Origin of the sequence: Pseudomonas baltica (assembly GCF_014235765.1) — a bacterium.
GTDB lineage: Bacteria > Pseudomonadota > Gammaproteobacteria > Pseudomonadales > Pseudomonadaceae > Aquipseudomonas > Aquipseudomonas baltica.
In genome coordinates this window covers 1-56,341 of sequence record NZ_JACMYH010000006.1, presented here as the reverse complement: position 1 = coordinate 56,341, position 56,341 = coordinate 1, and the positions used below count along the sequence as shown (strand labels likewise).

Sequence of the window (56,341 nt, the reverse complement as noted above, 5' to 3'; positions counted from 1 at the left end):
CAACGACGCCTATTACTTCGGTGTGGTGCCGATTTTGGCCAATGCGGCGGCAGCCTATGGCATCTCCCCCGTGGAAATCGCCCGAGCTTCCATCCTTGGCCAACCGGTGCACCTGATGAGCCCGCTGGTGGCGTCGACGTTATTGCTGGTCGGCATGGTCGACCGCGACATCGGCGACTTTCAGAAGGCAACCGTCAAATGGGCGGTGCTGACCTCCCTGGTAGTGACCGCCCTGGCACTGCTGACAGGTGCAATCACCTTGTTCGCGTGAACCTGATCCCCCGCTATTCATAACAAGAAGAGAGTCCATCTGATGCGTACAACCCTGATCGGCGGGTTCGCCTTGCCGTGCCTGAGCGTATTGCTCCAAGGCTCGGCCCTGGCCCAAGGTTTTATCGAAGACAGCACCTTGAAACTGCAACTTCGCAACGTGTACTTCAACGAAAACTTTCGCGATGAAAACGGCCTGAGCGCACGCGCCGCCGCCACTGCCAAAAGCGAGCGAACCGAATGGGCGCAGGGCGTGCTGCTGGACTTCCAATCCGGCTATACCCCAGGCACCGTCGGCGTGGGCTTCGATGCCCTGGGCCTGCTGGGCGTCAAGCTCGACTCCGGTCGCGGCCGCAGCGGTACAGGGCTGCTGCCCGTGCACAGCGATGGCCGCGCCGCCGACGAGTCGACCAGCCTTGGCCTCACCGCCAAGGCCCGCGTCGCGCAAACCGTGGTCAAGCATGGCACCCTGCTGCCCAAGACCCCGGTACTGGTCTACAACGATGCACGCCTGGTGCCGCAGACCTATCAAGGCACTCAACTCGTCAGCAAGGACTTCGAGGGCTGGCTGCTCACCGCCGGCCAACTCGATCAGTTCAAGCTGCGTGACTCCACCGACAGCCGTTCGATCATCCCCGACGGCTATTCCGGCAGAGAAGGTGGCGACTTCACCTATGCCGGCGCCGACTACACGGTGAACAAGCAGCTGCGACTCAGCTACTTTCGCGGCCAGCTCGATGACTTCTACAGCCAGGACTTCTTCGGCCTGCTGCACACCCTGCCGCTGGGCACCGGCACATTGACCAGCGACCTGCGGTATTTCCTCAGCCGGGACGAAGGCAACCACTATTCCGGACAGATCGACAACGGCATGCTCACCGGTCAGCTGAGCTTCGCGATTGCGGGCCACACCGTTGCCGCCGGCTACCAGCAGCTGCACGGCGACGGCGGCTTGCCCTACATCAACGGTGCTACCGTGTACTCGTTCAGCAACGTCGGCATCGGCAAATTCATCGAAGAAGATGAAAAGACCTGGCTCGCCAGTTACGGGTACGACTTCAAGCAGCTTGGGATGCCCGGCCTGAGCTTCATGACCCGCTACATCAGCGGCTCGGACGGCAAGTCGGGCCCTGCCGGCGTGAACGAGTGGGAGCGCGACATCGAACTGGCCTACGTGGTACCGGCCGGCACCTTGAAGGGCCTGGGGGTGAAGCTGCGCAACTATGTCTATCGCTCCGACACCGCGCGCGGGCGCGACAGCAATCGGCTGTACCTGACGTATGACATTGCGCTGTGGTAGGTGGGATTTACTTGCGGGGTTTGATGCGGGCGGTCGGTTCGGCCACCAGGGGGTTATCCGGCCAATAATGCTTTGGATACCGCCCCTTCAAATCCTTTTTCACTTCCTCGTAGGTGTTGGCCCAGAAACTCGCCAGGTCCTGGGTCACCTGCACCGGCCGCCGCGCCGGAGACAGCAGGTGCAGTTTCACCACCTGCCGCCCACCGGCGATGCGCGGGGTTTCAGCCAGGCCGAACAGCTCCTGCAAACGCACCGCCAGAATTGGCGGTTGCTCGCTGTAGTCCAGGCGCACCGACGACCCCGATGGCACGGCGATGTGGGTTGGCGCCAGCTCGTCGAGTTTCTGTGGCAGCGGCCAGGGCAAGCTGTTGCGCAGGATGGAAGACAGGTCGAGCTGGCCGAAATGGCTGAGGCGTGTGACCTTGCCCAGGTAGGGCTGCAGCCAGTGTTCCAGCTGCTGCAACAACGCCGCGTCGCTGACGTCCGGCCAAGGGTTCTGGGTGTCCAGCGCGCGCAGCAGCGCGACCCGCGCCTGCCACTGGCGCAGTTCCGGGGTCCAGGGCAGCAGCTCCAAGCCCTTGCGCCGCACCAGCCCAAGCAGCGCGGTGGCGCGCGCGTCGGCGTCCAGCCCAGGCAGGGGTTCGCGGCTGAGGATCAGTTCACCGACCTTGCGCTGGCGTTCGGCGCGCAACACACCTTCACGTTCGTCCCATTCCAGGTGATCGACGCGGCTGACCTGTTCGGCCAGCACCGTATCGAACAACGCGGGATCGAACTCGGCAGCCAGGTAGATACGTTCTTCGCGCTGTCCCTGGCGGCTGCCCAGGTCGGCGATGACGATCCAGGCTTGTTTCATCAAGCCGTCCACCTCGCCGAACAAGGCAGCGCGGCCGTTGGCGAGGCGATACTCGGCGCCGCCTTCGCGACGCTGCTGCGCCACGCGATCCGGGTAGGCCAGGGCCAGCAGGCAGCCCAGCCAGCGCGGGTGCGCAGGGTTCTCGACCGGCGTCGCCGGCCTGCCACGCAAGTAGCCCCGGTACTGCCGGGACAACTGCCGTATGCGTTGCACGGCGCCGTGGCTCTGGCGCTGGGCCTTCTGCTCGCCGGACAGCAACACAATGCGGCTGTGCAGGTCGGCACCGGCACCGCGCAAAATGTCGCGTTCACCTAACAATGCTGCGACATCGCAGGCCATGTCGCCGAGGCCCAAAGCGTGGCCGCGCAACAGCAGATGCGCGATGCGCGGGTGCGCCGGCAGTTGCGCCATGGCTTGGCCATGGGGGCTGAGACGGCCGTCGGGCAGGCGCGCGCCGAGGCGCAGCAACAGGTCCTGCGCCTGCGCATACGCCGCGCTGGGCGGCTGGTCCAGCCAGGTCAATTGAGCCGGCTCGACACCCCAGCGTGACAGTTGCAGGGCCAGGCCGGCAAGGTCGGCCTGGAGGATTTCCGGGCTGCCGTAGGCCGCCAACTGGGCGTGCTGGTCTTCGGACCACAACCGATAACACACGCCCGGCTCCAGACGCCCTGCCCGTCCGGCCCGCTGGGTGGCGCTGGCGCGGGAGATGCGCTGGGTGTCCAGGCGGGTCATGCCGCTGCCGGGGTCGAAACGCGGCACCCTCGCCAGGCCGGCGTCGATGACTACGCGCACACCGTCGATGGTCAGGCTGGTTTCGGCAATGTTGGTCGCCAGCACGACCTTGCGCTTGCCGGCGGGCGCAGGCTCGATGGCGGCGCGCTGGGCATTGAGATCCAGCTCGCCATGCAGCGGGCACAGCAGCACATTCACATTGCCAGCCAGAGCTTCGGCCAACTGCTGATGCACGCGGCGGATCTCGGCCTGGCCCGGCAGGAACACCAGCAGGCTGCCAGTCTGTTCATCGAGGGCATCGAGGCAGGTCTGCACCACTCGTGGCTCGATGAACTCACCCGGCTGCCAAGGCCGCCCCCAGCGCACATCCACCGGGTACATGCGGCCCTCGCTGCGCAATACCGGGGCATCGTCGAGCAATGCCGACAGGCGCTCGCCTTCCAGGGTGGCGGACATCAGCAGGATCTTCAGCGGCGGCTCGTCGCGTAGTAGCTCCCGGCCATTGAGGCTCAAGGCCAGCGCGAGGTCGGCATCCAGACTGCGTTCGTGGTACTCGTCGAAGATCACCAGCCCCACCCCTTCGAGCGCCGGATCATCCTGCAAGCGCCGGGTAAGAATACCCTCGGTCACGACCTCGATACGGGTGTTCGGACCTACCTTGCTGTCCAGCCGAATGCGGTAGCCGACCGTCTCGCCGACCTGTTCGCCCAACTCACTGGCCAGCCGCTCCGCCGCCGCCCGCGCGGCCAGGCGCCGCGGTTCGAGCATGAGAATGGTCTGCCCGGCCAGCCAAGGCTCGTGCAGCAGCGCCAAAGGCACGCGAGTGGTCTTGCCCGCGCCGGGCGGGGCTTCGAGCACCGCTTCATGGCGCTCGGCCAGGGCTTGGCGCAGGGCAGGCAGGACGGCGTCGATGGGTAGCGAGATCATGAAGGCTCCAGGTCGGGCGCGAAGTATAACGCCGCTCCGAGGTGCAGGCGCCGAGCACGTATGGATAGCACGCCAAGGTCAGCGAACCGACCCTCAGGTGACAAGGTCCATCTACTCGGCTTGACCATTTGCTTGTATCGTTGCGGCCTATTCTGCGGAGATTGCCATGCGTATTCCTTCACGTTTGATCGGCGGCGCCGTTGTCGCTGCCCTGGTGACCCAACTGACCGCCTGCGGCACCCTGTTCTGGCCGGATCGGCGCGGGCAGATCGAAGGGCGTATCGACCCTGTGGTGGCCGCGCTGGACGCCATCGGCATCCTCTTCTATGTGCTGCCGGGGCTGATTGCCTTCGGTGTGGACTTCGCCACCGGCGCGATCTACCTCAACGACGGCAAGACCGCGCAGGTAGCGCCGGAAAAGCTGCAACATGCGATTGGTCGCGACGGCAAGGTCGACAACCTGAAGCTGCAGGCCATCCTGGAAACCGAGCTGGGCCGCAGTCTGCCGCTCGACGATCCGCGCCTGATCCAGCACACCGGCAGCGTCGAACAGCTGGCCATGTATGGCTTGAAGCCGGTCATCTAGGGATTTGTAATGGCAACCAGCAAGGAACACGCACGCCTGCTGCGACTGGCGACAAGGGCGTCACTGGCGGTCGCCAGCATTCTCATCGTGGCCAAGGCCGTTGCCTGGTGGCTCAGTGGTTCGGTGAGTCTGCTGGCGGGGCTCACCGATTCGGTGCTGGATGGCGCGGCGTCGTTTCTCAACCTGCTGGCGGTGCACTATGCGCTGCGTCCGGCCGATGACGATCATCGGTATGGACACGGCAAGGCCGAGGCTCTGGCGGGGATGGCCCAGGCGTTGTTCATCGGTTCGAGCGCGGTGCTGATCGGGTACCAGGCATGGAAACAGCTGCAGGACCCGCAGCCGCTGGGCGCGGCCGGGGTCGGCATCGCGGTGATGATTCTTTCGCTGGCGCTGACCGTGGCGCTGCTGGCCCTGCAATACAAGGTCGTTCGCGAAACCGGTTCGACCGCCGTGCGGGCGGACTCGCTGCACTACCGTTCCGACCTGCTGCTCAATGGCAGCATTTTGGTAGCGCTGGTCCTGGCCAGCTACGGTTGGCCGCAGCTGGATGCTTTCTTTGGTTTGGGCATTGCGCTGTACATCTTGTGGAGCGCGGTGCAGATCGCTCGCGAAAGCACGGCGATTCTGATGGACAAGGAGTTGCCAGTGGATGTCAGTGAACAGATGCTGGCGCTGGCGTGCGATGTGCCGGGCGTGCTTGGCGCCCATGACCTGCGCACGCGCATGTCGGGCAATCATTGGTTCGTGCAGTTGCATCTCGAGTTGCCGGGGCAGCTGTCGCTGGCCGAGGCCCATGGCATCTGCGAGAGCGTGGAAGTTGCCATTGAAAGCCGGTATCCACGTGCCGAAGTGCTGGTTCACGCAGACCCCATTTGAGAGAAGCGCGGTCAGCCTGCAAAACCGCAGTGTCCCCGGACGCGGCTCGCGCCGCTGCTACAGGGGATCTCGGCACCACGTAAACGCATGCGCGTGCCGACAGAACGCGATACCTGTAGCAGCGGCGCAAGCCGCGTCGGCGGCCAATGCGGTATGTCAGCCAAAACGCAGTCCCCGTAGCAGCGGCGCAAGCCGCGCCGGCGGCGAAGGAGGTGTGTCAGGTAGAACGCGGTATCCTTGACAAAGGTGCAAGGCCTATCAATTCACCGTGTACCCACGTGACGCGAAGCAATTGGCCAGGCTCTGCCGGTACACGCTGACCACTTCCGGCGACGGCGCATAGGTAGCACTGGCTGGGTCGAAGCGGCTTTGTTCGACAGCCCAGCGCTTGCACTCGTATTGATCCTGGGCGATCTGCTGCGGACTCTGACCCTGGGCCGGATAGGCTGCGACGTCATAGTTGGTCAAAGTCGGGGCTGGCTGCGGGATACTGGCATTCACTGGCGGATTCACCACCACGTATTCCTGGGTATTGTCGGCCCATTGATAGTAAGTGCCGGCCGCGACAAAGAACACGGAACTGCCGATCCACATGCGCTGGGCGTAGTCGGGCAAGACGCGTACCCGAACGCCGCGCGGCGGCTCGATCACCACGTACCGCGGACCCTGCGGTCGATACCAGTACCCACCCGAGTAGTAATAATCCTGCCCCCGATACGGCACGCGATAATTCTGGCCGGGGAAGCGATCAATCACCTGCCCCGGACGGTACTGCGGGCCGGGGCCCCAGCCGCCACCGTGCTCGCCGGGCCAACGGTCTCGACCGCCCTCCCAGCGCCTGTCGTTGTCGCGCCGCAGGTCTGGATAACTGCCGCGCAGCGGCGCCTGGGTCTGGCGCACTGCATCGGGCTTGCCGATGATCGGCGGCCGATTGTCCTGCTGGCCACCTTCGGGACGACCCTGATCCGGGCGACCCTGATCCGGGTGACCTTGTTCTGGGCGACCCTGCTCCGGCCGGTTGCCTTGCCACTGGTTCTGGCTGCCGCCACCGGGTCGTCCCTGCCACTGGCCCTGATTGCCCTGATTGCCTTGCGGCGGTCGCCCCTGCCACTGACCCTGATTGCCACCCGGCGGCGGACGGTACTGCCCACCGCCTTGCGGCTGCCCAGGCCCGGCATTACCCCCTCCCTGCCCACGCTGGCCACCGTTGGAACTGCCGCGCAACTGGTCTTGCGGGCCTTCCGCATACGCAGGCGCGCCCACAGCCAGGCAGAGCACAGCGACACCGGCCATACGCCATAGGGGCAAGTTCATGCTGTTCCTCGTAGAAAAAGGGGGCGACCCAGTATCAGACTGACAAACCCCAACGCGGTTCTGTGAAGATCCCGTCAGGTGCCTGCAAAGGATATCGGCACGTACCGCGCGTTCATGACCGCACGCCAGGCACCGGTCGCATACATTTCGCAGACGAAAAAAGAGGAGACCCATAGGCCTCCTCTCGCGAAACTGTGTCCTTGCTCGACGCTTGTGACGTCGGCTCACCTCACGCTGCCTTCTGGGCCGCATGCAGCTCGGGGGCCAGCGCGACCCCGGTGGGGGCGGTGGCCGCAATTCGCTTGATTCAGCGGATCGCAGTGGACGTGTGTCCGGGCAGTGATTCTGTGAATAACAATAGCGCCACGGGCGCAGCAGCCGATTGCGAACATTGCTGATTTACACAGCACTTGCGCAATTTTTGCCTTCGGATAGATAATTTGCCGCAACGCAAAACACGAAGGCAGATTTGATGAGCAAGCTTGATCGCTATGACCTGAGCATTCTGGCGGAACTGCAGCGTGACGCGCGCATTTCCAACCAGGAACTGGCCGAACGCATCGGTCTCTCTCCGTCGCCCTGCTCACGGCGCGTCAAGCAGCTCGAAGACGACGGCTACATTTCTCGTCAGGTCGCCCTGCTGGACCGCAAGAAGCTGGGGTTGAGCCTGACGGCCTACGTGCTGATCGGCATGGACCGGCATACGCCGGAACGCTTCGAAACCTTCGAAGCGGCGATTCGCGGCCTGCCTCAGGTACTCGAATGCAGCCTGGTGACCGGAATGGATGCCGACTACCAGCTCAAGGTGGTGGTGCCGGACATGGACCACTACCAGAAGCTGCTGCTGGGCCACCTGACGCGGATCGAGGGCGTCACCAGCGTGCGTTCCAGCTTCGTTCTCAACCAGGTCATGGCCAGCACTGAACTGCCGTTGACCCATCTACGCTGAGCTTCAGGCCTGAGCCAGACTTGAAGCTCCTTCGCGGGTAGAACCCGCTCCCACAGGGGTGCAGGCCGGCACAGACCTGAAACACCTTCGCGGGTAGAACCCGCTCCCACAGGGGTGCAGGCCGGCTACAGACCTGAAACACCTTCGCGGGTAGAACCCCTCCCACAGGGGTGCAGGCCGGCTACAGCCCTGAGACACCTTCGCGGGCAGAACCCCTCCCACAGGGGGACAGGCCGGCTAGAGACTGGCCGGCACCTCGCGCCACTCGCCCTGCCCCAGGCCCTCGAGGCTCCAGTCGCCGATGCGCACCCGCACCAGGCGCAGGGTCGGCAGGCCCACCGCCGCCGTCATGCGCCGCACCTGACGGTTGCGCCCCTCCTTGATCACCAGCTCCAGCCAATGGGTCGGTATGCTCTTGCGAAAGCGCACGGGCGGATCGCGCGGCCACAGGTCCGGCTCGTCCAGCAGCCGCGCTTGCGCCGGCAGGGTCATGCCATCGTTGAGCTCGACCCCGGTGCGCAGACGCTGCAACTGCTCTTCGTCGGGTACGCCTTCCACCTGCACCCAATAGGTCTTGGCCAGCTTGTGCTTCGGGTCGGCAATGCGCGCCTGCAACTGGCCGTCGTTGGTCAGCAACAGCAGCCCCTCGCTGTCACGGTCCAGGCGACCGGCCGGATAGACCCCGGCAATGTCGATGAAATCCTTCAGCGTCGCCCGCCCTTCACCGTCGCTGAACTGGGTCAGCACATCGAACGGTTTGTTGAACAGCAGCAGCCGCGGCTGGGCCGGCGGGGCTTTGGCCACACGGCGGCCGCTGGTGGGTGGACGTTTGTTGGAGCGAGGAGGAAGAGGCATGACGAAGCGGCTTTCGGGCTGGCAAGGGCGCTCATGCTAGAGGCCCTTGCCAGCCACGGCAAACCTGTCAGCGGAACGGCGGCTCGTCGAAGCTGCGCAGCTTGCGCGAGTGCAGCGAGTTGAGCTGGTTGCGCAGCAGGTTCAAGGCCGTGATGCCGATGTTGAGATGCTGGCTGACCGCGCGGTTGTAGAACGCGTTAGCCGAGCCCGGCAGTTTGATCTCACTGTGCAAAGGCTTGTCCGACACGCACAGCAGAGTGCCGTACGGCACCCGCAGGCGGTAACCCTGGGCGGCAATGGTGCCGCTTTCCATGTCCACCGCAACGGCGCGCGACAGGTTGATCAGCGGTCGCTCCTGGGCCCAGCGCAGTTCCCAGTTGCGGTCATCGTAGGTCAGCACGGTGCCGGTGCGCAGGCGCTTCTTGAGGTCGTCGCCACGCTCGCCGGTGACCTGCGCCGCCGCTTCCTGCAATGCCAGCTGCACTTCGGCCAGGGCCGGAATGGGAATGTTCGGTGGCAGGACCCGATCGAGAATACCGTCCTGGCGCATGTAGGCGTGGGCCAGCACATAGTCGCCGATGGTCTGCGACTGTCGCAGGCCACCGCAGTGGCCGATCATCAGCCAGCAATGCGGACGCAGCACGGCCAGGTGGTCGGTGATGTTCTTGGCGTTCGAAGGGCCGACGCCGATGTTCACCAGGGTCACGCCGTCGCCGTCCTCGGCAATCAGGTGATACGCCGGCATCTGATAGCGGTGCCATACCACGCTGGCCACCAGCGCCTGGGCCTCACCGTTGTCCATGCTCTTTTCGATGATCACATTGCCGGGCATCACCAAGCGCACGAAGCGCGGGTCGTTGCACAGCTGTTCCAGGCCGTGGGTGACGAACTGGTCGACGTAGCGGTGGTAGTTGGTCAACAGGATCCACGGCTGCACGTGCTTCCAGTCGCTGCCGGTGTAGTGGATCAGGCGACGCAGGGAGAAATCCACCCGCGCGGCGTCGAACAGCGCCAACGGCAGCGGATCAGCCGTGGCCCAGTCGTACAGGCCGTCGGCGATGCCGTCGGTGGCGGCAGACAGGTCGGTACTGGGGAACACCCGCGCCAGAGCGGCCGCGGTCACACCGCTGCCGGCCAGCTCGTCGCCCTGGTCGACGACATAGGGATAGGGAATGTTCTGCTCGCTGACGCCGACTTCGATGGTGACCGCGAAGTCGCGCATCAGCGGCCGCAACTGGTCCAGCAGATAACCGCGGAAGGCGGCCGGCTGGGTCACGGTCACCGAGTACACGCCAGGCAGGTTGACCTTGGCGTAGGCTCGGGTGATGGCAGGCAGTTCGCCGCCATAGGCGTAGGTCAGGCGCAGTTCAGGGTAGCGAAACAGATCGCGCTCGGCCGCATCCGGCTCGCTGCGATCCTTGAGGTAGCGCTTGAGCGCCTGGCTCAAGGCGCGAGTGGCCCGTTCGTGCAGTTCTGCCAACCGATCCACGGCTTGTTCGGCAGTTTCCACAACTACGAAGTCTGGAGCATTACTCATGGGGCATGTCCTGGCTGATCTGGCAGGCTTGCATCTTGCCTGCAATGCCGACGAAAGGCACCCCCGGTGCGACGGCCTTGGTTACGCCGGGGCAGCGCCGGGGGGCGCATCTGCAATCAGCGGCGACACCGGCTTGGGACGACTGAGGATGCAACCGTGCAAAACCGCCTGAAGCTCTTCGAAGCGCACCGGGCGCACCACGCAGATCGATACCCCGGCAGCCAGGGACGCCTCGCGCCGGGCCTGGCCGGGTTCGGTGATCGCCAGCACCGGCAATCGCTCGCACCCCGGCACGCTGCGCAGTTCGCGGGTGGTGTGCAGAGCGCTCTCTGCGGGCGGGCTGTGCTCGATGAGCACGGCATCGAAACGCTCGCGAGCCAGCAGGGCCAGCGCACCGGCGCCGTCCTCGGCCGTGCGCACGCGGTAGCCGAGCTTGAGCAGCATGGCCCGCACCACCAACTGGTCGACGCTGTTGGCGTCCACCAGCAATACCGTGCATTCATGGGCGGCGCGCTGCGCGCCAAGGGCACCGGCGCGGGTGCTCAAGGCACGGCCCGGATGCGCTTCGACAACCCCCAGGCGCACGCTCAGTTCGAAACAGCTGCCGCGTCCGGGCTCGGACTGATGATGAAGCTGCCCGCCTACCAGCTCGGCCAGCTGCCGACAGATCGCCAGGCCTATACCCAATCCGCCGTACTCGCGGGTCACCGAGCCGTCCAGCTGGTAGAAGCGTTGGTAGAGGGTCTCTTCGTCGCGATGACTGAAACCGATGCCGCTGTCGCTGACCGTGAAGGTTATCTGCAGGTGATCACTCACTGGCTCGCCGCCACTGACGCGCACATTGACACTGCCTTCGCGGGTGAACTTGATGCCGTTGTCGATCAGGCAGCCCAGGCACAGGGCAAGTTTCTGCGAATCGCCCTGCAGGCGGTCGGGTAGACCGGCTACGCGCTCCACGGTGAACGCCAGCCCCTTGCTCTGGGCCTGACGGCTGAACTGCATCTGCATGCTGTCCAGCAGCGCCTGCAGGCTGAACGGTTCGTTGCGCGGATAGAGCCGCCCGGCTTGCAGCTCGGTGAGGATCAGGATGTCATCGACCATGCGCATCATGTGCCGCGCCGAACCTGCAGCGGTGTGCTGGTACTGCGCCAGCTCCGGCCCCATGGGCACGGTCTGCATCAGTTCCAGCGAGCCGATCACGCCATTCATCGGGGTGCGCAGCTCATGGGTGACAGTGGCCAGGAATTCGTCCTTGAGGCGGTTGCTCGCAGCCAGTTCCTGATTCGCCTGCTCAAGCTTCAGCCCGGCTTGCTTGAGGGTCTGCGCCTGCTGATCGCGCAGCACATTGATCCGGTCGGCGAGGGCCAGCGACAGCAGGCCGACCTCCAGCGCCGAACCGATCTGGCTGGCGTACATGGTGATGAACACATTGGGCAGATAGCCCAGCACCATCAGGGTATTGACGATGCCGCCCAGCAGGAACGCGCTCCAGGCAATGATGAAGTAACGCGCCAAGCGCATGCCACGCAACCAGGCGAGGATGCCGGCGGAGAAGATCACCACGGTGAAACACAGCGCCAGCAACGTGGCCAGGCGCAATGCCAGGGCGTAGCTGGTCGACAGCGACAGCACCATGACTACGGCGCCGTAGACCATCAGGCCGAGCAGTAGTCGGTCCATCCAGCGGCTGTGCCGCGCCGTCTGCAGGAAGCTGCGCGAGAACTGGCAACCGAAGAAGCCGGCCGCGCCAATGAAGAACGGCGTGGCCGCGTTGGCCCACCATGGGTTGTCGGGCCAGAAATACTCGACCCCGGCACCGTTCACTGACACCTGATACAGGCCGAACGACGCGATATAGACAATGTAGTACAGGTAGCTGCGATCACGCACGCTGAGGAAGATGAACAGGTTGTACACCAGCATGCCCAGCAGCACGCCGTAGATCAGCCCGAGCACGTACAGCCTTGAAGGTTGGGCCTCGAGGTACGCGTTGGCCGACCACAGGCTGACCGGCGCCTGCACCGAGCCCTGGCTGTGCAGGCGCAGATACACGGTCTTCGCTTCGCCTGGCTGGAATGGCAGTTCGAACAAGTAGTTGTTCTGCTTGATCTGGCGGCTGGCATACGGCAAGGCATCGCCGGTTCGCTGCACCGAGCGGTACTGCCCGGCGGCATCGGGCAAGAACAGTTCCAGGTGGTCCATGGGCGGATAGGCCAGTTCCAGCAGCCAGCTGTGCGGCGATCCGTCGGCGCGCGGTACATAGCGCAGATCGATGCGCAGCCAATACACGGATCGCGAGTAGCCGGCATTGAGCACGTCGCTGTGGTGCTGACGAAAAGCGGGGGCCAGGCCGGTGGTGATCTGCTCGATGGTGGCGGCGCCCGACACATCCTCGTAGACCTGCATCGTGCGCCCCAGCGCGAGGCTGCGGGTGGTCTCGTCGAAGTCGACCGCACCTGCCAGCATGGGCAGCCAGGCCATTATCAAGATAAGCAAATAGCGCATGGTGCCTTCGGGAGTGTTGCAGCGTAGTGTCAATATGATACATAGCCCCCCTGAAAAGCGCGAACGCCGGTCGCCAACGCAGACCGTCAGACACGCGCACCGCCGCTTGCGGCCCTGCTACAACGGCGTGCGCCGTGATAAGCTCGCGCACCATGAATATCTATAGTTCCCGCCCCGTTGTCCTCTGTCTCTCCGGCCACGACCCCAGTGGCGGCGCCGGCCTGCAGGCAGATATCGAAGCCTTGCTCGCGCAGGGCTGCCATGCCGCGCCGACGATCACGGCGCTGACCGTGCAGAACACGGTCAATGTCAGCGATTTCCGCGTGCTCGACCGCGAGTGGATCCTGGCCCAGGCCAATGCCGTGCTCAGCGACTCGCCGGTGGCGGCGGTCAAGCTGGGCATGCTCGGTTCGGTGGACATGGTCGCAACCGTGGTCGAGCTGTTGTCCGCCCACCCCCATCTGCCGATGGTCTGTGACCCGGTATTGCGTGCCGGTGGTGGCGGTAGCCTGGGCAAGGACGAGGTCGGCTACGCGATGCGCGAACAGCTGCTGCCGCTGGCGACCATCGCGACGCCGAACCTGCCCGAAGCGCGCATTCTCGCCGACCTGCCCGACGGCAGCGCCGATGAATGCGCACAGAAGCTGCTGCGGTTCTGCAAGCACCTGTTGATCACCGGCGGCCATGGCGACGAGCACGAAGTGCACAACCGTCTGTACAGCCGCGACGGCAGTCGCCGCACGTTTACCTGCCAGCGCCTGCCTGGCAGCTACCATGGCTCCGGCTGCACTCTGGCCAGCGCCCTGGCCGGCCGCCTGGCGTTGGGTGAAGGCCTGGAAAGCGCGGTGCAGTCGGCGCTCGACTACACCTGGCGCACCCTGCGCGACGCCGAGCAGTTGGGCCACGGGCAATTCGTGCCGCGCCGCCTGCCCCTGGATTTCTGCTCTTGAGCCGAACCCCTGCCCCCTGCCTCAGGACCGAGCGATGAACCTACGTGGCGTCTATGCCATCACCGACAGCCAGCTGTTGGCCGGCAAGTTCCTCAAGTACGTCGAGGCTGCACTGGACGGCGGCATTACCTTGCTGCAATACCGTGACAAGAGCAACGACGACGCCCGACGCCTGCGCGAAGCCGAGAAATTGCGCCAGCTGTGCGAGCGCTACAAGGCGCACCTGATCATCAACGACGACGCCGAACTGGCCGCGCGGCTCAACGTCGGCGTGCACCTGGGGCAGACCGATGGCCCGCTGACGCCTGCACGCGCCTTGCTTGGCCGCAAGGCGATCATCGGCAGCACGTGCCACAACCGTCTCGACCTGGCCCACCAGGCCGCCCGCGAAGGGGCCAGCTACGTGGCCTTCGGACGCTTCTTCGCCTCCCAGACCAAGCCCGACGCATCGCCTGCCAGCCTGGAACTGTTGGCGCAGGCGCGTGCCGAATTGAAATTGCCGATTGCCGTCATTGGCGGCATCACCCTGGACAACGCCGCCCCGCTGGTGGCCCAGGGTGCCAACCTGCTGGCCGTGGTGCATGCGCTGTTCGGCGCCGACACGGCCCAGGAAGTCACCCGCCGCGCCCGCGCGCTGAACGCGTTGTTCGAAACTGCCTGATGCAAGAGAGCTTATCTATGTCCCGTTCCGAAACCTTGTTCGCCAACGCCCAGAAGCACATCCCCGGGGGCGTCAACTCGCCCGTGCGCGCCTTCAAGAGCGTGGGCGGCACGCCGCTGTTCTTCAAGCACGCCGCCGGCGCCTATGTCACCGACGAAGACGACAAGCGCTACGTCGACTACGTGGGTTCATGGGGTCCGATGATTCTCGGCCACAGCCATCCGGACGTGCTCGATGCGGTGCGCAGGCAGCTTGAACATGGTCTGTCGTACGGCGCCCCCACCGAAATGGAAACGCAGATGGCAGACCTGGTCTGCGCGATCGTGCCGTCCATGGAAATGGTGCGCATGGTCAGCTCGGGGACCGAGGCAACCATGAGCGCCATTCGCCTGGCCCGTGGTTTCACCGGGCGCGACAGCATCATCAAGTTCGAGGGTTGCTACCACGGTCATTCCGACAGCCTGCTGGTCAAGGCCGGTTCCGGCGCCCTCACCCTTGGCGTGCCCAGCTCGCCCGGCGTGCCGGCGGCGTTCGCCAAACACACCCTGACCCTGCCGTTCAACGACATTGCCGCAGTAGAGCAGATGCTCGCCGAAGTCGCCGATGAAGTGGCGTGCATCATCGTCGAACCGGTGGCGGGCAACATGAACTGCGTACCGCCAGCGCCCGGTTTTCTGGAAGGCCTGCGTCGCCTCTGCGACCAGTACGGTGTGGTGCTGATCTTCGACGAAGTCATGACCGGTTTCCGCGTGGCCCTCGGTGGTGCCCAGGCCTACTATGGCGTGACGCCGGACCTGAGCACCTTCGGCAAGATCATCGGTGGTGGCATGCCCGTCGGCTGTTTCGGCGGCAAGCGCGAGATCATGTCGCACATTGCGCCGCTGGGTCCGGTCTATCAGGCCGGCACGTTGTCGGGCAACCCGCTGGCCATGGCCGCTGGCCTGACCACCCTGAAGCTGATCAGCCGCCCCGGTTTCCATGACGAGCTGAGCGACTACACCGCACGCCTGCTCGACGGCCTGCAGCAGCGTGCCGACGCCGCGGGCATCCCGTTCGTCACCACTCAGGCCGGGGGCATGTTCGGCCTGTACTTCAGCGGCGCCGATGACATCGTCACCTTCGAAGACGTCATGACCAGCGACGCCGATCGCTTCAAGCGCTTCTTCCACCTGATGCTCGACGGCGGCGTGTACCTGGCGCCAAGTGCATTCGAGGCAGGCTTCACGTCCATCGCCCACGGCGATGCCGAGCTGGCGATCACCCTGGATGCTGCCGAAAAAGCGTTTGCTGCGCTGAAATAACCACCTTCACTCCCGTAGGAGCGGTCAGCGGCCGCGAAAAGGACGCTGCGGTATGCCTGGCCGACCGCAGCGCATCGTTCGCGGCCACGGACTGCTCCTACGCAGAAGGTTGCATCTAAATCCGTAGGAGCGGTCAGCGGCCGCGAAGAAGGCAACACGGTGCGCCTGACACAGCGTGCTGGATTGTCTACGGCCACGGACCGCTGCTGCGGCTGGCACCCCGTGAAACAGTGCCATCTGGGCGATATCGCAGAAAAACGAGTAAAGACTTTGTAACAGCCCCCCCGCTTATTTCATAATGCAGCACCCGCCACGTTTCGACGTCGGGTCCGCCCGCATTCCGCAGAGGTAAGTCGATCCCCATGAACCGCACCGGCCGCGCCCTTGCATTGGGCTGCCTGTTGCTTCTTCAGCCGCTAATGGCTACCGCAGGCGGCAATTCGTTGTTGATTCCGGCGGTGGGTCGCTGCACCCTCAATACCTCTGCCCAGGCATTGCCCGCGGCGCTGACTGCGTGTCAACAGGCTGCAAAGGACGGCGACGCCCAGGCGCAATTCGAACTCGGTCAGTTCTATTACGACGGTACTCGAACCGAACGCGACTTGAACCAGGCCCTCAGCTACTTCGAACAAGCCTCCCTGCAAGGCCATGCCGAGGCCCAGTATCACCTGGGCACGATGTTCTTCAAGGGCGAAGGCGTGGCGGCCAACAACATCCAGGCCTATATCGTGCTGAAGATGGCGGCGGTCAATGGCGCCGAGGATGCACTGGACGTCGCCGACGAGGTGTCCGGGCAGATGCGCCGCGAAGACCTCGAAGTGGCCACTCAGGTGCTGGGGCAGATTTTCCGCAAGTACCTGCTCGAATTGCAGACGGCCGAAGGCAGCCGCTCGCCTTTCGCCCCGCTGCCCTGAGCCTGGCAGCGGCCCGACTGATGACTACTTGTCGGGCATCGGCATCGGGAATGGCATGACATTGCCGGTCATGCGTGCCTCGCTGATCTTCGGCGTGCCCAAACGCTCGACCTCATCAATCCGCACGATCGAGTGCATGGGCACGAAGCTGCGCGTCACGCCTTCGAACTGAGCCTTGAGCTTTTCTTCGCTGGGGTCGACGACCACGGTGGTGCGCTCGCCAAAGACGAATTCCTCGACCTCCAGAAACCCCCACAGATCACTCTGGTAGATCTGCTTGGCGTACATCTCGAATACCTGGCCCTGGTTGAGGAAAATCACTTTGTAGATTGGAGCTTCGCGTTTGGTCATCGTCGGCAGATATAAGGTCGTGAGCTTGAAAGAGGGCGAAAACTATAGCATAGCCGCCCGACAGGCAATGCTAGGAACCACCGACCACGGGCACTATAATGCGCGGTTCTTTGAACCACTTGATGATCACCCCATGGCCAAGAAGCTTTATATCGAAACCCACGGTTGCCAGATGAACGAGTACGACAGCTCGCGCATGGTCGACCTGCTGGGTGAACATCAAGCCCTGGAAGTCACGGCACGCGCAGAAGACGCCGACGTGATCCTGCTCAATACCTGCTCGATCCGCGAGCGCGCCCAGGACCGCGTCTATTCGCAACTGGGCCGCTGGCGCGAACTGAAGCTGGCCAAGCCGGACATGGTCATTGCGGTCGGCGGCTGCGTGGCCAGCCAGGAAGGCGCAGCCATCCGCGATCGCGCGCCCTACGTCGATGTGGTGTTCGGCCCGCAGACCCTGCATCGCCTGCCCGAGATGATCGACGCGGCGCGCATCACCCGCCTGCCGCAGGTGGACATCTCCTTCCCCGAGATCGAGAAGTTCGACCACTTGCCCGAACCGCGCATCGACGGCCCGACCGCCTACGTCTCGGTGATGGAAGGCTGCAGCAAATACTGCACGTTCTGCGTGGTGCCCTACACCCGCGGCGAAGAAGTCAGCCGACCGTTCGACGATGTCCTGGCCGAGGTCATGCACCTGGCCGACAACGGCGTGCGCGAAGTCACCCTGCTGGGGCAGAACGTCAACGGCTACCGCGGCCAGACCGACGACGGTCGCCTGGCCGACCTGGCCGAGCTGATCCGGGTGGTGGCACAGATCGACGGGATCGAGCGCATCCGCTACACCACCTCGCACCCACTGGAGTTTTCCGACAGCCTGATCCTGGCCCATGCCGAAGTGCCGCAGTTGGTGAAGCACCTGCACCTGCCGGTGCAATCGGGCTCGGACCGCGTGCTGGCGGCCATGAAACGCGGCCACACGGTGCTGGAATACAAATCCAAGCTGCGCAAGCTCAAGGCGGCGGTACCGGACATCTGCATCAGCTCGGACTTCATCATCGGTTTCCCCGGCGAAACCGAGAAAGACTTCGAGCAGACCCTGAAACTGGTTACCGATGTGGGCATGGATTTCTCGTACTCCTTCATCTATAGCCAGCGGCCTGGTACGCCGGCGGCGGATCTGGCCGACGACACGCCCGAGCCGGTGAAGAAACAGCGCCTGGATGCGCTGCAGCATCGGCTGAACCAGCAGGGCTTCGAGATCAGTCGTCAGATGGTGGGCACTACCCAGCGCATTCTGGTCACCGATTATTCGCGCAAGGATCCCGGCCAGTTGCAGGGGCGTACCGAGAACAACCGTATCGTCAATTTCACCTGCTCGGATGCACGGCTGATCGGCCAGTTCGTCGACATCCACATCGCCGAGGCCCGCCCCCACTCGCTGCGCGGCGAACTGCTGGCCTGACAGAACCACACCGCGGCGCGACGTTCGCGGCCGATGACCGCTCCTACAGGGTGACCGCGATCCTTGTGGGAGCGGTCCGTGGCCGCGAAAGGGGCACCGCGGTATGTCAGGTTCACCGCGCAGAACCCTTCGCGGCCGGTGACCGCTCCTACAGGGTGACCGCGATCCTTGTAGGAGCGGTCCGTGGCCGCGAAAGCCGCACCGCGGTGTGTCAGGTTCAACGCGCCGAACCCTTCGCGGCCGATGACCGCTCCTACAGGGTGACCGCGATCCTTGTAGGAGCGGTCAGTGGCCGCGAAAGTCGCACCGCCGGCAGCCAGCCAGGCGCTGGCCAAGGCCATTCGCCGCCCACCCCTTTCGCCCCGCCCCTGACAGGGGTTATCCTTGGACTCATTTCAATTGCCGTCGGGCGGCCGAATACGACCTTGAACGCACCTATCGAACCACATCGCTTCCTGCTCGAGCCTTTCGAGGCTCGCCGCTTCGCCAACCTGTGCGGGCAATTCGACGAGCATCTGCGCTTGATCGAACAGCGCCTGGAAATCGAAATCCGCAACCGTGGCAATCAGTTCGAACTGATCGGCGACGCCCGACACACGCGCTCAGCAGAAAACCTGCTGCGCCGCCTGTACCGGGAAACCAAGGCCACCGAGCTGTCCCCCGATACGGTCCACCTGTTCCTGCAGGAGTCGGCGGTCCAGGAACTCGACGATCCAGCGTCCGGAGAAGTCCCGGTCGCGCTGCGTACCCGCAAGGGCATGATCAAGCCGCGCGGCTTGAACCAGCAGCGCTACGTCAAGGAAATCCTGAGCAACGACATCAACTTCGGGATCGGCCCGGCAGGTACCGGCAAGACGTACCTGGCCGTGGCCGCCGCCGTCGATGCGCTCGAGCGCGAGCAGGTCCGACGCATTCTTCTGGTGCGCCCTGCCGTGGAAGCGGGCGAAAAGCTCGGCTTCCTGCCCGGTGACCTGGCGCAGAAGATCGATCCCTACCTGCGCCCGCTCTACGATGCGCTCTACGAAATGCTCGGCTTCGAACACGTCGCCAAGCTGATCGAGAAACAGGTCATCGAGATCGCGCCGCTGGCCTACATGCGCGGACGCACCTTGAACAACAGCTTCATCATCCTCGATGAAAGCCAGAACACCACCGTGGAACAGATGAAAATGTTCCTGACCCGGATCGGTTTCGGCTCGACGGCGGTGATCACCGGTGACATCACCCAGGTCGACCTGCCCAAGGGCACCAAGTCGGGCCTGAGCCAGGTCATCGAAGTGCTCAAGGACGTACCGGGCATCAGCTTCACCCACTTCAAGCCCAAGGACGTCGTCCGTCACCCGCTGGTGCAGCGCATCGTCGAGGCCTACGAGCGCTTCGACGCCCAGCCCGCCACCGTCAACGAGGCCGGGGACAAACGCCGCGATGCTTGAGCTTGACCTGCAACGGGCCAGCACCGCGCCTGGCCCGAGCGACGCCGAGTTCCGCCGCTGGTGCGAGCTGGCGTTGCGCCAGCGCAGCGCCGATTCGGAGATGACCATTCGCTTGGTCGATGAAACCGAAGGCCGCGAGCTGAATCTGACCTATCGTCACAAAGATTACGCAACCAACGTGCTTTCATTCCCTGCGGACGTGCCGGACGAGATGCTCGACATCCCGTTGCTGGGCGACCTGGTCATCTGTGTGCCGGTGGTGGAACGCGAAGCCGCCGAACAGGGCAAGGCCCTGGACGCCCACTGGGCGCATCTGGTGATGCACGGCTGCCTGCACCTGCTGGGCTACGACCACATCGACGACGATGAGGCCGAGGAAATGGAAGCACTGGAACGAGAGTTGCTTGCACAATTGGGTCATCCGGACCCCTATGCCGCCGACGAACACGTCGACGACACCCCCACCAAAGCAATTGGCAAGGATCACGAGTAAAGGGCTATGAGCGAAGATCGATCGAGCAACGGGCAGAAGTCATGGTTGGGTAAACTGACCCAGGCTTTTGCCCATGAGCCCAAGAACCGCCAGGAACTGCTGGAACTGCTGCGCGAAGCGCACCAGAACAAGCTCCTGGACAGCGAAGCATTGACCATCGTGGAAGGCGCCATCCAGGTCGCCGACCTGCAAGTGCGCGACATCATGGTGCCGCGCTCGCAGCTGATCAGCATCAAGTCCACCCAGACGCTGCAGGAATTCCTGCCCGCGGTCATCGACGCTGCGCACTCGCGCTACCCGGTGGTCGGCGAGAATCACGACGACGTGATCGGCGTGCTGCTGGCCAAGGACTTGCTGCCGCTGATCCTGCAGAACGACCACGCGAACTTCAATATCAAGGACCTGCTGCGTCCGGCCACCTTCGTGCCCGAGTCCAAGCGCCTGAACGTGCTGCTGCGCGAGTTCCGCGCCAACCACAATCACATGGCCATCGTCATCGACGAATACGGCGGTGTGGCGGGCCTGGTGACCATCGAGGACGTGCTGGAACAGATCGTCGGCGACATCGAGGACGAGCACGACGTCGAGGAAGACAGCTACATCAAGCCGCTGCCCAGCGGTGACTTCCTGATCAAGGCGCTGACGCCGATCGAGAACTTCAACGAGTTCTTCGAAAGCCAGTTCTCAGACGACGAATTCGACACCGTCGGCGGCCTGGTGATGAGTGCCTTCGGCCATCTGCCCAAGCGCAACGAGACGACCGAGATCGGTGCCTATCGCTTTCGCATCCTCAATGCCGACAGCCGCCGCATCCATTTGCTGCGCCTTACGCCAATCGCTCGCTGAGGCCTCTGCCCAGACTCCTCGTTAAGGAAAATAATGCGCTGGATCACCCGCCCCGGCTGGCCCGGTAACCTGCTGGCCATGGCGGCCGGCGGGTTGACCCCGCTGTTCCTGGCCCCATTCGATATCTGGCCGCTGGCCCTGCTTTCGCTGGCCCTGTTCTACCTTGGTCTGCGCGAGTTGAAACCACGCCAGGCGCTGGGCCGTGGCTGGTGCTATGGCTTCGGCCTGTTCGGTGCCGGCACCAGCTGGATCTACGTCAGCATCCACACCTACGGCGGTGCGTCGGTGGTGCTGGCGGCGCTGCTGATGCTCGGCTTCGTCGCCGCCGTGGCACTGTTCTTCGCCCTGCCCGCCTGGGCCTGGGCGCGTTGGTTCCGGCGCACCGATGCGCCATTGGCCGACGCGCTTGCCTTCGCTGCCTTGTGGCTGGGCCAGGAAGCGTTCCGCGGCTGGTTTCTGACCGGTTTTCCCTGGCTCTACAGTGGCTACAGCCAGCTGCACGGCCCGCTCGCCGGCCTTGCACCCATGGGCGGCATGTGGCTGGTGTCCTTTGCCCTGGCCCTGAGCGCAGCGCTGTTGTGCAACCTGTCGCGCCTGCGCGAGCGCAAGCCGTTGTTGGCCGCAGGCGTGATCCTGCTGCTGGCGCCCTGGCTGTTGGGCCTGGCATTCAAGGGGCACGGGTGGACGGCACCCGCGGGCGAGCCACTCACGGTGGCCGCAGTGCAGGGCAACATTGCCCAGAGCATCAAATGGAACCCCGAAGCGGTCGACCATCAACTGCAGCTGTACCGCGACAAGACATTCGCCTCCAAGCCGGCGGATATCATCGTCTGGCCGGAAACGGCGGTGCCGGTGCTCATGGACTCGGCCCAGGGCTATCTGGCCGTGATGGGCCGGTTTGCCAGCGACCGTCATTCGGCGTTGATCACCGGCGTCCCCATTCGCCAGGTCGAGGACGGGCAGCGCCGGTTCTATAACGGCATCACCGTGGTGGGTGAAGGCGAAGGCCTGTATCGCAAGCAGAAGCTCGTACCCTTCGGTGAATACGTGCCCTTGCAGGATCTGCTGCGCGGCCTGATCGCGTTTTTCGACCTGCCCATGTCCGACTTCGCCCGCGGCCCGGCCGACCAGCCGTTGCTGCAGGCCAAGGGGTATCGGATCGCGCCGTTCATCTGCTACGAAGTGGTGTATCCGGAATTGGCGGCGAGCATGGCTGCGCGCAGCGACCTGCTGCTGACGATCAGCAACGACACCTGGTTCGGCACCTCGATAGGTCCGCTGCAACACCTGCAGATGGCGCAGATGCGCGCGCTGGAGGCCGGGCGCTGGATGATTCGCGCTACCAACAATGGGGTCACGGCGCTGATCGATCCGTTCGGCAGCATCACCACTCAGGTGCCGCAGTTCGAAGAGGCGGTGCTGTATGGGGAGGTGACGCCCATGCAGGGTTTGACGCCTTATCTATTGCTGCGCTCGTGGCCGATGACAGTAGTGTGCGTATTGCTGCTGGGTTGGGCGTTGCTGCGTAGAAGGGCTGCTGGCAGGGTTTGATGGCGTTTGTGCTGGCCTCTTCGCGGGCAGAGGCCGCTCCCACCGGTTCGTGTTGTAGCCCGTTCTTTGTGGGCGCGGGGCGGGCGGCGAGCCCTCTGCCCGCGAAGAGGCCCTCAAGATCACCGATAAAACATCTTGTACCCAACCAACCCCACCGCCTCGTTGAGCAGCTGGCCGTTCTGCCAGATGGCTTTGCTCTCAGGCAGCCAGCCTCCCAGCGGCCTTGCATTGTCGGCGCCCAGGAACCCCACCGGTGCCGGCACCACTTCCAACCCGTTCTGCTCGAAGCTCCAGCGCGAGCGCTGCATGTGCCAGGCCTGGGTCACCACCACCACACGCTTGATGCCATGCTGGGCAAGCAGTTCGGCGCTGAACCGGGCGTTCTCCCAGGTCGTGCGGCTGCGCTCTTCCATCCAGCGCGCGGAAGTGCCGAAATCGTCGCGCAACGACTGCGCCATGATCCACGCTTCGCTGGGCGGCGAGCCGAAGTGCAAGCCTCCGGACGTCAGCACCGGCAACCCGGATGCCTTGGCCAGCCGCGCCGCATAGCGAACCCGCTCGAGCGCGACGCCGGTGGGCTGGTCGATGCCGTCCCAGGCCGGGTCGCCGCGCTCGCGACCGGCGCCGAGAATGACGATGGCGTCGGCACGCTGCGCCAGGCTGCTCCACGCTTGCACAGGCAGTGCCGGCTGGTCTTCCAGCCAGCCGGCCGCACCCTGCACCACCACCGGCAGGCTCATCAACCACAGCCCGCCCAGCCCGACCACGAAACAGGCCCCGGCCAGGCGCGGCCAACGACGGCGCAGCCACCAGCCGGCCAACAATAGGACGAGAAAGATACCGGGGGGCAATAACAGCTGTTTGAGCACAAAGCGGGAAAACATCGGGCATCTCCAGAAGATGCCCGAAGCCTAAGGGTTGCCACGATGACGAACAACTGCCGTCACGACTTTCCCGAATACCCGTGACCGTGCTTGCCGATTGGCGAACGGCGCCGATCGTGCTCGTGCAGCCAGTACACTTTCGCCGACGGCTTCAGCGCAGGCGCGACCGGGGCCGGAGCCGGAGCCTGGGGCTCGACGCAGACGCGTTCGCCACAGGCTTGCAGGTAGGCATCGATCAGTTCGTATTCGGCCCGGCTCAAACCGCGCAACTCCAGTTCCGCAGGTTTTTCATCGCGCAGGCGCACCGCAGTGCGGGCCACATCCAGGGCTAGCCCCAAGCGGTCGATGAGTCGCTCGTAGACATCGGGCTGCGTGGCTTTGATAGGCGGCTCCAGCATTCGCTCACCTCACTTGAGAAAAAACGTTCTTTGCTTCATCAGCTTAGCGCTGGCTGGAAAATCAGCCGGTTGCAGCGACCAACGGAATGCGTCAAGTGCCTGCCACTTCCCGGCAGCTGCAATCAAGGTTTCCCTCGATAGAGGGGGGTCATGTATGCTACGGCGTTTAATATCATCGTACCTTGCCAACAGGCTCAGCCTATTTAGCAGCTGCCGGATAAGGTCACCCATTTCTCAGCGCAAAGTAGCCATGCACGAACTCTATCAGCCCCGCGAAATCGAAGCCGCCGCCCAGTCTTTCTGGGATGCGAAGAAGTCTTTTGAAGTGAGTGAACAGCCAGGCAAGGACACGTACTACTGCCTGTCGATGTTCCCCTACCCCAGCGGCAAACTGCACATGGGGCACGTGCGCAACTACACCATCGGCGACGTGATCGCGCGCTACCAGCGCATGCAGGGCAAGAACGTCCTGCAGCCGATGGGCTGGGATGCGTTCGGCATGCCGGCGGAAAACGCGGCCATGAAGAACAACGTCGCGCCGGCCAAGTGGACCTACGAAAACATCGCCTACATGAAGACCCAGCTCAAGAGCCTGGGCCTGGCCATCGACTGGTCGCGCGAAGTCACCACCTGCAAGCCCGACTACTATCGCTGGGAGCAGTGGCTGTTCACCCGCCTGTTCGAAAAAGGCGTGATCTACCGCAAGAACGGCACCGTGAACTGGGACCCGGTCGACCAGACGGTACTGGCCAACGAGCAGGTCATCGACGGTCGTGGCTGGCGTTCGGGCGCGCTGATCGAGAAGCGCGAAATACCGATGTACTACTTCAAGATCACTGCATACGCCGATGAGCTGCTGGAAAGCCTCGACGAACTGCCGGGCTGGCCGGAACAGGTCAAGACCATGCAGCGCAACTGGATCGGCAAGTCCAAGGGCATGGAAGTCCAGTTCCCTTACCACCAGGCCTCCATTGGCGAAGCCGGCACGCTGAAGGTTTTCACCACCCGTCCCGACACGCTGATGGGCGCCACCTACGTGGCCGTCGCTGCGGAGCACCCCCTGGCCACCCTGGCAGCACGCTCCGATTCTGCGCTGCAGGCGTTCATCGACGAGTGCAAGAGCGGCAGCGTGGCCGAGGCCGACGTGGCCACCCAGGAAAAACGCGGGATGCCGACCACGCTGTTCGTCGAGCACCCGCTCAGTGGCGAGAAGCTGCCAGTCTGGGTCGCCAACTACGTACTGATGCACTACGGCGACGGCGCGGTCATGGCCGTGCCGGCCCACGACGAGCGCGACTTCGAGTTCGCCTTGAAGTACGACCTGCCGATCAAGCCGGTGGTGCGCACCAGCGCAGGCGACCTGACGCCTGCGCCGTGGCTGGCTGCCTACAACGAGCACGGTCCGCTGATCAACTCCGGCGACTTCGACGGGCTCGATTTCGAAGGCGCTTTCGATGCCATCGAAGTGGCCTTGATCAAGAAGGACCTGGGCAAGTCGCGTACCCAGTTCCGCCTGCGCGACTGGGGCATCAGCCGCCAGCGCTACTGGGGCTGCCCGATTCCGATCGTGCACTGCGACGCCTGCGGCGACGTGCCGGTCCCGGAAGATCAACTGCCGGTCGTGTTGCCCGAAGACGTCGTCCCCGATGGCGCCGGTTCGCCGTTGGCGCGCATGCCCCAGTTCTACGAGTGCAGCTGTCCAAAATGCGGCGCGCCGGCCAAGCGCGAAACCGACACCATGGACACCTTCGTGGAATCGTCCTGGTACTTCGCCCGCTACGCATCGCCGCATTATGAAGGCGGCATGGTCGACCCCGCAGCGGCGAACCATTGGCTGCCCGTGGACCAGTACATCGGCGGTATCGAGCACGCGATCCTGCACCTGCTGTACGCACGCTTCTTCCACAAGCTGATGCGCGACGAAGGCCTGGTCAGCTCCAACGAGCCGTTCAAGAACCTGCTCACTCAGGGCATGGTCATCGCCGAAACCTACTACCGTCTCGAAGCCAACGGCAGCAAGACCTGGTTCAACCCGGCCGACGTCGAATTGGTACGCGATGCCAAGGCCAAGATCATCTCGGCCAAGCTCATCAGCGACGGCCTGCCGGTGGAAATCGGCGGCACCGAGAAGATGGCCAAGTCGAAGAACAACGGCGTCGACCCGCAATCGATGATCGACCAGTACGGCGCCGACACCTGCCGCCTGTTCATGATGTTCGCCTCGCCACCCGACATGAGCCTGGAATGGTCCGACTCCGGCGTGGAAGGCTCGCACCGCTTCCTCAAGCGCGTCTGGCGTCTGGCCCAGGCCCATGTTGGCCAGGGTTCGCACGCGCCCCTCGACGTCGCCGCGCTCGATGACGAGCAGAAGGCCATTCGCCGCGCCATTCACCTGGCGATCAAGCAGGCCAGCCAGGACGTGGGCCAGAACCACAAGTTCAACACGGCCATCGCCCAGGTGATGACCCTGATGAACGTGCTGGAAAAAGCCCCGCAGGCCACCGACCAGGACCGTGCCTTGCTGCACGAGGGCCTGGAAGCCGTGACCTTGCTGCTGGCGCCGATCACTCCGCACATCAGCCATGAGCTGTGGCAGCAACTGGGCCACACAGACGCCGTGATCGACGCCAACTGGCCGACGCTGGACGAATCGGCGCTGGTGCAGGACAGCCTGCAGCTGGTCATCCAGGTCAACGGCAAGCTGCGTGGGCAGATCGACATGCCTGCCAGCGCCAGCCGCGAAGAGATCGAAGCCGCCGCACGGGTCAACGAGAACGTGCTGCGTTTCACCGACGGCCTGACCATCCGCAAGGTCATCGTCGTACCGGGTAAACTGGTCAACATCGTCGCCAGCTGATCGACCGGCGCCCGTTTCATCGGGCGCCCGTCAAGCACGCCACAGCCAACAAGGTTTCAAGGGAGCAACAAGATGATCAAACGCAATCTGCTGGTTATGGGCCTGGCTGTCCTGCTGAGCGCCTGTGGTTTCCAGCTCCGGGGTACCGGCACCAACCAGCTGGCCATCAAGGAACTCAACCTCACTGCCCGCGACGCCTACGGCCAGACCGTGGTGCAACTGCGCAAGGCGCTGCAGGGCAGCGGCGTCAACGTGGCCAGCGGCGCTCCATACACCCTGGACCTGGTGGACGAGCGTGGCGACCAGCGCACGGCCAGCTACAGCGGTTCGGCGCGCTCGTCCGAGTACGAGTTGAGCAACACGCTGCAGTACGAGATCCGCGGGCAGAACAACCTGACGCTGCTCAACGACAAGCTCGAAGTGCAGAAGGTTTACGTTCACGACGGCAACAACCTGACCGGCTCCGATCAGGAGGCGAGCCAGGTGCGCCGTGAAATGCGCAACGAACTGGTGCAGCGCATGATGCTGCGTCTGCAGCAGATCACCCCTGCACAGCTGGAAAAGCTCCAGGTGGACGCCAACGCCCGTGCCAAGGCTGAAGCCGACGCTGCTGCCGAAGCTCAGCGCGTGATGGATTCGACGCCACAGCAGTCGCCGATCCAGATTCCCAACCAGTAAGGCAGACAAGGGCGCTCAGGCGCCCTTTTCGCTGTCATTGCCCCCGTGAAGATTTGAATCCTGTCGATGCGTCCATGAAGATCAGCCCCGCCCAACTCGGCAAGCACCTGCAAGGGCCGCTCGCGCCCGTCTACGTGGTGAGTGGCGACGATCCGCTGCTCTGTCAGGAGGCGGCCGACGCCATTCGCGCGGCGGCGCGCCAGCAGGGCTTCGACGAGCGCCAGGTGTTCAGCGCCGACAACAATTTCGATTGGGGCACGCTGCTGCAGGCCGGCGCCAGCCTGTCGCTGTTCGCCGAGCGACGCCTGCTGGAACTGCGCCTGCCGTCGGGCAAGCCAGGCGACAAGGGCGCTGCAGCGCTGATCGAGTATTGCTCGCGGCCTGCCGAAGATACCGTGCTGTTGATCAGCCTGCCCAAACTGGACGGCAGTGCGCAGAAAACCAAGTGGGGCAAGGCGCTGGTGGAGGGCGCGCAGACCCAGTTCGTGCAGATCTGGCCGGTCGATGCGCAGCAGTTGCCGCAGTGGATCCGCCAGCGCCTGGCCCAGGCTGGGCTGGCTGCGCAACCGGATGCGGTCGAGCTGATCGCCGCTCGGGTGGAAGGCAACCTGTTGGCGGCGGCGCAGGAAATCGAGAAACTCAAGCTGCTCGCCGAGGGCAATCAGATTACCCTGGAGACGGTGCAATCGGCGGTTGCCGACAGCGCCCGATTCGACGTGTTCGGCCTTATCGACGCGATCCTCAACGGCCAGGCCGAACACGCCTTGCGCATGCTCGAAGGGCTGCGTGGCGAGGGTGTCGAGCCACCCGTCATTCTCTGGGCGCTGGCCCGTGAGCTGCGCTTGCTGGCCAGCCTGTCGCAGCAGTACAGCCAGGGCGTACCGTTGGACAAGGCCTTCAGCCAGGCCCGTCCGCCAGTGTGGGACAAGCGCAAGCCATTGATGAGCAAGGCTCTGCAGCGGCATTCGGCGCTGCGCTGGGCACAGCTGCTGCAGGATGCGCAGCGCATCGACGCGCAGATCAAGGGCCAGGCGCCTGGGTCGGTATGGATAGGCCTGTCGCGGTTGTCGTTGCTGATGGCCGGCCAACGGCTGAGCCTGCCCGCAGAATAGCAGCGCCCGCTCCCACAGGTGACCTGCGGTGTGTCTGCGAAAGCGGCGGGCGGTATGGCTGGTCAACCGCGCCGAACCCTTCGCGGCCGATGACCGCTCCTACAGGGTGACCGTGATCCCCGTAGGAGCGGTCCGTGGCCGCGAAAGCTGCACTGCGGTCTGTCGGGGTGATCGCTGACAAGGCTAAACCCATGCTACTGATTCGGCTGGCATGTTAAGGTTTGCCTCTGCCCCGAAAGCCCTGGACTTGTGAATGTCTTCTCGTCGTACCTCAGGCTGGCCCATGCGCCAGTTCGCCGTGACTACCTGCCTGGCCTTGCTGGTTGCCTGCGCGGAAAAACCCACCGTCGCCGATACCCTGCCCGCCCACATCGTCCAGCCTGCGTTGCCGGTACCCATGGCGCCCGCGCCGAGCAGCGTCGACACTCCGGTGCTGCCCACCCAGACATTCGCCGAATGGCAGCAGGGCTTTCGTCAGCAAGCCCTGCGCAGCGGCGTCGACGCGCAGCTGTTCGACCGCGCCTTCGAGGGCGTCACACCGGACATGAGCGTGATCAAGGCCGATCGCAGCCAGCCCGAATTCAGCCGCCCGGTATGGGAATACCTCGACGGGGCGATCTCCCCGACCCGCCTGCGCCGTGGTCAGGCCATGCTCGAGCAGTACGCCGACGTGCTCTCGAGCATCGAACAGCGCTACGGCGTCGAACGCCAGGTACTGGTTGCCGTATGGGGCATGGAAAGCAGCTTCGGCCAGATCCAGGGTGACAAATCGGTAATCCGCTCATTGGCGACCCTGGCCTACGAAGGCCGTCGCCCCGAATTCGCCCAGAGCCAGCTGCTGGCGGCGTTGCAGATCCTGCAGAACGGCGACATCCAGCCCGACCGCATGCTGGGTTCGTGGGCCGGTGCCATGGGCCAGACGCAGTTTATTCCCACCACCTACAATTCCCATGCCGTGGACTTCGACGGCGATGGCCGGCGCGACATCTGGAACAGCGCCGCCGATGCCCTCGCCTCCACCGCCCACTACCTGCAGAGTTCGGGCTGGCAGAGCGGCCAGACGTGGGGGCTGGAAGTGCGCCTGCCCGAGGGCTTCGACTACGCCCTGGCCGACGGCAACAGCCGCAGGCCGGTCAGCGAATGGCAGCGCCTGGGCGTTGCGGCGATGCCCGGCGGCACAGTCCCGGCGGGCAGCGAAAATGCCGCAGCAGCGCTGCTTCTGCCGGCGGGCTACCGGGGCCCGGCCTTCCTGGTCTTCGACAATTTCCGCGCGATCCTCAAGTACAACAATTCCTCGTCCTACGCGTTGGGCGTAAGCCTCCTGGCGCAGCGCCTGCAGGGGTCGGGCTACATCCAAGGCACCTGGCCCAAGGATGACATGCCACTTACGCGCACCGAACGCATCGAGCTGCAGAGCCTGTTGAGCGCACGCAACCACGATGCTGGCGCTGCGGACGGCATCATCGGTGCCAATACCCGCAAGGCCATCCGCAGTGCCCAGCAAGCCATGGGCTGGCCAGCCGACGGGTACCCGACCCACAAGCTGCTCGAGGCGCTGCGTACGCAACAGTGAGCGCGCTGACCTGCACGGGTGGCCCAGGCCTCGCCTAGGCCACCACATCCTGCTCCAGCCAGACCTGCTGCGCAGTGGCATCCAGCCTGACCTGCACGCCAAACGGCAAGGTCAGGTTCGGGTCGCAGTGGCCACTGCGCCAGCCAGCCAGGACCGGGATACCCTCGGCCTGGAACGTCTCGAGCAGCAACGGGGTCATCTGCTCGACAGCGATTCCGGCGAAGTCTCCAACGATCACGCCCTGCACGCCCTTCAGCTTGCCTGCCAGACGCAGGTGAGTCAGAAAGCGATCCACGCGGTACAAGGGCTCGTTGACGTCTTCGATGAACAGCACGATGCCATCACCGGGAAGCTCGTACGGCGTGCCGAGCGTGGCACTGATCATGGCCAGGTTACCGCCCATCAAGCAACCCTGGGCCTGCCCCGGCACTACCGTGGTCAACGGCCACTCGGGCGGATGACGCAGCAGGTCACCTGCGCCGATCTCGCCACGCAGCGCCTGCCACAGCGAAGATTCGGTAGGCGCTCGCTTCTGCGTCAGCAGATCGGCCTTGAACAGTGGCCCATGGAAGGTGACGAACCGGGCGTGGCGAGCGATGGCCAGATGCAGCGCGGTGATATCGCTGTAGCCAACCAATGGCTTGGGGTGTCGCGCCAGCAGCGCGAAGTCGATCTTGTCTAGCAGGCGGGGGGTGCCATAGCCACCGCGCAGGCAAAGAACGGCGTCTACCTCGGGGTCGGCGAAAGCGTCGTGAAGGTCTTGCACACGGGCTTCATCGCTGCCGGCCAGGTAACCCTGAGCCAGCGCGACACCGGGGTAGATGCGCAGCGTATAGCCACGCGCGCGGCCCCAGGCACAGGCTGCCTCTACGTCCAGCTCGATGGGACCGGCGGGCGCGATCAAGGCGATCGTGCCGTGGTCGGGCAGGCGTGGGGGTAATCGCATGGTCGAAATTCTCAATCCAGGCAGGAACGAGCGGCGCGCCCTGCCCTCAGGCTATGCAGCGCGTGGACGCGCTTCACGGGCAGATGGCTCGCCACTCGCCCCGCGCCCACATGATCTAGTCGATCAAAGCTTGATCTTGGCTTCGTGCGCCTGCTGATCGGCGTGGTACGAGGAACGCACCAACGGCCCGGAGGCGACGTTCTTGAAGCCCATCTTGTGGCCCTCTTCGGCGAACCAGGCAAAGATGTCCGGATGCACGAAGCGCTGTACCGGCAGGTGACTGCGCGAAGGCTGGAGGTACTGGCCCAGGGTCAGCATGTCGATGTTGTGCTCGCGCATGCGCTGCATCACCTCGATCACTTCCTCGTCGGTCTCGCCCAGACCCAGCATCAGGCCCGACTTGGTCGGCACGTGAGGCACCAGCTCCTTGAACTTCTGCAGCAGGGTCAGCGACCACTGGTAGTCAGAACCAGGGCGCGCAGCCTTGTACAGGCGCGGCACGGTTTCCAGGTTGTGGTTGAACACATCCGGCGGCTCCTGCGCGGTAATGGCCAGGGCCACGTCCATGCGCCCACGGTAGTCGGGGACCAGGGTTTCCAGCTGCACGCCCGGCGACAGCTTGCGGATTTCCCGCAGGCAGTCGGCGAAGTGCTGGGCACCGCCGTCGCGCAGGTCGTCACGGTCCACCGAGGTGATCACCACGTACTTGAGGCGCAGGTCGGCGATGGCCACGGCCAGGTTCATCGGCTCGTCGGCATCCAGTGCCTTGGGGCGACCATGGCCGACGTCGCAGAACGGGCATCGGCGGGTGCAGATGTCACCCATGATCATGAAAGTCGCGGTACCACCGGAGAAGCATTCACCCAGGTTGGGGCAGGAGGCTTCTTCGCAGACACTGTGCAGCTTGTGCTTGCGCAGCAGTTGCTTGATCCGGTCGACCTCGGGAGACACCGGGATGCGTACCCGGATCCAGTCGGGCTTCTTCGGCAGCTCTTCGGTGGGGATGATCTTTACCGGGATGCGCGCGACCTTTTCGGCACCGCGCAGCTTGACGCCCGCCTCGACCCTGGGCCGTGGCGCATTGGCCTTGGGCGCACCCTCGGCGAGGTTCTGCAGGGGGATCAGCGTTTGCACAGCTTCTGTCGCGGTAGTCATATCAGTCGATTCCGCCCGTAAGGGTCGTCTGCTCAACATAGTCGAGGTGCTTGACCAGCTGCGCTCGCAGCCTTGCACTGACCTCGGCAAATTCAAGGGGTGCGACATGATCGCACATCTGCGTCATCGGCAGGCCGGCATATCCACATGGATTTATCCGCCGGAACGGCGCAAGGTCCATGTCGACGTTCAACGCCAGCCCATGGAACGAACAACCGCGGCGGATACGCAAGCCCAGCGACGCGATCTTCGCCCCTTCCACGTACACCCCGGGTGCATCCGCACGGGCGGCAGCCTGCACGCGGTAGGAGGCCAGCAGATCGATCAGGGTGTGCTCCATGCGAGTGACCAGCTCTCGCACCCCGTAGCCCAGCCGGCGCACGTCCAGCAACAGGTACACGACCAACTGCCCGGGACCGTGGTAGGTCACCTGGCCGCCGCGGTCGACCTGCACCACCGGGATCTCGCCGGGCACCAGCAGATGCTCGGCCTTGCCGGCCTGGCCCTGGGTGAACACGGCCGGGTGCTGGACCAGCCAGACCTCATCGGCAGTCTCTGAATCGCGCTGGTCGGTGAACCGCTGCATCGCGTGCCATACCGGCTCGTAAGGCAACGGGCCGAGTTCGCGAAACCCCAGGCATTGCGGCATCACAGCACCATTTTGACGATGCCGGTGGCGCGCAGCTCACTGTTGATGTTGTAGAGCTGCTCCTGGCCGGTGGCCAGGATATGCAGCTGCAACGTGGTGTAGTTACCGTTGCTGCTCTGGCGCTCGGCATTCTTGTCGTGATTGACGGCTGCGTGCTTTTCGACGATCTGCACCACCGTGTCGCGAAAGCCCACACCGGTATCGCCGATGATCTTGATCGGGTAGTCGGCGCAGGGAAATTCGATTTTCGGCTCTTTTACTTCGGTATCGGTCATGGCGATGACGGCCTCGGGTAAACCGTGAAAACGACAACGCCCTCGCCTGTTGCAAAGGCGAGGGCGCGCGGTCGCGATATCAGTTGAACAAGCCGTAGAAGAATAGACGAACGCTATCCCATACGCGGCGGAAAATACCACCTTCCTGTACATCGTCCAGCGCGATCAGGTCGGTGGTCTGAACGATCTTGTCACCGTTCTTCACTTCGACCTTGCCGATCACGTCGCCCTTGGCGATAGGCGCGGTCAGCTGTGGATTCATGGTCATGCTCGCAGCCAGGTTCTTCAACTGGCCCTTGGGCAGGGTCATGGTCAGGTCTTCGGCCAGGCCGGCCTTGATTTCGCGGATGTCGCCTTTCCACACCGGTGCCTTGGCCAGCTCGGTGCCCTTCTGGTAGAAGGTCTGGGTTTCATAGAAGCGGAAGCCGTAGGTCAGCAGCTTCTGGGTTTCGGCAGCGCGGGCCTGCTCGCTGTTGGTGCCGAAGACCACGGCGATCAGGCGCATGCCGTCACGTACGGCCGAGGACACCATGCAGTAGCCGGCTTCTTCGGTATGGCCGGTCTTCAGGCCGTCGACGGTCTTGTCGCGCCACAGCAGCAGGTTGCGGTTGGGCTGCTTGATGTTGTTCCAGAAGAACTCCTTCTGCGAGTAGATCGCATAGTGAGCCGGGTCTTCGTGAATGATGGCACGGGCCAGTACCGCCATGTCGTGGGCCGTGGAGTAATGCTCGGGGTTCGGCAGGCCGGTCGGGTTCATGAAGTGGCTGTTGGTCATGCCCAGCTTGCCAGCCGTGGTGTTCATCATGTCGGCGAAGGCGTCTTCGCTGCCGGCGATGTGCTCGGCGAGCGCCACCGAAGCGTCGTTGCCCGACTGGATGATGATGCCGTGCAGCAGGTCGCTGACCGATACCTGGGTACCGACCTTGATGAACATCCGCGAACCGCCGGTGCGCCAGGCGTTTTCGCTGACGGTGACCGGGTCGTTCTCGCCGATCTGGCCACGACGGATTTCCAGGGTCGCGATGTACGCGGTCATCAGTTTGGTCAGGCTGGCTGGCGGCAGACGCTGGTCGCCGTTGTTTTCAACCAGCACGTTACCGCTGGAAGCTTCCATCAGCACGTAGGATTTGGCAGCCAGTTGCGGCGGCGCTGGCATCATCTGATCTGCCGCCCAAGCGGCAGGGGCGATGATCAGCGGTACAAGCAGGCACAGGCGTTTGGCAAGTGTGGTGATGTTCATCCGTCTCTCGAAATTGCTGATGGGCACATGCCCTTGCGGGCAGTCTTGTTGTGGGCGGCGGCCCGGTGTCGCACGCCCGTTGCCGGGCGCTCATTGCAGCGCCGCCCGCAGGCGGCGCGGTTCAATCCAGTGTCACCAATTTGGGCACGCCAAGATTGGCCATGCGCACGTTGTCCTGAATCTGCTGGGCTTCACCCTGGGAATTGATCGGTCCCAGGCGTACCCGATAGAACGTCTGCTGGTTGACGGCGATCTGGCTGGTGAAAGCCGGCGCGCTCACCATCGAGCTCAGCTTGGAACGCAGCAGCTCCGCAGCGTCGGGGTTGGCGAACGCTCCCACCTGGAGATACAGGCCAGACGCTTGTGCAGAACCGTTTTTTTTTGCGTCCATCTGCACCGGCAGCGTGGCGACCGCGTGTTGCTGCGGCGGCGGCGTGTATTGCTCGACCGTACCAGCCGACGGCGTGATGTTGGGCCGGGCCTGCGCCACCACCGGGCCCTGGTTGAGCACCAGTGGCGCCGGACGGCCGCGCTGCGCCCACCATTCCTGCGGGTCGATACCTTCGACACGTACCCGCGCCGTACCCGTTTCGGCGTAGCCCAGCTTTTTCGCCGCGGCATAGGACAGGTCGATGATGCGGTCGGAGTAGAACGGCCCGCGATCATTGACCCGCAGCACCACGCTGCGGCTGTTGTCCAGGTTGGTCACGCGTACATAGCTGGGCAGCGGCAGGGTCTTGTGCGCCGCGCTCATGCCATACAGGTCGTAGACCTCACCGTTGGCGGTGTTCTGGCCATGGAACTTGGTGCCGTACCATGACGCCGTGCCGGTCGCCTGATACTGACGCGACTCGGCAATCGGAAAGTAGGTCTTGCCCAATACCGTGTAGGGATTGGCCTTGTACGGTCCGGTGTGCAGGGTGGGCACGGCGTCGGGAATCTTCGACACGTCGACGTCCCACCACGGCGCGCCGTCCTTGTGTGCCCGGTTGATGTTCAGCCCAGGCATGGCTTTGACGGTCGGGCCGGACTGCTTCACGGTACGCGACGGCGGCGGCGTCGATGAGCAACTGGCGAGCAGCAGGCCCAAGGCCGCGCAGGCCGCGATGGCGGAGGATGTATGTATCGGCATTGCCCGCATTACTTGACGCCCCGTGCTTGAACCAGCGATTCCGACAGTTGGTGCACAGCCATGGCGTACATCACACTGCGGTTATAGCGAGTGATTGCATAGAAATTCTTCAGGCCCAGCCAATATTCCGGGCCCTCGGCGCCCTGCAGGCGAAAGGCGGTCACCGGCAGGTCATCGCGTAGCGCATCATGACTCGACCAGCCCAGCGCCCGCAACTGCCCGACATTCTTGACCGGGTCGATGCCCGGGCTCAAGCCGTCGTCGACCTGCGGGCCGGAAACGCCGGCACGGCTGACCACCGGTTGACCGGCCACCCAGCCATGCTCCTTGAAATAGCTGGCAACACTGCCGATGGCGTCATCGGGGTTGGTCCAGATGTTGATGTGACCGTCGCCGTCGAAATCCACCGCGTAGGCGCGGAAGCTGCTGGGCATGAACTGCGGCAGGCCCATGGCGCCGGCGTACGAACCCTTGAGGGTCAGTGGGTCGAGCTGTTCGTCGCGGGCCAGCAGGAAGAACTCGCGCAGCTCCTTGCGGAAGAATGCCGCGCGTGGCGGGTAATCGAAGCTCAAGGTAGACAACGCGTCGATCACCCGGAAATTGCCGGTGTTGCGACCAAAGAAGGTTTCGACACCGATGATCGCGACGATGACCTGCGCCGGTACGCCGTATTCGCGTTCCGCACGGGCCAGCACCGCTTCGTGCTGGCGCCAGAAATCCACGCCGCGGGCGATGCGCGCATCGGTGATGAACATCGGCCGATACTCGCTCCACGGCTTGACCCGTTCGGCGGGACGCGAGATCGCGTCCAGAATCGACTGCTTGCGCTCGACTTCCCTGAACACTTCGTTCAACTGCTCGCTGGCGAAGCCATAGTCGCGGGTCATTTCACCAATGAACTGGGTCACCTGGGGCGAGCCACCGTAGTCGCCGGCGCTGGCATGCTGTGCCGACCCCAACAGGCCCATCAGGCCGATCCAGGGAACGTTCCGAGCTGCCCAGCTACGCATTACTTGCATGCAATTGCTCACCTTATTCAAACCTGTGCGATCCACTTGCGATGGGTGTGGATCGACATCAAAACGCCAAACGCTGACAGCAGGGTCACCAGCGAAGTTCCGCCGTAGCTAATGAAAGGCAACGGCACCCCCACCACCGGCAGCAGGCCACTGACCATACCGATATTGACGAAAACGTAAACAAAAAAAGTCATGGTCAAGCTGCCGGCGAGCAACTTTCCGTACAGGGTCTGGGCCTGCGCGGTGATCACCAGCCCACGGCCGATCAGCAGCAGATAGATCAACAGCAGCGCGCAGATACCGACCAGGCCGAACTCCTCGCCGAGCACCGCGATGATGAAGTCGGTGTGGCTTTCGGGGAGGAAGTCCAGGTGCGACTGGGTGCCCAGCAGCCAGCCCTTGCCGAACACGCCACCCGAACCGATCGCCGCCTTGGACTGGATGATGTTCCAGCCGGTACCCAGCGGGTCGCTCTCCGGGTCGAGAAAGGTCAGGATCCGCTGCTTCTGGTAGTCGTGCATGATGAAGAACCACATGCCGACCGCCACCGGCACCGCCGCTGCCAGCACGCTGGCGATCCAGCGCCAGCGCAGCCCGGCCATGAACAGCACGAAGGAGCCGGAAGCCAGGATCAGCAGTGACGTGCCGAGGTCTGGCTGGCGCACGATCAGCGCAAAGGGAATGCCTATCAGGGCCAGGCTCACCACCACGTGCTTGAGGGTCGGCGGCAGGGTCCGCTTGGCCAGGTACCAGGCGATGGTCGCCGGCATGATGATCTTCATGAACTCCGAGGGCTGGAAGCGGATGACCCCGGGGATGTTGATCCAGCGCGTGGCGCCCATGGCGTTGTGGCCCATGACGTCCACTACCACCAGCAGTATCACCCCGGTCACGTAGGCCAGGGGCACCCAGCGCGCCATGAAACGCGGTTCGAGCTGGGCGATGACGAACATCGACACCAGGCCCAGGCCGAAGGACGTGGCCTGCTTGATCAGCAGGTCCCAGTTCTTGCCGCTGGCCGAATAGAGGACGAACAGGCTGCCCGCCGCCAGGGTCAGCAGCAGGATCAGCAACGGGCCGTCGATGTGAATGCGCTGCAAAAATGTTGCGCGGCGACGCATCACATCCTCACTGGAGAGGATGCGGTCGAAATTACTCTTCAAGGGCGGTGATCTCCGCGCCCGTGGCGCTGGCGTATTCGGGTTTCAACTGGCCGTCGGGGCCGAGCAGCCAGGCGTCCATGATCTGGCGCACCACCGGCGCCGCCACGCCCGAGCCGGACTCGCCGTTCTCGACCATGACCGAGACCACGATGCGCGGGTTGTCCGCGGGCGCGAAGCCGACGAACAAGGCATGGTCGCGATGGCGCTCCTGGACCTTGCTGCGGTCGTACTTCTCGCCTTGGCGAATGGCGACGACCTGGGCCGTACCGGACTTGCCGGCGATTCGGTACTTGGCACCGATGGCAGCCTTGCGCGCGGTACCGCGGGCACCCTGCATGACCTGCTCCATGCCGTGGGTGACCTTGGCCCAGTCGGACGGATTGCGCAGCACGATGTCGGGCACCGGATTCTCGTCCACCGGCGGCACGCCTTCGATGGTGCGCGCCAGCCGCGGGCGGTTCCACTTGCCCTTGTTGGCGACCAGGGCGGTGGCCTGGGCCAGTTGCAGCGGCGTGGCCTGCATGTAGCCCTGACCAATGCCCAGAATGAGCGTTTCGCCGGGGAACCAGGCTTGCCGGCGGGTCTTGCGTTTCCATTCGCGCGAGGGCATCAGGCCCGGCGACTCTTCGAACATGTCCAGCGAAACCTTCTGGCCGATGCCGAACTGGCCCATGTAGTTGTCCAGCTTGTCGATGCCCAGCTTGTGCGCCAGGTCATAGAAATAGGTGTCGTTGGAACGCATGATGGCGGTGTCCAGGTCTACCCAGCCATCGCCTGTGCGGTTCCAGTTGCGGTATTTATGGTCGTAGTTGGGCAGTTGATAGAAGCCTGGGTCGAACACCCGCGACCCGGCATTGATCACGCCTGAGTCCAGCCCGGCGATCGCCACCGCAGGCTTGATCGTCGAGCCGGGCGGATACAGGCCGCGCAACACACGGTTGAACAGCGGCCGGTCGATGGAATCGCGCAGGTCGGCATAGGCCTGGAAACCGATGCCGGTGACGAACAGGTTGGGGTCGAAGCTGGGCTGGCTGACCATTGCCAGCACCTCCCCGGTGCGCGGGTCCATCGCCACGATCGCGCCGCGACGGCCGCCCAGCGCCTCTTCGGCGGCTTCCTGCAACTTGATGTCCAGGCTCAGGACGATGTCCTTGCCCGGTTTCGGATCGGTGCGCTTGAGCACCCGCAGCACGCGACCGCGAGCGTTGGTCTCGACTTCCTCGTAGCCCACCGTGCCGTGCAGTTCCGGCTCGTAGAAGCGCTCGATGCCGGTCTTGCCGATATGGTGCGTGCCGCTGTAGTCCACCGGATCCAGGGTCTTGAGCTCCTTCTCGTTGATGCGCCCGACATAGCCCACCGAGTGCGCGAAATGCGCCCCCTGCGGGTAATGCCGTACCAACTGCGCGACCACCTCCACACCCGGCAGGCGAAACTGGTTCACCGCGACCCGGGCGATCTGCTCTTCGTTGAGTTCGAAGAGGATCGGTACCGGTTCGAACGGCCGGCGGCCCTGCTTCATGCGACGCTCGAACAGCTGCCGGTCTTCGTCGCTGAGCTCCAGCACCTCGACAATGGTATCGAGTACCTGACGCCAGTCACCGGAGCGTTCGCGGGTCATGCTCAGGCTGAAGCTGGGGCGGTTGTCGGCCACGACCACGCCGTTGCGGTCGAAGATCAGCCCACGGGTGGGGGGTATCGGCTGCACATGCACCCGATTGTTCTCCGAAAGCGTGGAGTGATATTCGTACTGGATCACCTGCAGGAAATACAGGCGCGCGATCAGCACGCAGATGAGAACCAGGATGGCCGCTGCACCGACCACGACGCGGCTGCGCACGGTGCGCGCGTCTTTCTCATGGTCCTTGAGGCGAATCGGCTGGGACATCGGCTGGTTTACGGCCTATTTGTGATAAGGGTGCCCGGACAGCACGGTCCAGGCGCGATACAGCTGTTCACCGATAAGTATCCGTACCAGCGGGTGAGGCAAGGTCAGCGGCGACAGCGACCAGCGCTGCTCGGCACGGGCGCAGACTTCCGGCGCCAGCCCCTCGGGGCCACCGACCATGAAGTTCACCGTGCGCGAGTCCAGGCGCCAGCGATCCAGTTCCACCGCCAACTGCTCGGTGCTCCAGGGCTTGCCGTGCACTTCCAGGGTAACGATGCGCTCCCCCGGACCGACCTTGGCCAGCATCGCTTCGCCTTCCTGGCGGATAAAGCGGGCCACGTCGGCATTCTTGCCGCGGGTATTGAGCGGGATTTCGACCAGGTCCAGTGCCAGCTCGGCGGGCAGACGCTTGGCATATTCATGCCAGCCTTCTTCCACCCACTTGGACATGCGCGAACCCACCGCGATCAGACGCAGACGCATGGCCCAGGCTACTCTTGGTCGTTAAGAGCCTGGTTGCCAGGGGTGTGGTGCGCGGCGCTGGCGGCACGGCTCTGCTCGGCACCCTGCCACAGGCGTTCCAGGTCGTAGAACTGGCGCGCGGCAGCGGTCATCATGTGCACCACGACGGTGTCCAGGTCCAGCAGCACCCAGTCGCTGTCGCCCGCGCCTTCTTCGCCCAGCGGCTTGACGCCCTTGGCTTTGACCAGCTCGCGCACCTTTTCGCGCATGGCGCTGATCTGGCGGTTGGAGGTACCGGTGGCGATCACCATGAAGTCGGTGATGCTGTTCTTGTCACGCACGTCGATGACCAGGATGTCCTGAGCCTTGACGTCTTCGAGGGCGAGCTGGGTCAGCTCGACGATTTCTTCAGCGGGGATTGCTTGCTTATTGCTCATAAAAAAACTCGTTCAGTTCAATTGGACGCACGGTACAGCCCGTGCGCCTCGATGTAGGCCAATACTGCGTCGGGCACCAGGAAACGTACCGACTTGCCGCTGGCCAGCAGTTGACGGATCTGGGTGGCCGACACCGCGAGCGGTGCCTGCCAGACGAAAGTAATCTGCCCGCAGGCCCCCTTGAGGGCTTGCGGGTCGCTGATGGAACGCGCCGCCACCAGGTTGCGCAAGGCATCCGGCAGCTCGGTGTCCGCATCAGGTCGCTGCAACACGACGATGTGGCAGTGTTGCAGCAGTTCTTCCCAGCGGTACCAGGAGGGCAAGCCACAAAAGGCATCCCACCCCAGCAGCAGGAGCAACTGGTCCTGCGGGTCGAGCTCGGCACGCATCGACACCAGCGTGTCGAGGGTGTACGACGGTTTGTCGCGCGCCAGTTCACGGTCATCCACGGTCAGGGGCGCCAGCCCCTCTACTGCGGCCCGCACCATGGCCAGACGCTGCTCGGCCGATACCTGCGGCTGGTCGCGATGCGGCGGCCGGGCGCTGGGCACCAATCGCAGATCGTCCAGGCCCAGGGCCTCGACCACTTCCACGGCGCCGCGCAGATGACCGATGTGTACCGGGTCGAAGGTACCGCCCAGCACGCCGATTCGACGTGCAGTGCGCGATTGTACAGCGTAGGGACCGGGCCGGTTCGGTGCGGTCAACTCAGACCGGCTCCTGGCCGCGTAACTGGCCATCGCCGATCACCACGTATTTCTCGCAGGTCAGGCCTTCGAGGCCCACCGGGCCGCGGGCGTGGATCTTGTCGGTGGAAATGCCGATCTCGGCACCCAGGCCATATTCGAAACCATCGGCGAAACAGGTCGGCGCGTTGACCATCACGGACGCGGAGTCGACTTCGGCAACGAATCGACGGGCATGGCCCTGCTGCTCGGTGACGATCGCATCGGTGTGATGGGAGCCATGCTGGTTGATGTGTTCGATGGCCTCGTCCAGGCCGTCGACCACCCGAATGGACAGGATGGCGGCCAGGTACTCGGTGTTCCAGTCTTCTTCGCTGGCCGGTACGGCTTCGATCAGGTCGCGGGTGCGCGGGCAACCGCGCAGCTCGACGCCTTTCTCGCGGAACTGCGCCGCCATCGGCGGCAGGAAACTCGCCGCCACCGACTGGTCGACCAGCAGCGTTTCCATGGCGCCGCAGATGCCGTAGCGATAGGTCTTGGCGTTGAAAGCGATGCGTTGCGCCTTGGCCAGGTCGGCGCCAGCGTCGACGAACACGTGGCAGATGCCGTCCAGGTGCTTGATCACCGGCACCTTGGCATCACGACTGACCCGCTCGATCAGCCCTCGCCCGCCCCTTGGCACGATGATATCGACGTACTCGGGCATGCTGATCAGCGCGCCGACCGCGGCGCGGTCGGTGGTGTCCACGACCTGTACCACGGCGGCGGGCAGGCCGGCTTCGGCGAGGCCGCGCTGGATGCAGGTGGCGATGGCACGATTGGAGTGGATGGCCTCGGAGCCGCCACGCAAAATGGTGGCGTTACCCGACTTCAGGCACAGGCTGGCCGCGTCTATGGTCACGTTGGGCCGCGACTCGTAGATGATGCCGACCACGCCCAGCGGCACGCGCATCTTGCCGACCTGGATGCCCGAGGGCCGGTAGCTCATGTCGCGGATCGCCCCGACCGGATCCGGCAGGCTGGCCACCTGGCGCAGGCCGACGATCATGCCGTCGATGCGCGCAGGGGTCAGCGCCAGGCGCTCGAGCATGGCCGCGTCCAGGCCATTGGCGCGACCGGCTGCCAAATCCTGCTCGTTGGCGGCAACCAGTTCGGCACGGGCGCTGTCCAAGGCACTGGCCGCCGCCTGCAGGGCGCGATTCTTCTGCGCGGTGCTGGCACGGCCAATGACCCGCGAGGCTTCACGGGCAGCGCGACCCAGGCGGGTCATGTAGTCAAGAACGGACTCGGTCATGGTCTCTGTGGTCTTGGCAAAGAGGAAAGCGGCTGATTATAGCTGTCACGTACGCCCACTAACAGCGGTGACGGGCGGATGGTCGAAAACACCTCTTTAAACATATGTCCGCGGGCCTCACCGATGTGCAATTGCTATCATCCACCGCGACACCGAATGGACCCCGTTATGTTCAACCCGTTGCCCGATGCCTTTTTCGACACCGACGCGCAATCCCTCGCCCGTGCATTGCTGGGCAAGGTGATCCGCCACCGTCAGGGTCCGTACTGGTTGTCGGCGCGCATCATCGAAACCGAGGCGTATTACGTCACGGATCGCGGCAGCCATGCATCGCTGGGTTATACCCACAAACGCCGCGCGCTGTTCCTCGAAGGCGGGCACATCTATATGTACTACGCCCGTGGCGGCGACTCGCTGAACTTCAGCGCGCAAGGTCCGGGCAACGCGGTGCTGATCAAGTCCGCCTACCCCTGGCTCGACGCGCACACCGGCGACGATGCCTTCGCCCGGATGCAGCTCAACAACCCCGACGCCAGCGGCCTGCCGCGCCCGGCCCAGCGCCTGTGCGCCGGGCAGACCCTGCTGTGCAAGGCCCTGGGGCTGAAGGTACCGGTGTGGGACGCCCAGCGCTTCGACACTGAACAGCTATTCGTCGACGACGTCGGCGCCGATGTCCCGCACATCCTGCAGACCACCCGCCTGGGTATTCCCCTGGGTCGCGACGAACACCTGCCGTACCGCTTCGTGGATGCCGGCTACGCCCGTTTCTGCACACGCAACCCCCTGCGTCGCGGCCAGCAAGAAGGCCGCGACTACTTTTCGATCTTTCAAGGAACCTGACTCATGGGCGAATGGCTGGACAGTCTGACAGGCTGGCTGACGCTGCATCCACAGTGGCTGGGGGTGGCAATCTTCGCCATCGCCTGCATCGAATGCCTGGCGATCGCCGGCATCGTCGTACCCGGCACCGTGGTGTTGTTCGCTGTGGCCGTACTGGCCGGCAACGGTGCGTTGTCGCTCAGTGAGACACTGATGCTGGGCTATGCCGGCGGCCTTCTCGGCGACGCCATCTCGTACGCCCTGGGTCGACGGTTTCAACAGAGCATCCGTGGCCTGCCGCTGCTGCGCACGCACCCGCAATGGCTGGAAACCGCAGAAGGCTACTTCCATCGCTATGGCGTGGCGAGCCTTCTGATCGGGCGCTTCATCGGCCCGCTGCGGCCGATGCTGCCCATGGTCGCCGGCATGCTGGAAATGCCGTTGCCGCGCTTCATCCTGGTCAGCCTGGTGGCGGCCGCCGGTTGGTCGGTGGCCTATCTGCTGCCGGGCTGGGCGACGGGCGCCGCTTTCCGCCTGCCGCTGCCCGAGGACTTCTGGCCACAGGCCGGTATCGTTGCAGCCTGCATCGCCCTGCTGATGGGGCTCAGCTTGCATGCCACCTGGCGCGATCGCAGACGCGGCACGCTGCTCATTGCCCTCGCCTCGCTGATCATGCTAATTGCCCTGTTCTTCGGCTTCCCGCACCTGAGCGCGCTGGACAACGGCCTCAAGGCGCTGGTCCAGGAGCATCGCAGTGAGGCGGCGGAAACCTTCGTGGTGCTGGTCACGCGCATCGGTGATTTCCGCACCCAGTTCATGGTGGCCGGACTGCTCACCGCGCTGCTGCTGATCACCCGGCAATGGCGTCAGGCGCTGTTCGCCTGCGCGACCATGCTGATCACGGCGCTGCTCAACGGCTCGTTGAAACACCTGGTCGCCCGGCAGCGGCCCGACGTGCTGCTCGAACCGCTGACCACGTTCAGCATGCCCAGCGGGCATAGCTCGGCAGCCTTTGCCTTCTTTCTGAGCCTGGCCATACTCGCCGGGCGTCGGCAGACACCGCGCATGCGCCTGGTGTGGGTCATCCTGGCAAGCATTCCGGCGCTGTCGATTGCGTTGTCGCGGGTGTACCTGGGCGCGCATTGGCCGACCGACATCATTGCCGGCAGCATGCTGGCCTGCTTCGTCTGCGCTTCGTGCCTGGCGGCCGTGGAATATCGCCAGCCGCTGCCGGCGATGCCGTTGCGTGTCTGGTGGCTGGTGGTACCGGCGTGCGCGTTGCTGCTGGGCTTTTTTGCGGTGCACGGGCTGCCGTCGGCACTCGAAGGGTATCGCTACATGTAACCAGGCGCACCCGGCGCGCTGGGCCTGTTCGTCCCAGGCCTGTCCGTCTCAGACCAGGGCGTCGCCCTGCAGGCTGTCGAGCAGGGCCTGGATCGCCACCAGGCGCAGGCCTGGGTCGCTTTCGGCGAGCAGCTGTTCTTTCTCCTGCTCGGTGAACGGCAGCAGATAGGCCAACTGGTTGCCCAGCGACTGCTGGCCCTGAGCGCCGGCGGTCATGCCCAGCGCCGCCACCATCGGGTGCTCGGCCAAGGCCAGCAACAGTGCCTGCAGGTCGGCATGCGCATCGGCCAGCGGTCGGTCCGCCTGCTCTTCCAGCCAGTGCACGTCTGCCGTCAGCAATTGATCGCGTTGCACATGGGTGGCCTCGACACGGAAACGCCGAGCGCCCTGCACGCGGATACCCAGCAGACCGTTGTCTTGCTGCTGGAAATCGGTGATCAGCGCTTCGCAGCCGACTGCGGCGTGTTCGCTGGGTGCCTGGCCCACTTCGCGCCCTGCCATGATGCCGACCACGCCAAAGCCGGCGCCCTGCTTCATGCAACGCCCGATCATGTCCAGATAGCGCGCTTCGAATATCTGCAGATCCAGCACGCAACCGGGGAACAGCACGGTATTGAGGGGAAAGAGTGGCAATGTCATGGCTTGTGTCCTCACGCGAATACGCTGATGGCCAGGGGCAGAAAAACGGCGGTACCGACACCCATCAGACTCATGGCCAGCGCCGCGAAGGCGCCGGTTTCTTCACTTTCCTGCAACGCCAGCGAAGTGCCCACGGCATGCGCGTTGAGGCCCAATGCCATGCCCCGCGCCGCCGGGTGGTCGATGCCCAGCAAAGACAGCAGGCCGGGGCCGAAGATTCCGCCGATGACGCCGGTGATCAGCACGAACACGGCCGCCAGCGCCGCGACGCCGCCGATCTGCTCCGCCACCAGCATGGCGATCGGCGAGGTGACCGACTTGGGCGCCATGGTCATCAGAATCATGTGGTCGGCGCCCAAACCCCAACCCAGCAGCAGGCACAGCACGGTCGCGAACAAGCCGCCCAGGCCTAGGGTAATCAGGGTCGGCCAAAGCAGTTGGCGAATGCGCCGCAGGTTGAGAAACAGCGGCACCGCCAGGGCCACGGTCGCCGGGCCGAGCAGGATGCCGAGAATCTCGGTGCTCTTGCGGTATTCGGCGTAGCTGATCCCGCAGCCTACCAGCACCGCCACCAGCAGCAACATGGACAGCAGCACCGGTTGCAGGAAGACCCAGCGGGTTTTTTCGTAGCCGGCGAGCACCAACTGGTAGGCGCCCAGGGTGATGCCGATGCCGAACAGCGGATGGTGGATGACCGCCTGCAGGGTGCCTTGCCAGTCCAGCATCATGGTTGCACCGGGTGATCATGCCGACGCCTGCGAATCAACCGCTGCATCAACCAACCAACGAACACGGTAGAGACCGTGACGGAAATCACCAGCGAGCCGACGATGGCCCAGAAGTCATCGGCGATCTGCTGGGCATAGACCATCACGCCCACCGCAGGTGGCACCAGCAGCAGCGGCAGGTAGCGCAGCAGGCTGTTGGCCGCCAGGCCCAGGGGCTCGCCGACCTCGCCACGTACCATGAGGTAGATGAGCAGCAGCACCAGGCCGATGATCGGACCGGGCAACACGGGTAGCAACAGATGATTGAGGGCAGTGCCCAGCAGCTGGAACAGGACCAGCCAGGTCAAACCGCGTAGCAACATTGCAGGTCTCCTTCGCAAGCCAGGCATTATAAGCCCCCAAGGCATGCCCCAGGGTGATGCAAGATGGCGCACCCCCCATGATCGGACCCGGTAACGGTACACCCATCCGACAGTCATCCGGCTCTGGCCTTAAAAGCGCCCTGCATCTGTTGTGCACCCTGGCATCTGCGGCATACTCGGCGCCTCAATCGCCCGGACCCCGTCATGCGCCCTCTCGCCCCCCTCGCCCTTTCGTTGTTGATCGCCGCTTGCGGAGATGGCGAGCCACTGTCGCCGCCCGACGCGCGACTGCCCGATGGCGGTCGTTACCGCGGGGAGGTGGTCAATGGGCTGTTGCAGGGTCAGGGGCGTGTCGACTATCCCAATGGCAGCGGCTACGCCGGGCAGTTCAAGGACGGCCAGTGGCAGGGTCAGGGCCAGTGGCATGGGCGCAACGGCGAGGTCTACACCGGCGGCTTCGATCATGGCCTGTTCCATGGCCAAGGCACCCTGATCGCTCGCGGCACCACCTACACCGGCGGCTTCGTCAAGGGTCGGCGCCAGGGCGAAGGGACCTTCAAGGAAGCCGGCGTGGCGTACCGCGGCGGGTTCAAGGAAGACCAGTATTCGGGCGCCGGGCACATCGAACTCGACGACGGCAGCCAGTACCAGGGCTGGTTCGCCCACGGCAAGCCCAATGGCGAAGGCACCCGCAGCGATGCCGCAGGCAACCAGTTCAGCGGCACCTTCGTCAATGGCCTGCTCGAAGGGCACGGCACGTTCAGCAATGCCGACGGCGATCAGTACATCGGCAACTTCCACCTCAACCATCTGCATGGTCGCGGCCGCTACGAAAACGCCGCAGGCGATGTGTGGATCGGCACGTTCAAGGAAGGCGTGCTCAGCGGCAAGGGCGAGATGTTCGCCAGCGACGGCAGCCACTACAAGGGCGAGTTCGCCGATTGGCGCTTCAGTGGCAAGGGCTGGCTGGCGCTGGCCGACGGCAGCATCTACAGCGGCACCTTCGAGAACGACACCTACCAGGGCCAGGGCAGCCTGACCCTGAAGGACGGCAGCAGCCAGGTCGGCTATTGGCTCAATGGCCAGCGTATCCGTGATGCGCAAGGTCATCTGTTGCCCGATCCGCTGGAACTGGGGCTGCTCAATCAGGGGCAACTGCTGGAACAAGCGCTCGCGGCAATCCCGCAGTCCACTGCAGCGATCGAGCTTTACAGCCTGGCGCTGGCCGGCGACGGCAAGCAAAGCGTGTTCATGCGCGAAGCCGATTACGTCTCCGGCATGCTGGCCAGTCGTTTTGGCGCGGTCGGACAGATCACCCTGGCCAACCACCGCGATCATCTGGCCGATCGGCTGATGGCCAGCCGCGAGACCCTCAGCCGCAGCGTGCAGACGCTGGCCGCGCGCAGCGGCCCGGAAGACCTGGTGTTCATCTACCTGACCAGTCACGGCACCAGCGAACATGAACTGGTGCTCGATCAGCCACGCCTGCAGTTGGGCGACCTGCCGGCCGATGAACTCGCCGCAGTGCTGGCGCCGCTCAAGGGCCGCGACAAGGTGGTGGTCATCTCGGCTTGCTATTCGGGCGGATTCATCCCCGCGCTCAGGGACGAGAAAACCCTGATCATGACCGCTTCGCGGGCCGACCGGGTGTCTTTCGGCTGCTCCGAAGAAGCCGACTTCACCTATTTCGGCGACGCCTTGTTCGCCCAGGCCTTCAACCAGACGGACGACCTGCAGCAGGCTTTCGAACTTGCCAGCCGGCACGTTGCCGAACGGGAGATCGCCGATAATTACGAAGCCTCGCAGCCGCAGATCTGGGCGCCCAAAGGGGTCCTCGCGCATTGGCAGCGATTGCGCCAACAACAGGCCAAGCGGGCGCTGCTCGACGCCGCCGCGCCTGACAACAAGCAATAGGGCATCTGCTTCACGCTGCCTGTATCAAGGGAGACATTGCATGTACTTGACGCCGCAGCACATCCTTCTGGCCGGCGCCACCGGCCTGACCGGCGAGCATTTGCTCGACCGCCTGCTCGCCGAGCCGACCGTGCAACGGGTCCTGGCCCCCACCCGGCGCCCTCTGGCCGAGCACGCGCACCTGGACAACCCGGTGGGGCCACTGCTGGCCTTGCTGGCGGATCTGCAGGGCCCGGTGGACATCGCTTTCTCGTGCCTGGGCACGACCATCAAGCAGGCCGGTTCGCAGGAGGCGTTTCGCGAAGTCGACCACCAGCTCATCGTCGCCTATGCGCAGCGCGCCCGCGAACTGGGCGCACGCCACTTCCTGCTGATCAGCGCCATCGATGCCGACCCGCAATCCTCGGTGTTCTACAACCGCGTCAAGGGTGAGACCGAGCAGGCGCTGCGTGCCCAGGGCTGGCCGCAACTGACCATCGCCCGGCCGTCGGTGCTGATCGGCGACCGCGTCGAAGCACGCCTGGCCGAGCGCATTGCCGGACCTCTGTCGAAGCTGATTCCGGGCAAGTACCACGGCATCGAAGCGCTGCAACTGGCGCGCGCCCTGTGGCGCCTGGCGCTCGAAGAGCAGGACGGCGTGCGCGTGGTGGAATCGGACGAGCTGCGGCGCCTGGGCAAATAGCCCGCAGCCGGCGCGTCAGTCGTCGCTGCCGTGGTGGTGCTCACCCCAGCGCGGCAGCATGTCCTGAGGAATATCCAGCAGGTTGAGCACCCGCGCGACGACGAAGTCGATCAGGTCGTCGATGGTCTGCGGCTGGTGATAGAAGCCCGGCGCTGCCGGCAGGATCACCGCGCCCATCTGCGACAGCTTGAGCATGTTCTCCAGATGAATGGTCGAGAACGGTGCCTCCCGCGGCACCAGGATCAACTGCCGACGCTCCTTGAGCGTTACATCGGCAGCGCGCTCGATGAGGTTGTTGCAGGCGCCGCTGGCGATGGCCGACAGGGTGCCGGTCGAGCACGGCACCACCACCATGGCGCTGGGCGCGCCGGAGCCCGATGCCACCGGCGACATCCAGTCTTCCTTGCCATACACGCGGATCTGTCCGGCGGACGCCCCGGTGTACTCGTTGAGAAAGGCCTGCATGGCCTGGGGCTTGGCCGGCAAGCTGACGTCGGTTTCCGTGGCCAGCACCAGTTGCGCGGCCTTGGAGATGAGGAAATGCACCTCGCGGTCTTCGCGCACCAGGCAGTCGAGCAGGCGCAAGCCGTACTGCGCGCCCGACGCGCCGGTCATGGCCAGGGTGATCCGCTGCGGGCCGCTCACTTGAGGGCCTCCGCCAGTTTCAGATGCAGGCCGCCGAAACCGCCGTTGCTCATGATCACCACGTGGGTGCCTGGCCGTGCCTGGCTCTTGACCCGCTCGATGATGGCTTCCAGCGAATCGGCGACGATGGCCGGAACCGGGCACTGGGCAGCCGTGGCGGCCAGATCCCAGCCCAGGTTGGGCGGCGCATACCAGATGACCTGATCGGCATCGCGGACACTTTCGGGCAGACCGTCGCGGTGCGCGCCCAGCTTCATGGAGTTGGAGCGCGGCTCGATCACGGCGATCAACGCTGCATCGCCAATGCGCTTGCGCAAGCCGTCCAGGGTAGTGGCGATAGCCGTGGGGTGGTGGGCGAAGTCGTCATAGAGGGTAACGCCCTGCACTTCGGCCACCCACTCCATGCGCCGCTTGACGCTCTTGAACGCGCACAGCGCCTCGATACCCAACGGCGCGACCACGCCCACGTGGCGGGCAGCAGCCAGCGTTGCCAAGGCGTTGGCCACGTTATGCTGGCCGGTCAGCGGCCACTCCACGGCGCCCTGCACGACACCTTCGAAGGAAACCTCGAAGCGCGACCCATCCGCACTGAGCAGGTTTGCCTGCCACTGGCCGTTCTCCCCCGTGGTCTGTACCGGTGTCCAGCAACCCATTTCGATCACTCGGCCCAGTGCCGGCTCGGTGGTGGGGTGGATCACCAGGCCCTCGCTGGGCACGGTTCGAATCAGGTGGTGGAACTGGCGCTCGATGGCGGCCAGGTCAGGGAAGATGTCGGCGTGATCGAATTCCAGATTGTTGAGAATCGCCGTGCGCGGACGGTAGTGGACGAACTTGGAACGCTTGTCGAAGAACGCACTGTCGTACTCGTCTGCCTCGACCACGAAGAACGGCGTCTGCCCCAGGCGCGCCGAAACCGCGAAATTCTGCGGCACACCGCCGATCAGGAAGCCGGGCGCCATGCCCGCATGCTCCAGCACCCAGGCCAGCATGCTGCTGGTGGTGGTCTTGCCGTGGGTACCGGCCACGGCCAGCACCCAGCGCCCCTGCAGCACATGATCGGCCAGCCACTGCGGGCCGGACACGTAGGGCAAACCCTTGTTCAGTACATACTCGACCGCCGGGTTGCCGCGCGACAGGGCATTGCCGATCACCACCAGGTCGGGCGCAGGTTCCAGCTGGGCGGCGTCGTAACCCTGGGTCAGCTCGATGCCCTGAGCCTGCAGCTGGGTACTCATGGGCGGATAGACATTGGCGTCCGAACCGGTGACACGGTGCCCCAGTTCCTTGGCGAGCACTGCCAGGGAGCCCATGAAGGTGCCGCAGATACCGAGAATGTGAATGTGCATGATTGGCCTCGTAAAACGTCGGGGCAGGGTAGCGTAGGGTAGGAAAAATCGCATCCTTTGATTGGTGATCCTTCCTCTTCGGCCTGCTGTTTACAGGTGTTTCAAGGCGCCGTGCTCGCCTTTGTTCTACGCTTACCGGGCGCCACGGCGCGTCCTCCACAGAACCACAACAGCAGGAGACACCCCATGCGTTACGCACACCCGGGCACCGAAGGCGCCAAGGTCGAATTCAAGACCAAATACGGCAACTATATCGGCGGTGAATTCGTCGCGCCGGTGGACGGCAACTACTTCACCACCACCTCGCCGGTGAACGGCCAGCCCATCGCCGAATTCCCCCGCTCCAACGCCAAGGATATAGACAAGGCGCTGGACGCCGCCCACGCCGCCGCCGATGCCTGGGGCGCGACCTCGGTGCAGGCCCGCTCGCTGGTCCTGCTGAAGATCGCCGACCGTATCGAACAAAACCTGGAAACCCTGGCCATCACCGAAACCTGGGACAACGGCAAGGCCATCCGTGAAACCCTGAACGCCGACATCCCGCTGGCGGCCGATCACTTCCGCTACTTCGCCGGCTGTCTGCGTGCCCAGGAAGGCAGCGCTGCCGAGATCGACGGCAACACCGTGGCCTACCATATCCACGAACCGCTGGGCGTGGTCGGGCAGATCATCCCGTGGAACTTCCCGATCCTGATGGCGGCCTGGAAGCTCGCCCCGGCCCTGGCCGCAGGCAACTGCGTGGTGCTCAAGCCGGCCGAACAGACGCCCCTGGGCATCACCGTGCTGATGGAGCTGATCGGTGACCTGCTGCCGCCGGGCGTGCTCAACGTGGTCCAGGGATTCGGCAAGGAGGCAGGCGAGGCCCTGGCCACCAGCAAGCGCATCGCCAAGATCGCCTTCACCGGTTCGACGCCAGTGGGCTCGCACATCATGAAGTGCGCCGCCGAAAACATCATTCCCTCAACCGTGGAACTGGGCGGCAAATCGCCGAACATCTTTTTCGAAGACATCATGCAGGCCGAGCAGACCTTCATCGAAAAGGCCGCCGAAGGGTTGGTGCTGGCCTTTTTCAACCAGGGCGAAGTGTGCACCTGCCCTTCCCGCGCGCTGGTGCAGGAATCCATCTACCCGGCCTTCATGAAAGAAGTCATGAAGAAAGTCGAGCAGATCAAGCGCGGCGACCCGCTGGACACCGACACCATGGTCGGCGCCCAGGCGTCGGAGCAACAGTTCGACAAGATTCTGTCCTACCTGGAAATCGCCAAGAGCGAAGGCGCCGAGCTGCTGACCGGTGGCCAGGTGCAGAAACTCGAAGGTGCCCTGTCGACCGGCTATTACATCCAGCCGACCCTGCTCAAGGGCACCAACAAGATGCGTGTCTTCCAGGAAGAAATCTTCGGCCCAGTGGTCAGCATCACCACCTTCAAGGACGAAGCCGAAGCGCTGGCCATCGCCAATGACACTGAGTTCGGCCTGGGCGCCGGCGTCTGGACCCGCGACATCAACCGTGCCTGGCGCATGGGCCGCGGCATCAAGGCCGGGCGTGTCTGGACCAATTGCTACCACCTGTACCCGGCGCACGCCGCGTTTGGTGGCTACAAGAAATCCGGTGTGGGCCGCGAGACGCACAAGATGATGCTCGACCACTACCAGCAGACCAAGAACCTGCTGGTCAGCTACGACATCAACCCACTAGGCTTTTTCTGATCCAAACGGCGGCGCAGGGACGCTCCGGCGTCCGTCGCCTGCCGCTGCGAACACGGGATGTTGCGCACGCCCGGCGCGCGACCGTTCGTCGGTTTGCCCGGCGTGACGAGCCTGCCCAACAAACCTGCCTCACCCATCGGTATACTGCGCGGATTCTTCACGACCGGATCCGCACAGGTACCTCCCATGGAATTCAGCTTCATCGACCTCATCCTGCACCTGGATGTGTACCTCAACATGCTGGTGACCCAGTACGGCACTTGGGTCTACGCGATCCTGTTCCTGGTGATCTTCTGCGAAACCGGCCTGGTGGTGATGCCCTTCCTGCCCGGTGACTCGCTGCTGTTCATCGCCGGCGCGGTGGCCGCTGGTGGTGGTATGGACCCGTTCCTGCTCGCTGGCCTGTTGATGACCGCCGCCATCCTTGGCGACAGCACCAACTACATCGTCGGGCGTACCGTGGGTGACAAGCTGTTCAGCAACCCGGACTCGAAGATTTTCCGCCGCGATTACCTGGACCAGACTCACGCCTTCTATGCCCGCCACGGCGGCAAGACGGTAACCCTGGCGCGATTCCTGCCGATCCTGCGCACCTTCGCCCCGTTCGTAGCCGGTGTCGGCAAGATGCACTACCCGCGTTTCCTGGGCTTCAGTGTGCTGGGCACGGTGTTGTGGGTCGGTGGTCTGGTGACCCTGGGTTACTTCTTCGGCAACATGCCGTTCATCAAGCAGAACCTGACCCTGCTGATCGTCGCGATCATTCTGATTTCGCTGCTGCCGATGATCGTCGGCTTGCTGCGCAGCCGCACGGCCCGCACCGCACCGACGCGCTGAGCCCATGTGGTCGTACAAGGCCTGGCGGCGACAGCGGACCCTGAACCGCCACCGTATCGCTGAATCGCTGTGGCAGGCGGTGCGTGCCGACCTGCCGATACTCGACGGCCTCGATGCGCAGCAGGACCTCCGCCTGCGCGAGGCCTGCGTGCTGTTCCTGCAGGCCAAGACCTTGACCAGCCTGCCCGGCGTCGAACTCGACGACCGGGCGCGCCTGCACCTGGCGGCGCAGGCGCAACTGCCGTTGCTGCAGCTGGGCGATCTGGACTGGTACCAGGGTTTCCACGAGATCGTCTTGTACGCCGACGATTTCGTCAGCCCGCAGCGCTACCGCGACCCCAGCGGCGTGGAGCATCAATGGGACGGTGAACACAGCGGCGAGGCCTGGCAGCAGGGGCCGGTGATTCTCGCCTGGTCCGGTGTGGCAGCCAGCGGCGGCTGGGACGGCTACAACCTGGTCATCCACGAACTGGCGCACAAGCTCGACATGCTCAATGGCGACGCCAATGGGCTGCCGCCACTACATGGCGACATGCGCGTGAGCGACTGGGCCCGCACCATGCAGGACGCCTACGACGACCTCGATCGCCAGCTCGATGCCAATCCTGATGCGCAAACCGCCATCGACCCCTATGCCGCGGAAAATCCGGCGGAATTCTTCGCCGTCACCAGCGAGTATTTCTTCACCGCGCCGGATTTGCTGCACCAGGCCTACCCACAGGTCTACGAGCAGTTGCGCCTGTTCTACCGCCAGGATCCGCTCGAGCGGCTCTCGGCCCTCCCCCGACCTGCGTAACGCCGTGACGCGGCTTGCGCCGCTGCTACAGGGACCACGTTCATCCACGCCGCGTCGGCCGTCGACATCCAATCCCATTCCCCAACGCCGTGCTTGATGGCAAAACCATTCCCTGTAGCAGCGGCGCAAGCCGCGTCGGCGGGCGCCGCATGATGTCATGCGGCCCATGGCGCGTATGGCATGCGCCCCTGCAATGTGCCTATAATCGCGCCCACATTTTCGGCCTGCATGGCCTTCAGACTGGCCCAAACCACGGGGGCAACGCCCAATGAGCTACAGCAAGATTCCGGCTGGCAAAGACCTGCCGAACGACATCTACGTCGCCATCGAGATTCCGGCCAACCACGCGCCGATCAAATACGAAATCGACAAGGACAGCGACACGCTGTTCGTCGACCGTTTCATGGCCACGCCGATGTTCTACCCGGCCAACTATGGCTTTATCCCCAACACCCTGGCCGACGACGGCGACCCCCTCGACGTGCTGGTCGTCACGCCTTACCCGGTCACGCCCGGTGCGGTCATCCGCGCCCGTCCGGTCGGCATCCTGCACATGACCGACGACGGCGGCGGCGACGCCAAAGTCATCGCCGTACCGCACGACAAGCTGTCGCAGCTGTATGTCGACGTCAAGGAATACACCGATCTGCCGCCGCTGCTGCTGGAACAGATCAAGCACTTCTTCGAGAACTACAAGGATCTCGAAAAAGGCAAATGGGTGAAGATCGAAGGCTGGGGCAACGCAGACGCCGCCCGCGCCGAAATCACCAAGTCGGTCGCCGCGTTCAAGGGCTGAGCCGTCGCTGTACGAAAAACCCCGGCCATGGCCGGGGTTTTTCATGGGCGCTGCAAAGGTATCGGGCGAAAAGAGATTTGCACAGGCGAGCGGCCCTGCGTATTCTTTGGCCCTCACCAGCCCAGGCTGGTCATCAGTTGCAGGCGGTTGCGGCTTACCAAAAGTAAGGCAAGATCGTCGACGAGAAGCCGGCCATAAGCCGGCTTTTTAATGCCCCGAGAAAAGCCCGTGTCCCAGTGAGGGCCATCACGCCACGCTTCCACACCCTGCATGGCCACGAACATCGGTTTCAATCCCGAGACGCAAATTGCGAGCGTTGCGCTCCGGGCGGCTTGCCAAATGCAGTGTTTTCATCTCGACGTCTCACTTCGCCGCCCAAGCGATCGAACCCGTCGAAGCTATCAACCAGAACGTCATAACTATAAAGGCCGCCATCGCCCATATCGTCAAAACACCTGACCAGCAGAATGCCATCCCATCAACGTTGGCTATGCTGGCCGAATCTTCACGATTTTGTTTCTAGTGCCTACGCCAGGGCACTCTGCAAAACAAAAACGTGGGGCAGGTGTTACTGTACGGATTGGGGTAAATCAGAGATTTTTCTTGAATGATTTATAGCAATCTGAATCCTGAGAAGGCATTGATCTGGCGTATCGTTCACCGCGATAACCTGCCTTGGATTCTGGACAACGGTCTGCATTGCGCCAGTTCGGACGTGCAGTCGCAGCATCATGTGGACATTGGCAACCCTGACCTGATCGATAAACGCCGATCCCGCCGTGTGCCCATCACGCCGAAAGGTTTTCTGGCCGACTACGTACCCTTCTATTTCACCCCCTTCTCTGTGATGATGAAAAACATTCACTCTGGGTGGAGTGTTCAACAGCGCGGCAACGACGAGATCGTAATTCTGGTCTCCAGCCTGTACCGCGTCGAACAGCTTGGCCTACCTTTCGTCTTCACAAACGCCCATGCCTACCCGGACTGGACAAACTATTACAGTGATCTGGCAAGCCTAGGCGAGATCGACTGGCCTATTCTTCAAAGGCGCGATTTCAAGCGCGACCCTGACGACCCTAGAAAGATGGAGCGTTACCAGGCCGAAGCGCTGATTCACCGTCACCTACCGATTACAGGACTCCTTGGCATCATGTGCTACACCGATGCAATGAAAGAACGAACGCAGCACGACGTGGCCGCTAGAGGTCTGAC

Annotated in this window: 54 protein-coding genes (1 of these 54 cut by a window edge); 27 read left to right on the top strand and 27 right to left on the bottom strand. The window is 64.1% G+C overall.

The genetic code is table 11. The features are described 5' to 3' along the window. Positions 1 to 271, top strand: the end of a protein-coding gene (locus H7993_RS17565) for a CitMHS family transporter (RefSeq protein ID WP_185795157.1). The gene continues 1,034 nt to the left of window position 1, outside the view; 271 of the gene's 1,305 nt are visible here — the last part of the coding sequence; its start codon lies beyond the left edge, outside the window; its stop codon occupies positions 269 to 271. A gap of 42 nt (positions 272 to 313) precedes the next feature. Further along, on the top strand, positions 314 to 1,570 hold the full coding sequence (locus tag H7993_RS17560) for an OprD family porin (protein ID WP_185795156.1): 1,257 nt from the start codon (positions 314 to 316) through the stop codon (positions 1,568 to 1,570). 7 nt (positions 1,571 to 1,577) lie between these two features. Here the strand turns inward: H7993_RS17560 and hrpB are convergent, their stop codons facing one another. Continuing rightward, positions 1,578 to 4,085 (bottom strand): ATP-dependent helicase HrpB, encoded by a 2,508-nt coding sequence (gene hrpB / locus H7993_RS17555; protein WP_185795155.1) that lies wholly within the window; start codon positions 4,083 to 4,085, stop codon positions 1,578 to 1,580. 166 nt (positions 4,086 to 4,251) lie between these two features. On the opposite strand from hrpB, the gene H7993_RS17550 reads away from it, so the two are divergent. Both H7993_RS17550 and H7993_RS17545 read left to right on the top strand, forming a co-directional pair. Then, complete coding sequence (locus H7993_RS17550; RefSeq protein ID WP_185795154.1) at positions 4,252 to 4,671, top strand: polyribonucleotide nucleotidyltransferase; 420 nt, start codon at positions 4,252 to 4,254, stop codon at positions 4,669 to 4,671. A 9-nt stretch (positions 4,672 to 4,680) separates the two neighbouring features. Beyond that, complete coding sequence (locus H7993_RS17545; protein WP_122475480.1) at positions 4,681 to 5,550, top strand: cation diffusion facilitator family transporter; 870 nt, start codon at positions 4,681 to 4,683, stop codon at positions 5,548 to 5,550. A gap of 258 nt (positions 5,551 to 5,808) precedes the next feature. Here H7993_RS17545 and H7993_RS17540 read toward each other — a convergent pair whose 3' ends face one another. Beyond that, positions 5,809 to 6,864 (bottom strand): DUF6515 family protein, encoded by a 1,056-nt coding sequence (locus tag H7993_RS17540; protein WP_185795153.1) that lies wholly within the window; start codon positions 6,862 to 6,864, stop codon positions 5,809 to 5,811. Between the two features lie 472 nt (positions 6,865 to 7,336). Between H7993_RS17540 and H7993_RS17535 the strand changes: the two genes are divergently transcribed. Further along, entirely contained in the window at positions 7,337 to 7,813 is a 477-nt protein-coding gene (locus tag H7993_RS17535; RefSeq protein WP_122475484.1) for an Lrp/AsnC family transcriptional regulator, read from the top strand. 237 nt (positions 7,814 to 8,050) lie between these two features. Here H7993_RS17535 and H7993_RS17530 read toward each other — a convergent pair whose 3' ends face one another. The 3 genes from H7993_RS17530 to H7993_RS17520 form a co-directional block, all read right to left on the bottom strand. Beyond that, entirely contained in the window at positions 8,051 to 8,617 is a 567-nt protein-coding gene (locus H7993_RS17530; RefSeq protein WP_185795243.1) for a pseudouridine synthase, read from the bottom strand. Positions 8,618 to 8,735: 118 nt separating this feature from the next. Beyond that, the gene (gene amn, locus H7993_RS17525) at positions 8,736 to 10,205 is read right to left on the bottom strand and encodes an AMP nucleosidase (RefSeq protein WP_185795152.1); all 1,470 of its coding nucleotides are present in this window, start codon (positions 10,203 to 10,205) and stop codon (positions 8,736 to 8,738) included. An 81-nt stretch (positions 10,206 to 10,286) separates the two neighbouring features. Continuing rightward, a complete protein-coding gene (locus H7993_RS17520; RefSeq protein WP_185795151.1) occupies positions 10,287 to 12,710 on the bottom strand; it encodes a hybrid sensor histidine kinase/response regulator in 2,424 nt (807 codons plus the stop codon). Positions 12,711 to 12,862: 152 nt separating this feature from the next. Here H7993_RS17520 and H7993_RS17515 point away from each other — a divergent pair, with 152 nt between their 5' ends. The 4 genes from H7993_RS17515 to H7993_RS17500 all read left to right on the top strand — a co-directional run bounded on the left by H7993_RS17515 (position 12,863) and on the right by H7993_RS17500 (position 16,536). Continuing rightward, positions 12,863 to 13,660, top strand: a complete 798-nt coding sequence (locus tag H7993_RS17515) for a hydroxymethylpyrimidine/phosphomethylpyrimidine kinase (protein ID WP_185795150.1) — start codon at positions 12,863 to 12,865, stop codon at positions 13,658 to 13,660. 34 nt (positions 13,661 to 13,694) lie between these two features. Next, positions 13,695 to 14,321: a thiamine phosphate synthase gene (thiE, locus tag H7993_RS17510; RefSeq protein ID WP_185795149.1), complete on the top strand. Its 627-nt coding sequence runs from the start codon at positions 13,695 to 13,697 to the stop codon at positions 14,319 to 14,321. Positions 14,322 to 14,338: 17 nt separating this feature from the next. Beyond that, on the top strand, positions 14,339 to 15,622 hold the full coding sequence (hemL, locus tag H7993_RS17505; protein ID WP_122475496.1) for a glutamate-1-semialdehyde 2,1-aminomutase: 1,284 nt from the start codon (positions 14,339 to 14,341) through the stop codon (positions 15,620 to 15,622). 362 nt (positions 15,623 to 15,984) lie between these two features. After that, positions 15,985 to 16,536 (top strand): tetratricopeptide repeat protein, encoded by a 552-nt coding sequence (locus tag H7993_RS17500; RefSeq protein ID WP_185795148.1) that lies wholly within the window; start codon positions 15,985 to 15,987, stop codon positions 16,534 to 16,536. Positions 16,537 to 16,560: 24 nt separating this feature from the next. Here the strand turns inward: H7993_RS17500 and H7993_RS17495 are convergent, their stop codons facing one another. Continuing rightward, positions 16,561 to 16,887 (bottom strand): DUF1820 family protein, encoded by a 327-nt coding sequence (locus H7993_RS17495; protein WP_043192686.1) that lies wholly within the window; start codon positions 16,885 to 16,887, stop codon positions 16,561 to 16,563. Between the two features lie 133 nt (positions 16,888 to 17,020). Between H7993_RS17495 and miaB the strand changes: the two genes are divergently transcribed. From miaB to lnt, 5 genes are all read left to right on the top strand, one after another. Next, entirely contained in the window at positions 17,021 to 18,349 is a 1,329-nt protein-coding gene (gene miaB / locus H7993_RS17490) for a tRNA (N6-isopentenyl adenosine(37)-C2)-methylthiotransferase MiaB (protein WP_185795147.1), read from the top strand. 425 nt (positions 18,350 to 18,774) lie between these two features. Further along, a complete protein-coding gene (locus H7993_RS17485; protein WP_122475502.1) occupies positions 18,775 to 19,782 on the top strand; it encodes a PhoH family protein in 1,008 nt (335 codons plus the stop codon). Next, the gene (gene ybeY / locus H7993_RS17480) at positions 19,775 to 20,275 is read left to right on the top strand and encodes an rRNA maturation RNase YbeY (protein WP_185795146.1); all 501 of its coding nucleotides are present in this window, start codon (positions 19,775 to 19,777) and stop codon (positions 20,273 to 20,275) included. Before H7993_RS17485 ends, ybeY begins: the two co-directional genes overlap by 8 nt. Positions 20,276 to 20,281: 6 nt before the next feature. Next, on the top strand, positions 20,282 to 21,121 hold the full coding sequence (locus H7993_RS17475; RefSeq protein WP_122475507.1) for a CorC family transporter: 840 nt from the start codon (positions 20,282 to 20,284) through the stop codon (positions 21,119 to 21,121). 33 nt (positions 21,122 to 21,154) lie between these two features. Then, positions 21,155 to 22,672, top strand: a complete 1,518-nt coding sequence (lnt, locus tag H7993_RS17470; protein ID WP_185795145.1) for an apolipoprotein N-acyltransferase — start codon at positions 21,155 to 21,157, stop codon at positions 22,670 to 22,672. A 119-nt stretch (positions 22,673 to 22,791) separates the two neighbouring features. Here lnt and H7993_RS17465 read toward each other — a convergent pair whose 3' ends face one another. Together H7993_RS17465 and H7993_RS17460 are read right to left on the bottom strand one after the other, a co-directional pair. Beyond that, on the bottom strand, positions 22,792 to 23,556 hold the full coding sequence (locus tag H7993_RS17465; RefSeq protein ID WP_185795144.1) for a YdcF family protein: 765 nt from the start codon (positions 23,554 to 23,556) through the stop codon (positions 22,792 to 22,794). A gap of 59 nt (positions 23,557 to 23,615) precedes the next feature. After that, entirely contained in the window at positions 23,616 to 23,954 is a 339-nt protein-coding gene (locus tag H7993_RS17460; RefSeq protein WP_185795143.1) for a hypothetical protein, read from the bottom strand. 250 nt (positions 23,955 to 24,204) lie between these two features. Between H7993_RS17460 and leuS the strand changes: the two genes are divergently transcribed. From leuS to H7993_RS17440, 4 genes are all read left to right on the top strand, one after another. Further along, the gene (gene leuS, locus H7993_RS17455) at positions 24,205 to 26,811 is read left to right on the top strand and encodes a leucine--tRNA ligase (RefSeq protein WP_185795142.1); all 2,607 of its coding nucleotides are present in this window, start codon (positions 24,205 to 24,207) and stop codon (positions 26,809 to 26,811) included. A gap of 72 nt (positions 26,812 to 26,883) precedes the next feature. Continuing rightward, the gene (locus H7993_RS17450; RefSeq protein WP_122475517.1) at positions 26,884 to 27,489 is read left to right on the top strand and encodes an LPS-assembly lipoprotein LptE; all 606 of its coding nucleotides are present in this window, start codon (positions 26,884 to 26,886) and stop codon (positions 27,487 to 27,489) included. A 74-nt stretch (positions 27,490 to 27,563) separates the two neighbouring features. After that, the gene (holA, locus tag H7993_RS17445; RefSeq protein WP_185795141.1) at positions 27,564 to 28,601 is read left to right on the top strand and encodes a DNA polymerase III subunit delta; all 1,038 of its coding nucleotides are present in this window, start codon (positions 27,564 to 27,566) and stop codon (positions 28,599 to 28,601) included. Between the two features lie 253 nt (positions 28,602 to 28,854). Then, positions 28,855 to 30,174 carry a lytic murein transglycosylase gene (locus H7993_RS17440; RefSeq protein WP_185795140.1) on the top strand — a complete coding sequence of 440 codons (1,320 nt, stop codon included), beginning with the start codon at positions 28,855 to 28,857 and terminating at the stop codon, positions 30,172 to 30,174. A gap of 34 nt (positions 30,175 to 30,208) precedes the next feature. On the opposite strand, the gene H7993_RS17435 is transcribed toward H7993_RS17440, so the two are convergent. The 13 genes from H7993_RS17435 to H7993_RS17375 all read right to left on the bottom strand — a co-directional run bounded on the left by H7993_RS17435 (position 30,209) and on the right by H7993_RS17375 (position 42,517). Next, positions 30,209 to 31,120: a S66 peptidase family protein gene (locus tag H7993_RS17435; RefSeq protein ID WP_185795139.1), complete on the bottom strand. Its 912-nt coding sequence runs from the start codon at positions 31,118 to 31,120 to the stop codon at positions 30,209 to 30,211. Between the two features lie 123 nt (positions 31,121 to 31,243). Next, entirely contained in the window at positions 31,244 to 32,275 is a 1,032-nt protein-coding gene (lipA, locus tag H7993_RS17430; RefSeq protein WP_122475523.1) for a lipoyl synthase, read from the bottom strand. A gap of 1 nt (position 32,276) precedes the next feature. Next, entirely contained in the window at positions 32,277 to 32,924 is a 648-nt protein-coding gene (lipB, locus tag H7993_RS17425; RefSeq protein WP_185795138.1) for a lipoyl(octanoyl) transferase LipB, read from the bottom strand. After that, positions 32,924 to 33,199 carry a DUF493 domain-containing protein gene (locus H7993_RS17420; RefSeq protein WP_122475527.1) on the bottom strand — a complete coding sequence of 92 codons (276 nt, stop codon included), beginning with the start codon at positions 33,197 to 33,199 and terminating at the stop codon, positions 32,924 to 32,926. The genes lipB and H7993_RS17420 overlap by 1 nt, the downstream gene beginning before the upstream one ends. A gap of 79 nt (positions 33,200 to 33,278) precedes the next feature. Next, complete coding sequence (locus H7993_RS17415; protein WP_122475529.1) at positions 33,279 to 34,439, bottom strand: D-alanyl-D-alanine carboxypeptidase family protein; 1,161 nt, start codon at positions 34,437 to 34,439, stop codon at positions 33,279 to 33,281. A gap of 121 nt (positions 34,440 to 34,560) precedes the next feature. Continuing rightward, the gene (locus H7993_RS17410) at positions 34,561 to 35,580 is read right to left on the bottom strand and encodes a septal ring lytic transglycosylase RlpA family protein (protein ID WP_122475531.1); all 1,020 of its coding nucleotides are present in this window, start codon (positions 35,578 to 35,580) and stop codon (positions 34,561 to 34,563) included. Next, on the bottom strand, positions 35,580 to 36,590 hold the full coding sequence (mltB, locus tag H7993_RS17405) for a lytic murein transglycosylase B (RefSeq protein WP_185795137.1): 1,011 nt from the start codon (positions 36,588 to 36,590) through the stop codon (positions 35,580 to 35,582). The genes H7993_RS17410 and mltB overlap by 1 nt, the downstream gene beginning before the upstream one ends. Before the next feature lie 17 nt (positions 36,591 to 36,607). Further along, positions 36,608 to 37,711: a rod shape-determining protein RodA gene (rodA, locus tag H7993_RS17400; protein ID WP_163007397.1), complete on the bottom strand. Its 1,104-nt coding sequence runs from the start codon at positions 37,709 to 37,711 to the stop codon at positions 36,608 to 36,610. A gap of 31 nt (positions 37,712 to 37,742) precedes the next feature. After that, the gene (mrdA, locus tag H7993_RS17395) at positions 37,743 to 39,638 is read right to left on the bottom strand and encodes a penicillin-binding protein 2 (RefSeq protein ID WP_122795465.1); all 1,896 of its coding nucleotides are present in this window, start codon (positions 39,636 to 39,638) and stop codon (positions 37,743 to 37,745) included. 15 nt (positions 39,639 to 39,653) lie between these two features. Beyond that, positions 39,654 to 40,121 carry a 23S rRNA (pseudouridine(1915)-N(3))-methyltransferase RlmH gene (gene rlmH, locus H7993_RS17390; RefSeq protein WP_185795136.1) on the bottom strand — a complete coding sequence of 156 codons (468 nt, stop codon included), beginning with the start codon at positions 40,119 to 40,121 and terminating at the stop codon, positions 39,654 to 39,656. A gap of 8 nt (positions 40,122 to 40,129) precedes the next feature. Continuing rightward, complete coding sequence (rsfS, locus tag H7993_RS17385) at positions 40,130 to 40,537, bottom strand: ribosome silencing factor (protein WP_122795466.1); 408 nt, start codon at positions 40,535 to 40,537, stop codon at positions 40,130 to 40,132. A gap of 17 nt (positions 40,538 to 40,554) precedes the next feature. Then, positions 40,555 to 41,277: a nicotinate-nucleotide adenylyltransferase gene (gene nadD, locus H7993_RS17380; protein WP_185795135.1), complete on the bottom strand. Its 723-nt coding sequence runs from the start codon at positions 41,275 to 41,277 to the stop codon at positions 40,555 to 40,557. Then, positions 41,246 to 42,517 (bottom strand): glutamate-5-semialdehyde dehydrogenase, encoded by a 1,272-nt coding sequence (locus H7993_RS17375; RefSeq protein ID WP_185795134.1) that lies wholly within the window; start codon positions 42,515 to 42,517, stop codon positions 41,246 to 41,248. Before H7993_RS17375 ends, nadD begins: the two co-directional genes overlap by 32 nt. Before the next feature lie 168 nt (positions 42,518 to 42,685). Between H7993_RS17375 and H7993_RS17370 the strand changes: the two genes are divergently transcribed. Together H7993_RS17370 and H7993_RS17365 are read left to right on the top strand one after the other, a co-directional pair. Continuing rightward, entirely contained in the window at positions 42,686 to 43,357 is a 672-nt protein-coding gene (locus tag H7993_RS17370; protein WP_185795133.1) for a DNA-3-methyladenine glycosylase, read from the top strand. A 3-nt stretch (positions 43,358 to 43,360) separates the two neighbouring features. Then, the gene (locus H7993_RS17365; protein ID WP_185795132.1) at positions 43,361 to 44,680 is read left to right on the top strand and encodes a bifunctional DedA family/phosphatase PAP2 family protein; all 1,320 of its coding nucleotides are present in this window, start codon (positions 43,361 to 43,363) and stop codon (positions 44,678 to 44,680) included. A gap of 48 nt (positions 44,681 to 44,728) precedes the next feature. Here the strand turns inward: H7993_RS17365 and H7993_RS17360 are convergent, their stop codons facing one another. From H7993_RS17360 to H7993_RS17350, 3 genes are read right to left on the bottom strand one after another with little or no spacing between them, the layout of a single operon-like run. Beyond that, entirely contained in the window at positions 44,729 to 45,319 is a 591-nt protein-coding gene (locus tag H7993_RS17360; protein ID WP_185795131.1) for an LON peptidase substrate-binding domain-containing protein, read from the bottom strand. Positions 45,320 to 45,330: 11 nt separating this feature from the next. Then, positions 45,331 to 46,047: an LrgB family protein gene (locus H7993_RS17355; RefSeq protein WP_185795130.1), complete on the bottom strand. Its 717-nt coding sequence runs from the start codon at positions 46,045 to 46,047 to the stop codon at positions 45,331 to 45,333. Further along, positions 46,044 to 46,409: a CidA/LrgA family protein gene (locus tag H7993_RS17350; protein ID WP_122475553.1), complete on the bottom strand. Its 366-nt coding sequence runs from the start codon at positions 46,407 to 46,409 to the stop codon at positions 46,044 to 46,046. Before H7993_RS17350 ends, H7993_RS17355 begins: the two co-directional genes overlap by 4 nt. Before the next feature lie 204 nt (positions 46,410 to 46,613). Between H7993_RS17350 and H7993_RS17345 the strand changes: the two genes are divergently transcribed. Both H7993_RS17345 and H7993_RS17340 read left to right on the top strand, forming a co-directional pair. Further along, on the top strand, positions 46,614 to 48,323 hold the full coding sequence (locus H7993_RS17345; RefSeq protein ID WP_185795129.1) for a C13 family peptidase: 1,710 nt from the start codon (positions 46,614 to 46,616) through the stop codon (positions 48,321 to 48,323). A gap of 40 nt (positions 48,324 to 48,363) precedes the next feature. Then, positions 48,364 to 49,005, top strand: a complete 642-nt coding sequence (locus tag H7993_RS17340) for an oxidoreductase (RefSeq protein ID WP_122475557.1) — start codon at positions 48,364 to 48,366, stop codon at positions 49,003 to 49,005. Between the two features lie 15 nt (positions 49,006 to 49,020). Here H7993_RS17340 and ubiX read toward each other — a convergent pair whose 3' ends face one another. Then, entirely contained in the window at positions 49,021 to 49,650 is a 630-nt protein-coding gene (ubiX, locus tag H7993_RS17335) for a flavin prenyltransferase UbiX (protein WP_122795472.1), read from the bottom strand. Beyond that, on the bottom strand, positions 49,647 to 50,996 hold the full coding sequence (gene mpl / locus H7993_RS17330) for a UDP-N-acetylmuramate:L-alanyl-gamma-D-glutamyl-meso-diaminopimelate ligase (protein WP_185795128.1): 1,350 nt from the start codon (positions 50,994 to 50,996) through the stop codon (positions 49,647 to 49,649). Before mpl ends, ubiX begins: the two co-directional genes overlap by 4 nt. A gap of 186 nt (positions 50,997 to 51,182) precedes the next feature. On the opposite strand from mpl, the gene exaC reads away from it, so the two are divergent. From exaC to ppa, 4 genes are all read left to right on the top strand, one after another. Beyond that, positions 51,183 to 52,703 carry an acetaldehyde dehydrogenase ExaC gene (gene exaC, locus H7993_RS17325; RefSeq protein ID WP_122475563.1) on the top strand — a complete coding sequence of 507 codons (1,521 nt, stop codon included), beginning with the start codon at positions 51,183 to 51,185 and terminating at the stop codon, positions 52,701 to 52,703. A gap of 186 nt (positions 52,704 to 52,889) precedes the next feature. Beyond that, positions 52,890 to 53,537 (top strand): DedA family protein, encoded by a 648-nt coding sequence (locus H7993_RS17320; RefSeq protein ID WP_122475565.1) that lies wholly within the window; start codon positions 52,890 to 52,892, stop codon positions 53,535 to 53,537. A gap of 4 nt (positions 53,538 to 53,541) precedes the next feature. Further along, the gene (locus H7993_RS17315; RefSeq protein WP_185795127.1) at positions 53,542 to 54,333 is read left to right on the top strand and encodes a M90 family metallopeptidase; all 792 of its coding nucleotides are present in this window, start codon (positions 53,542 to 53,544) and stop codon (positions 54,331 to 54,333) included. 268 nt (positions 54,334 to 54,601) lie between these two features. Beyond that, positions 54,602 to 55,129, top strand: a complete 528-nt coding sequence (gene ppa, locus H7993_RS17310) for an inorganic diphosphatase (protein WP_122475569.1) — start codon at positions 54,602 to 54,604, stop codon at positions 55,127 to 55,129. Positions 55,130 to 55,242: 113 nt separating this feature from the next. On the opposite strand, the gene H7993_RS17305 is transcribed toward ppa, so the two are convergent. Continuing rightward, entirely contained in the window at positions 55,243 to 55,413 is a 171-nt protein-coding gene (locus tag H7993_RS17305; RefSeq protein WP_185795126.1) for a hypothetical protein, read from the bottom strand. 323 nt (positions 55,414 to 55,736) lie between these two features. Here H7993_RS17305 and darT point away from each other — a divergent pair. Then, positions 55,737 to 56,341, top strand: a 605-nt coding sequence (gene darT / locus H7993_RS17300; protein WP_185795125.1) for a type II toxin-antitoxin system toxin DNA ADP-ribosyl transferase DarT, incomplete at its 3' end; no start/stop codon positions are given.

Coding starts and splice junctions, on each gene's coding strand:
- rlmH (WP_185795136.1), bottom strand. CDS start 40,121: ATGCGTCTGCGTCTGATCGCGGTGGGTTCGCGCATGTCCAAGTGGGTG.
- lnt (WP_185795145.1), top strand. CDS start 21,155: ATGCGCTGGATCACCCGCCCCGGCTGGCCCGGTAACCTGCTGGCCATG.
- lipB (WP_185795138.1), bottom strand. CDS start 32,924: ATGCCGCAATGCCTGGGGTTTCGCGAACTCGGCCCGTTGCCTTACGAG.
- H7993_RS17315 (WP_185795127.1), top strand. CDS start 53,542: ATGTGGTCGTACAAGGCCTGGCGGCGACAGCGGACCCTGAACCGCCAC.
- holA (WP_185795141.1), top strand. CDS start 27,564: ATGAAGATCAGCCCCGCCCAACTCGGCAAGCACCTGCAAGGGCCGCTC.
- lipA (WP_122475523.1), bottom strand. CDS start 32,275: ATGACTACCGCGACAGAAGCTGTGCAAACGCTGATCCCCCTGCAGAAC.
- H7993_RS17560 (WP_185795156.1), top strand. CDS start 314: ATGCGTACAACCCTGATCGGCGGGTTCGCCTTGCCGTGCCTGAGCGTA.
- H7993_RS17440 (WP_185795140.1), top strand. CDS start 28,855: ATGTCTTCTCGTCGTACCTCAGGCTGGCCCATGCGCCAGTTCGCCGTG.
- H7993_RS17460 (WP_185795143.1), bottom strand. CDS start 23,954: ATGCTGGAGCCGCCTATCAAAGCCACGCAGCCCGATGTCTACGAGCGA.
- amn (WP_185795152.1), bottom strand. CDS start 10,205: ATGAGTAATGCTCCAGACTTCGTAGTTGTGGAAACTGCCGAACAAGCC.
- H7993_RS17520 (WP_185795151.1), bottom strand. CDS start 12,710: ATGCGCTATTTGCTTATCTTGATAATGGCCTGGCTGCCCATGCTGGCA.
- H7993_RS17550 (WP_185795154.1), top strand. CDS start 4,252: ATGCGTATTCCTTCACGTTTGATCGGCGGCGCCGTTGTCGCTGCCCTG.
- H7993_RS17420 (WP_122475527.1), bottom strand. CDS start 33,199: ATGACCGATACCGAAGTAAAAGAGCCGAAAATCGAATTTCCCTGCGCC.
- rodA (WP_163007397.1), bottom strand. CDS start 37,711: ATGCGTCGCCGCGCAACATTTTTGCAGCGCATTCACATCGACGGCCCG.
- hemL (WP_122475496.1), top strand. CDS start 14,339: ATGTCCCGTTCCGAAACCTTGTTCGCCAACGCCCAGAAGCACATCCCC.
- leuS (WP_185795142.1), top strand. CDS start 24,205: ATGCACGAACTCTATCAGCCCCGCGAAATCGAAGCCGCCGCCCAGTCT.
- H7993_RS17410 (WP_122475531.1), bottom strand. CDS start 35,580: ATGCGGGCAATGCCGATACATACATCCTCCGCCATCGCGGCCTGCGCG.
- mpl (WP_185795128.1), bottom strand. CDS start 50,996: ATGCACATTCACATTCTCGGTATCTGCGGCACCTTCATGGGCTCCCTG.
- H7993_RS17370 (WP_185795133.1), top strand. CDS start 42,686: ATGTTCAACCCGTTGCCCGATGCCTTTTTCGACACCGACGCGCAATCC.
- H7993_RS17435 (WP_185795139.1), bottom strand. CDS start 31,120: ATGCGATTACCCCCACGCCTGCCCGACCACGGCACGATCGCCTTGATC.
- thiE (WP_185795149.1), top strand. CDS start 13,695: ATGAACCTACGTGGCGTCTATGCCATCACCGACAGCCAGCTGTTGGCC.
- H7993_RS17345 (WP_185795129.1), top strand. CDS start 46,614: ATGCGCCCTCTCGCCCCCCTCGCCCTTTCGTTGTTGATCGCCGCTTGC.
- H7993_RS17320 (WP_122475565.1), top strand. CDS start 52,890: ATGGAATTCAGCTTCATCGACCTCATCCTGCACCTGGATGTGTACCTC.
- H7993_RS17375 (WP_185795134.1), bottom strand. CDS start 42,517: ATGACCGAGTCCGTTCTTGACTACATGACCCGCCTGGGTCGCGCTGCC.
- H7993_RS17355 (WP_185795130.1), bottom strand. CDS start 46,047: ATGATGCTGGACTGGCAAGGCACCCTGCAGGCGGTCATCCACCATCCG.
- H7993_RS17515 (WP_185795150.1), top strand. CDS start 12,863: ATGAATATCTATAGTTCCCGCCCCGTTGTCCTCTGTCTCTCCGGCCAC.
- nadD (WP_185795135.1), bottom strand. CDS start 41,277: ATGGCCAGTTACGCGGCCAGGAGCCGGTCTGAGTTGACCGCACCGAAC.
- H7993_RS17415 (WP_122475529.1), bottom strand. CDS start 34,439: ATGAACATCACCACACTTGCCAAACGCCTGTGCCTGCTTGTACCGCTG.
- H7993_RS17450 (WP_122475517.1), top strand. CDS start 26,884: ATGATCAAACGCAATCTGCTGGTTATGGGCCTGGCTGTCCTGCTGAGC.
- ppa (WP_122475569.1), top strand. CDS start 54,602: ATGAGCTACAGCAAGATTCCGGCTGGCAAAGACCTGCCGAACGACATC.
- exaC (WP_122475563.1), top strand. CDS start 51,183: ATGCGTTACGCACACCCGGGCACCGAAGGCGCCAAGGTCGAATTCAAG.
- H7993_RS17500 (WP_185795148.1), top strand. CDS start 15,985: ATGAACCGCACCGGCCGCGCCCTTGCATTGGGCTGCCTGTTGCTTCTT.
- H7993_RS17360 (WP_185795131.1), bottom strand. CDS start 45,319: ATGACATTGCCACTCTTTCCCCTCAATACCGTGCTGTTCCCCGGTTGC.
- mrdA (WP_122795465.1), bottom strand. CDS start 39,638: ATGTCCCAGCCGATTCGCCTCAAGGACCATGAGAAAGACGCGCGCACC.
- H7993_RS17350 (WP_122475553.1), bottom strand. CDS start 46,409: ATGTTGCTACGCGGTTTGACCTGGCTGGTCCTGTTCCAGCTGCTGGGC.
- H7993_RS17305 (WP_185795126.1), bottom strand. CDS start 55,413: ATGTTCGTGGCCATGCAGGGTGTGGAAGCGTGGCGTGATGGCCCTCAC.
- H7993_RS17545 (WP_122475480.1), top strand. CDS start 4,681: ATGGCAACCAGCAAGGAACACGCACGCCTGCTGCGACTGGCGACAAGG.
- rsfS (WP_122795466.1), bottom strand. CDS start 40,537: ATGAGCAATAAGCAAGCAATCCCCGCTGAAGAAATCGTCGAGCTGACC.
- H7993_RS17535 (WP_122475484.1), top strand. CDS start 7,337: ATGAGCAAGCTTGATCGCTATGACCTGAGCATTCTGGCGGAACTGCAG.
- hrpB (WP_185795155.1), bottom strand. CDS start 4,085: ATGATCTCGCTACCCATCGACGCCGTCCTGCCTGCCCTGCGCCAAGCC.
- ybeY (WP_185795146.1), top strand. CDS start 19,775: ATGCTTGAGCTTGACCTGCAACGGGCCAGCACCGCGCCTGGCCCGAGC.
- H7993_RS17365 (WP_185795132.1), top strand. CDS start 43,361: ATGGGCGAATGGCTGGACAGTCTGACAGGCTGGCTGACGCTGCATCCA.
- H7993_RS17465 (WP_185795144.1), bottom strand. CDS start 23,556: ATGTTTTCCCGCTTTGTGCTCAAACAGCTGTTATTGCCCCCCGGTATC.
- mltB (WP_185795137.1), bottom strand. CDS start 36,590: ATGCAAGTAATGCGTAGCTGGGCAGCTCGGAACGTTCCCTGGATCGGC.
- miaB (WP_185795147.1), top strand. CDS start 17,021: ATGGCCAAGAAGCTTTATATCGAAACCCACGGTTGCCAGATGAACGAG.
- H7993_RS17340 (WP_122475557.1), top strand. CDS start 48,364: ATGTACTTGACGCCGCAGCACATCCTTCTGGCCGGCGCCACCGGCCTG.
- H7993_RS17540 (WP_185795153.1), bottom strand. CDS start 6,864: ATGAACTTGCCCCTATGGCGTATGGCCGGTGTCGCTGTGCTCTGCCTG.
- H7993_RS17495 (WP_043192686.1), bottom strand. CDS start 16,887: ATGACCAAACGCGAAGCTCCAATCTACAAAGTGATTTTCCTCAACCAG.
- H7993_RS17475 (WP_122475507.1), top strand. CDS start 20,282: ATGAGCGAAGATCGATCGAGCAACGGGCAGAAGTCATGGTTGGGTAAA.